At 64.6% G+C, this 57,671-nt stretch carries 43 protein-coding genes and 1 pseudogene (2 of these 44 running past the window's edge); 23 read left to right on the top strand and 21 right to left on the bottom strand.

Going from position 1 to position 57,671, the window contains the following annotated elements; translation table 11 throughout:
* The 8 genes from coxB (ACR652_RS22260) to ACR652_RS22295 all read left to right on the top strand — a co-directional run.
* Window positions 1-432: the 3' end of a cytochrome c oxidase subunit II gene (gene coxB / locus ACR652_RS22260; RefSeq protein ID WP_434508661.1), read on the top strand. 525 nt of this gene lie to the left of the window's left edge; the window shows 432 of its 957 coding nt (coding positions 526-957); its start codon lies off the left edge, out of view; its stop codon occupies window positions 430-432.
* Entirely contained in the window at window positions 429-2,036 is a 1,608-nt protein-coding gene (locus ACR652_RS22265; protein ID WP_434508662.1) for a cytochrome c oxidase subunit I, read from the top strand. The genes coxB (ACR652_RS22260) and ACR652_RS22265 overlap by 4 nt, the downstream gene beginning before the upstream one ends.
* Window positions 2,029-2,673, top strand: a complete 645-nt coding sequence (locus ACR652_RS22270) for a cytochrome c oxidase subunit 3 (RefSeq protein ID WP_434508663.1) — start codon at window positions 2,029-2,031, stop codon at window positions 2,671-2,673. The genes ACR652_RS22265 and ACR652_RS22270 overlap by 8 nt, the downstream gene beginning before the upstream one ends.
* On the top strand, window positions 2,670-2,987 hold the full coding sequence (locus tag ACR652_RS22275; RefSeq protein WP_434508664.1) for a hypothetical protein: 318 nt from the start codon (window positions 2,670-2,672) through the stop codon (window positions 2,985-2,987). Before ACR652_RS22270 ends, ACR652_RS22275 begins: the two co-directional genes overlap by 4 nt.
* 92 nt (window positions 2,988-3,079) lie before the next feature.
* A complete protein-coding gene (locus tag ACR652_RS22280; protein WP_434508665.1) occupies window positions 3,080-4,870 on the top strand; it encodes a thiamine pyrophosphate-requiring protein in 1,791 nt (596 codons plus the stop codon).
* Complete coding sequence (locus ACR652_RS22285; protein WP_434508666.1) at window positions 4,867-5,817, top strand: hypothetical protein; 951 nt, start codon at window positions 4,867-4,869, stop codon at window positions 5,815-5,817. Before ACR652_RS22280 ends, ACR652_RS22285 begins: the two co-directional genes overlap by 4 nt.
* A complete protein-coding gene (locus ACR652_RS22290; RefSeq protein ID WP_434508667.1) occupies window positions 5,792-6,415 on the top strand; it encodes a gluconate 2-dehydrogenase subunit 3 family protein in 624 nt (207 codons plus the stop codon). Before ACR652_RS22285 ends, ACR652_RS22290 begins: the two co-directional genes overlap by 26 nt.
* Window positions 6,412-8,058 (top strand): GMC family oxidoreductase, encoded by a 1,647-nt coding sequence (locus ACR652_RS22295; protein ID WP_434508668.1) that lies wholly within the window; start codon window positions 6,412-6,414, stop codon window positions 8,056-8,058. Before ACR652_RS22290 ends, ACR652_RS22295 begins: the two co-directional genes overlap by 4 nt.
* On the opposite strand, the gene ACR652_RS22300 is transcribed toward ACR652_RS22295, so the two are convergent.
* The 13 genes from ACR652_RS22300 to ACR652_RS22360 all read right to left on the bottom strand — a co-directional run bounded on the left by ACR652_RS22300 (window position 8,048) and on the right by ACR652_RS22360 (window position 23,097).
* Window positions 8,048-9,319, bottom strand: a complete 1,272-nt coding sequence (locus tag ACR652_RS22300) for an alpha-hydroxy acid oxidase (protein WP_434508669.1) — start codon at window positions 9,317-9,319, stop codon at window positions 8,048-8,050. The two genes, ACR652_RS22295 and ACR652_RS22300, sit on opposite strands and share 11 nt — an antisense overlap.
* 3 nt (window positions 9,320-9,322) lie before the next feature.
* A complete protein-coding gene (locus tag ACR652_RS22305) occupies window positions 9,323-10,210 on the bottom strand; it encodes an SMP-30/gluconolactonase/LRE family protein (protein ID WP_434508670.1) in 888 nt (295 codons plus the stop codon).
* Window positions 10,211-10,233: 23 nt separating this feature from the next.
* The gene (locus tag ACR652_RS22310) at window positions 10,234-11,274 is read right to left on the bottom strand and encodes an SDR family oxidoreductase (protein WP_434508671.1); all 1,041 of its coding nucleotides are present in this window, start codon (window positions 11,272-11,274) and stop codon (window positions 10,234-10,236) included.
* Window positions 11,275-11,779: 505 nt separating this feature from the next.
* Window positions 11,780-13,333, bottom strand: a complete 1,554-nt coding sequence (locus ACR652_RS22315; RefSeq protein ID WP_434508672.1) for a DHA2 family efflux MFS transporter permease subunit — start codon at window positions 13,331-13,333, stop codon at window positions 11,780-11,782.
* A complete protein-coding gene (locus ACR652_RS22320; RefSeq protein WP_434508673.1) occupies window positions 13,330-14,460 on the bottom strand; it encodes an HlyD family secretion protein in 1,131 nt (376 codons plus the stop codon). Before ACR652_RS22320 ends, ACR652_RS22315 begins: the two co-directional genes overlap by 4 nt.
* A gap of 61 nt (window positions 14,461-14,521) precedes the next feature.
* Complete coding sequence (locus ACR652_RS22325) at window positions 14,522-15,790, bottom strand: cytochrome c oxidase assembly protein (RefSeq protein WP_434508674.1); 1,269 nt, start codon at window positions 15,788-15,790, stop codon at window positions 14,522-14,524.
* On the bottom strand, window positions 15,778-16,215 hold the full coding sequence (locus ACR652_RS22330; protein WP_434508675.1) for a hypothetical protein: 438 nt from the start codon (window positions 16,213-16,215) through the stop codon (window positions 15,778-15,780). Before ACR652_RS22330 ends, ACR652_RS22325 begins: the two co-directional genes overlap by 13 nt.
* Before the next feature lie 19 nt (window positions 16,216-16,234).
* Entirely contained in the window at window positions 16,235-16,831 is a 597-nt protein-coding gene (locus ACR652_RS22335; protein ID WP_434508676.1) for a cytochrome c oxidase subunit 3, read from the bottom strand.
* Window positions 16,824-18,770 carry a cytochrome c oxidase subunit I gene (locus ACR652_RS22340; RefSeq protein WP_434508677.1) on the bottom strand — a complete coding sequence of 649 codons (1,947 nt, stop codon included), beginning with the start codon at window positions 18,768-18,770 and terminating at the stop codon, window positions 16,824-16,826. The genes ACR652_RS22335 and ACR652_RS22340 overlap by 8 nt, the downstream gene beginning before the upstream one ends.
* Before the next feature lie 10 nt (window positions 18,771-18,780).
* Window positions 18,781-19,749 carry a cytochrome c oxidase subunit II gene (gene coxB / locus ACR652_RS22345; RefSeq protein ID WP_434508678.1) on the bottom strand — a complete coding sequence of 323 codons (969 nt, stop codon included), beginning with the start codon at window positions 19,747-19,749 and terminating at the stop codon, window positions 18,781-18,783.
* Entirely contained in the window at window positions 19,749-20,420 is a 672-nt protein-coding gene (locus ACR652_RS22350; RefSeq protein WP_434508679.1) for a c-type cytochrome, read from the bottom strand. The genes coxB (ACR652_RS22345) and ACR652_RS22350 overlap by 1 nt, the downstream gene beginning before the upstream one ends.
* 11 nt (window positions 20,421-20,431) lie before the next feature.
* On the bottom strand, window positions 20,432-21,238 hold the full coding sequence (locus ACR652_RS22355) for a substrate-binding domain-containing protein (RefSeq protein ID WP_434508680.1): 807 nt from the start codon (window positions 21,236-21,238) through the stop codon (window positions 20,432-20,434).
* A gap of 11 nt (window positions 21,239-21,249) precedes the next feature.
* Window positions 21,250-23,097 (bottom strand): PQQ-dependent dehydrogenase, methanol/ethanol family, encoded by a 1,848-nt coding sequence (locus tag ACR652_RS22360; RefSeq protein ID WP_434508681.1) that lies wholly within the window; start codon window positions 23,095-23,097, stop codon window positions 21,250-21,252.
* 177 nt (window positions 23,098-23,274) lie between these two features.
* Here ACR652_RS22360 and ACR652_RS22365 point away from each other — a divergent pair, with 177 nt between their 5' ends.
* Both ACR652_RS22365 and ACR652_RS22370 read left to right on the top strand, forming a co-directional pair.
* Complete coding sequence (locus ACR652_RS22365; RefSeq protein WP_434508682.1) at window positions 23,275-23,655, top strand: hypothetical protein; 381 nt, start codon at window positions 23,275-23,277, stop codon at window positions 23,653-23,655.
* A 348-nt stretch (window positions 23,656-24,003) separates the two neighbouring features.
* On the top strand, window positions 24,004-25,080 hold the full coding sequence (locus ACR652_RS22370) for an outer membrane protein (protein ID WP_434508683.1): 1,077 nt from the start codon (window positions 24,004-24,006) through the stop codon (window positions 25,078-25,080).
* Window positions 25,081-25,191: 111 nt separating this feature from the next.
* Here ACR652_RS22370 and lepA read toward each other — a convergent pair whose 3' ends face one another.
* The 3 genes from lepA to ACR652_RS22385 all read right to left on the bottom strand — a co-directional run bounded on the left by lepA (window position 25,192) and on the right by ACR652_RS22385 (window position 28,280).
* Window positions 25,192-27,000 (bottom strand): translation elongation factor 4, encoded by a 1,809-nt coding sequence (gene lepA, locus ACR652_RS22375; protein ID WP_434508684.1) that lies wholly within the window; start codon window positions 26,998-27,000, stop codon window positions 25,192-25,194.
* Between the two features lie 146 nt (window positions 27,001-27,146).
* A complete protein-coding gene (locus ACR652_RS22380; RefSeq protein WP_434508685.1) occupies window positions 27,147-27,806 on the bottom strand; it encodes a hypothetical protein in 660 nt (219 codons plus the stop codon).
* Window positions 27,807-27,992: 186 nt separating this feature from the next.
* Window positions 27,993-28,280 (bottom strand): hypothetical protein, encoded by a 288-nt coding sequence (locus ACR652_RS22385; protein WP_434508686.1) that lies wholly within the window; start codon window positions 28,278-28,280, stop codon window positions 27,993-27,995.
* A 224-nt stretch (window positions 28,281-28,504) separates the two neighbouring features.
* Between ACR652_RS22385 and ACR652_RS22390 the strand changes: the two genes are divergently transcribed.
* The 3 genes from ACR652_RS22390 to ACR652_RS22400 are packed head-to-tail and all read left to right on the top strand — an operon-like array spanning window position 28,505 to window position 31,547.
* Window positions 28,505-30,367, top strand: coding sequence for an ATP-binding protein (locus ACR652_RS22390; protein WP_434508687.1), 1,863 nt, complete (start codon window positions 28,505-28,507; stop codon window positions 30,365-30,367).
* Window positions 30,360-31,166: a peptidoglycan-binding protein gene (locus ACR652_RS22395; protein ID WP_434508688.1), complete on the top strand. Its 807-nt coding sequence runs from the start codon at window positions 30,360-30,362 to the stop codon at window positions 31,164-31,166. Before ACR652_RS22390 ends, ACR652_RS22395 begins: the two co-directional genes overlap by 8 nt.
* 39 nt (window positions 31,167-31,205) lie before the next feature.
* Entirely contained in the window at window positions 31,206-31,547 is a 342-nt protein-coding gene (locus ACR652_RS22400; protein WP_434508689.1) for a DUF1491 family protein, read from the top strand.
* Between the two features lie 27 nt (window positions 31,548-31,574).
* Here the strand turns inward: ACR652_RS22400 and ACR652_RS22405 are convergent, their stop codons facing one another.
* Together ACR652_RS22405 and ACR652_RS22410 are read right to left on the bottom strand one after the other, a co-directional pair.
* Window positions 31,575-33,824, bottom strand: a complete 2,250-nt coding sequence (locus tag ACR652_RS22405; RefSeq protein ID WP_434508690.1) for a ComEC/Rec2 family competence protein — start codon at window positions 33,822-33,824, stop codon at window positions 31,575-31,577.
* Window positions 33,825-33,905: 81 nt separating this feature from the next.
* Window positions 33,906-34,106, bottom strand: a complete 201-nt coding sequence (locus tag ACR652_RS22410; protein WP_434508691.1) for a hypothetical protein — start codon at window positions 34,104-34,106, stop codon at window positions 33,906-33,908.
* 147 nt (window positions 34,107-34,253) lie between these two features.
* Here ACR652_RS22410 and ACR652_RS22415 point away from each other — a divergent pair, with 147 nt between their 5' ends.
* On the top strand, window positions 34,254-35,270 hold the full coding sequence (locus ACR652_RS22415) for a DUF2336 domain-containing protein (RefSeq protein WP_434508692.1): 1,017 nt from the start codon (window positions 34,254-34,256) through the stop codon (window positions 35,268-35,270).
* Window positions 35,271-35,311: 41 nt separating this feature from the next.
* On the opposite strand, the gene lexA is transcribed toward ACR652_RS22415, so the two are convergent.
* Window positions 35,312-36,022: a transcriptional repressor LexA gene (gene lexA, locus ACR652_RS22420; RefSeq protein WP_434508693.1), complete on the bottom strand. Its 711-nt coding sequence runs from the start codon at window positions 36,020-36,022 to the stop codon at window positions 35,312-35,314.
* A 393-nt stretch (window positions 36,023-36,415) separates the two neighbouring features.
* Here lexA and ACR652_RS22425 point away from each other — a divergent pair, with 393 nt between their 5' ends.
* Entirely contained in the window at window positions 36,416-36,742 is a 327-nt protein-coding gene (locus ACR652_RS22425) for a hypothetical protein (protein WP_434508694.1), read from the top strand.
* A gap of 842 nt (window positions 36,743-37,584) precedes the next feature.
* Here ACR652_RS22425 and ACR652_RS22430 read toward each other — a convergent pair.
* Window positions 37,585-37,746: a hypothetical protein gene (locus tag ACR652_RS22430; RefSeq protein WP_434508695.1), complete on the bottom strand. Its 162-nt coding sequence runs from the start codon at window positions 37,744-37,746 to the stop codon at window positions 37,585-37,587.
* A 217-nt stretch (window positions 37,747-37,963) separates the two neighbouring features.
* Between ACR652_RS22430 and ACR652_RS22435 the strand changes: the two are divergent.
* Together ACR652_RS22435 and ACR652_RS22440 are read left to right on the top strand one after the other, a co-directional pair.
* Window positions 37,964-38,652: pseudogene (locus tag ACR652_RS22435) on the top strand (Mu-like prophage major head subunit gpT family protein).
* A 36-nt stretch (window positions 38,653-38,688) separates the two neighbouring features.
* Window positions 38,689-39,018 (top strand): hypothetical protein, encoded by a 330-nt coding sequence (locus ACR652_RS22440; RefSeq protein ID WP_434508696.1) that lies wholly within the window; start codon window positions 38,689-38,691, stop codon window positions 39,016-39,018.
* A gap of 160 nt (window positions 39,019-39,178) precedes the next feature.
* Here the strand turns inward: ACR652_RS22440 and ACR652_RS22445 are convergent, their stop codons facing one another.
* Window positions 39,179-39,415, bottom strand: a complete 237-nt coding sequence (locus ACR652_RS22445) for a hypothetical protein (RefSeq protein ID WP_434508697.1) — start codon at window positions 39,413-39,415, stop codon at window positions 39,179-39,181.
* Window positions 39,416-40,063: 648 nt separating this feature from the next.
* Between ACR652_RS22445 and ACR652_RS22450 the strand changes: the two genes are divergently transcribed.
* The 6 genes from ACR652_RS22450 to ACR652_RS22475 all read left to right on the top strand — a co-directional run.
* The gene (locus tag ACR652_RS22450) at window positions 40,064-41,677 is read left to right on the top strand and encodes a PfaD family polyunsaturated fatty acid/polyketide biosynthesis protein (RefSeq protein ID WP_434508698.1); all 1,614 of its coding nucleotides are present in this window, start codon (window positions 40,064-40,066) and stop codon (window positions 41,675-41,677) included.
* Window positions 41,678-41,685: 8 nt separating this feature from the next.
* Window positions 41,686-47,310 carry an SDR family oxidoreductase gene (locus ACR652_RS22455; RefSeq protein ID WP_434508699.1) on the top strand — a complete coding sequence of 1,875 codons (5,625 nt, stop codon included), beginning with the start codon at window positions 41,686-41,688 and terminating at the stop codon, window positions 47,308-47,310.
* Window positions 47,307-51,296, top strand: coding sequence for a beta-ketoacyl synthase N-terminal-like domain-containing protein (locus tag ACR652_RS22460; protein ID WP_434508700.1), 3,990 nt, complete (start codon window positions 47,307-47,309; stop codon window positions 51,294-51,296). The genes ACR652_RS22455 and ACR652_RS22460 overlap by 4 nt, the downstream gene beginning before the upstream one ends.
* A gap of 43 nt (window positions 51,297-51,339) precedes the next feature.
* Entirely contained in the window at window positions 51,340-54,936 is a 3,597-nt protein-coding gene (locus ACR652_RS22465; protein WP_434508701.1) for a hypothetical protein, read from the top strand.
* Between the two features lie 22 nt (window positions 54,937-54,958).
* Entirely contained in the window at window positions 54,959-56,416 is a 1,458-nt protein-coding gene (locus ACR652_RS22470) for an FAD-dependent oxidoreductase (RefSeq protein ID WP_434508702.1), read from the top strand.
* A 171-nt stretch (window positions 56,417-56,587) separates the two neighbouring features.
* A protein-coding gene (locus ACR652_RS22475; protein WP_434508703.1) for an FAD-dependent oxidoreductase crosses the window boundary here: on the top strand, window positions 56,588-57,671 show its 5' portion. It continues 218 nt past the right edge of the window; only the first 1,084 of its 1,302 coding nucleotides appear in the window; its start codon is at window positions 56,588-56,590; its stop codon lies beyond the right edge, outside the window.

Here is a 57,671-nt window from a genome sequence, read left to right on the forward strand (position 1 = left end):
ACGCAACTCTGCGGCGCCGGCCATGCGACCATGACGGGCGACATCGTCGCCATGACGGCGCCGGATTATCAGGACTGGCTGGCGCATGGGGTCACGCAGACAGGGCCGCAGGAGAGTATGTCCTCCGCCGGGCATACGCTCTTCATGCGCTATGGATGCAGCGGTTGCCACGGCGCCAATGGCGAAGGATCGGGCGGCGCCGTCAAGGCCCCGGCGCTGGCGGGTCTCTATGGCGACCGCGTGAAGCTTTCCAACGGCGCCGTCGTAAAGGCGGACGATCGCTATTTGCGCGATTCCATCCTCACGCCGGACAAGGAGATCGTCGCAGGATACGACCCCATCATGCCGTCTTTCGCTGGTCAGGTCGACGAGGAGCAACTGATGCGTCTCATCGCCTATTTGAAATCCCTCAAGCCGAAGGAAAGCAAATGAATCCTGCGGCGCGCTCTTATCTCACCGACGGCTTCACCCTGCGTAGCTGGCTGCTGACGTCCGACCACAAGCGGATCGCCCTCTTGTACCTGGGCACGATCACCCTCTTCTTCTTTATCGGCGGCGTCGCAGCGGCGCTGCTGCGCTACAATCTTCTCTCCTCCCGCGGCCTGCTGGGATCGCCGGAGATCTACAACAAGCTGTTTTCGATGCATGGCGTCGTGATGGTGTGGTTCTTCCTCATCCCGGCAGTTCCCGCCACTCTGGGGAATTTTCTCGTTCCGCTGATGCTGGGCGCTCGCGACCTGGCCTTTCCTCGCCTCAATCTCCTGAGCTGGTACCTGTTTGTCATTGCAGGAGTGATCGTGCTCTACGCCCTCATCGTCGGCGGAGTCGACACGGGCTGGACGTTCTACACGCCTTTGACCACACTCTATTCGAACGGTTACGTCGTGCTGGTGGCGACCGCCATCTTCGTCGCCGGCTTCTCCTCCATTGCAACCGGACTGAACTTCATCGTCAGCATTCACAAGCTCCGCGCCCCCGGCATGACGTGGTACAGAATGCCCGTCTTTCTCTGGTCGCTTTACGCGACCTCCGTGATCATGGTGCTGGCGACGCCCGTTCTGGCCATGACGCTTGTGCTGCTGGCGTTCGAAAGGGTCTTTCATGTCGGGGTCTTCGATCCCACCGTCGGCGGAGACCCGCTGCTCTTTCAACACCTGTTCTGGTTCTACTCCCACCCGGCTGTCTACGTCATGATCCTGCCGGGATTCGGCGTGATCAGCGAGATCGTCCCGGCCTTTTCGAGCAAGGAGCTCTTCGGCTACAGATTCGTCGTGTGGGCCAGCATCGCCATCGCCGTGATTGGCTTTCTCGTTTGGGGCCACCACATGTTCGTGGCCGGCGCCTCTCTCTATTCCGCGCTGGTCTTCTCGCTGCTCAGCTACATGGTCGCCGTTCCGTCGGCCATCAAGGTGTTCAACTGGGTGGGCACCATGCACAAGGGCTACATCCGTTTCGATGCGCCAATGCTCTACGCCATCGGGTTCATCGGCCTGTTTACGATGGGCGGACTCACAGGCCTCTTCGTCGCGGCGCTCGCGGCGGACGTGCATCTCACCCAGACTTATTTCGTCGTGGCGCATTTCCACTATGTCATGGTCGGCGGCATGGTCTCCGCCTTTTTCGCCGGACTTCATTTCTGGTGGCCAAAGATCACCGGACGCATCTATCCGGAAATGTGGGGCCGCGCCGCCGCCATCATCATCTTCGCAGGCTTCAACCTCACCTTCTTTCCGCAATTCATACTTGGTTATCTTGGCATGCCGAGGCGCTACGCGTCCTATCCGGCCGAATTCGAACCGCTCAACCTTCTGTCATCCGCCGGCGCGGCCGTCCTCGCCGTTGGGTATCTCCTTCCGCTCGGCTATCTGATCTGGTCGCTCTTCCATGGTGAGAAGGCCCCGGCGAATCCCTGGGGCGCGACCGGCCTCGAATGGACGACGCCATCTCCGCCGCCCACGGAAAACTTCGAGGAGACGCCCGTGGTCACGCAGCCGCCCTATCAATATCCGCTTCGAGAGGCGATCAGCCATGAGTGACGCTGCCTCGCCGCATGGCTTTCAGTTCGCGAGCGCCGCCCATCAGAGGGAGACCGCGATCTCCGGCATGTGGGTCTTCCTCGCGACCGAGGCGCTATTCTTCGGTCCTCTGTTCCTCGCCTTCGCCTTCTCGCGTCAGTTGGACATGTCCGGCTTCGACGCCGGGGGCTCGCGCACGAATCTCTTGATCGGCGCCGTCAACACCTTCCTGCTCGTCACGAGCAGCCTCTTCGTCAGCCTGGGCGCGGCCTGTTTGGAGACGGACCGCAGGCGCGTAGCGCTTTGGAGCTTTTGCTTCGCCTGGGTTCTCGGCCTGTCGTTCATGGCGCTGAAGTTCGGCGTGGAGTGGCGTGACGATTTCCGCCACGGACTTTTTCCCGGGGCGGGTTTTTCGGCGCAGGGGGACCTGCGCGGCGGCATGGAGCTGTTTTTTACCTTCTATTTCATCAGCACGGGCGTTCATGGGCTGCATCTCCTCATCGGATTGCTGCTCCTCGCCTGGATCATCCGGCGCCTCGCGCGCCATTCGCCGATGACGCTCACGCCAGTCCTTGTCGTCGCGCTCTACTGGAGTTTTGTCGATCTCGTCTGGATCATCCTCTTTCCGCTGATCTATCTGGTGGGGCGCGGCGGATGAGACGCGTCCTTCCCGGCCTTGTGGGCGCCTATGCCCTGCTGCTCATTCTGCTTGCGGCGGAGATTTACGGAGCGTTCCTGCCGCTTGCGCGGCCCGCGCGGCTCCTGCTGCTCATCCCGGCGCTTCTCATGGCGGGCGTTGTTGCGACAGCCTTCATGGGGCTGCGGCGAGAAGGCGCGCCGACGATCATGTTCGCGGTCTCCGGCGCCCTTTGGCTTGCAATCCTCCTTGGCCTCGGCATGCTCGATCCTGTCACGCGCGCGATGTATCCCGCTCCGCAAAGCGCCGTCTCCGCAACACTGAAATCCCATTGACGCCGTGAGTTGGAACGAGCGGCCGTCCGGCCTGTTATCTCGGCACTCCCGCGCGCTGCGTCGCGCCTTCCCCAAAGTCGCGAGCCGTCATCATGAGCAACACCGTCGGCGATTTCCTTGTCCATCGTCTCTATGAGTGGGGCGTGCGCCGCATCTTCGGCTATCCGGGCGACGGCATCAACGGCGTTCTCGGCGCCTTGCAGCGGGCGAAGGAGAAGATCGACTTCGTCCAGGTGCGGCACGAGGAAATGGCCGCCTTCATGGCTTCGGCGCATGCGAAGTTCACTGGCGAGATGGGCGTCTGCCTGTCGACCGGCGGCCCGGGCGCCTCTCACCTCATCACCGGACTCTATGACGCCAAATGCGACCACATGCCCGTCCTCGCGATCGCCGGCCAGGCGCCCCGCACGGCGCGCGGCGCGCATTACCAGCAGGAACTCAATCTCGATCGCATGTTCTCGGATGTCGCGGCCTTCGTGCAGGAGGCGGAGACGCCCGCGCAGGTGCGCATGCTGACGGACCGCGCGATACGGATCGCGAAGGCGCAGAACGCGGTCTCGGTGATCATTCTGCCGGGGGACTTGCAGGATCTCGACTATGAGGAGCCGCCGCGCAAGCATGGGGCCGTGCAGACCGGCGTTGGCTATTCGCGCCCGCTCGTGGTCCCTTGCTACGACGACATCCGCCGCGCCGCCGATGTGTTGAACGCCGGACGGAAGGTCGCGGTTCTGATCGGCGCGGGCGCGCTCGGCGCGCGGGAAGAGGTGATCGCCGTCGCGGAGAAGCTGAAGGCGGGCGTCGCCAAGGCGCTGCTCGGCAAGGGCGCGGCGCCCGACACTCTGCCATGGGTGACGGGGTCCATCGGTCTGCTCGGCACCAAGCCGAGCTATGACATGATGATGGCGTGCGACACGCTTCTCATGGTGGGCTCCGGCTTCCCCTATTCGGAATTCCTGCCGCAGGAGGGTCAAGCGCGCGGCGTGCAGATCGACGTGGACGCCTCCATGCTCAGCATGCGTTACCCCATGGAGGTCAACCTCCACGGCGACGCCGCCGCGACCTTGCGGGAATTGCTGCTCCACATCGAGGAAAAGACGGACCTTCGCTGGCGCGACTGGATCGAGCGGAAAGTCGCCGACTGGTGGGAGCTGCTCGAAGACCGCGCTCTTGCGCCGGCAAATCCGATCAATCCGCAGCGGGTTACATGGGAGCTCTCGCCCCGCCTGCCCGAGAACGCCATCATCACCTGCGACTCCGGCTCCTGCGCCAACTGGTACGCGCGCGACGTGAAAATCCGAGGCCAAATGATGTGCTCGCTGTCGGGCGGCCTCGCGTCCATGGGCGCCGCCGTGCCTTACGCGATCGCGGCGAAATTCGCGCATCCGGATCGCCCCGTGATTGCGCTCGTTGGCGACGGCGCCATGCAGATGAACAATATGGCCGAGCTGATCACGGTGGCGAAATACTGGAAAGACTGGGAAAATCCGAAATGGATCTGCTGTGTCTTCAACAATGAGGACCTCAATCAGGTGACGTGGGAACAGCGCGTCATGCAGGGCAATCCGAAATTCGAAGCGACGCAGAATATCCCGGACGTTCCCTACCACCGCTTCGCCGAGTTGATCGGGCTGAAGGGCATCTTTGTCGACGACCCGTCCCGCCTCGCCAGCGCCTGGGACGAGGCGCTCCAGTCGGATACGCCCGTTGTGCTGGAGGTGAAGACGGACCCCGAGGTTCCGCCGCTGCCCGCGCATATCTCCTTCGAGCAGGCGCGCAACTTCGCGGCGACGCTGTTCAAGGGCGATCCCGACGAGGGCGCATTGATCATCGGAGCCGCGCGACAAATCCTTGCCCCTATTCTGCCCGCCGGCGACAAGAAGTGACGACGCGGCCGGCTCCCGCGTTCCTCGGCGCCCTTGTGCTCGGCGCCGTCGCGGGCGCGGCATGGCGCGCGGCGAGCGCGGTGAAGCAGACCGGCCCCTCCACGTCGGCGCCGGGAGCTGATTCACAGGCGCGGACGCTTCATGGGTCGGCGGCGCTGCTCGCGGCGTCCGTTCTGGCCGACAGCGCGCTCGAACATTATCGCGGCTCCTTCGAGAACCCCGGAATGTTCGCGCCATTGTTGAGCTCCGCGCTGGCGCTGGGCTCGGCCGTGGAAGGCGCGGCCGCCGCGTCCCCCGCTGCTTACGCTTTCCGGAAGACATCCTATCGCCTGTCGATCGGCGTCGGCGCCATCGGCTTGTCCTTTCACATTTACAATATCTTCAAGCGGCCGGGCGGGCTGAGCTGGCTCAATCTGTTTTATGGCGCGCCGCTCGGCGCGCCGGCCGCCTTGTCGGTTTGTGGCCTGATTGGTCTCGCCGCCGAGCGGCTCGCAATGCAACGCTCGGAAACACCGCGCCTCCTTGGCCTGCCGGCCGGCCGCGCGCTCGCCGCGCTGACAGGCATCGCGCTCGCGGGCACGGTCGGCGAGGTCGCCCTCTTCCATTTCAGAGGCGCCTTTCAGAATCCGGCGATGTATGCGCCTGTCGTTCTGCCTCCTGTCGGCGCAACGCTTCTGGTCAAGGCTTCCGTCGAGCCCCCGGCGACGTCACATCCGCTCACGCGCGCATGGCTCTGGATGAGCGCGACGCTGGGCGTGATCGGCATGGGCTTCCACGCCTACGGCGTCGCGCGCGCCATGGGAGGCTGGCGCAACTGGAGCCAGAATCTCATTGACGGCCCGCCGCTGCCGGCGCCGCCGAGCTTTTCGGCGCTTTCTCTGGCGGGCCTCGCGTCACTCTCGCTCATTGAAAGGGACGCGCATGCGCGAGATCGCCAGGCGCCGTGACGCCCTGCCAGACTACGCGGGCTATGACGTGCTCGCAAAGTGGGACTCGCCGTCCTTCGACGCCGTCACACGCAGGGTTCTGGCCGACCGCCTGCATGACCTTCCCGCGCGCAAATTCTTTTCGGAGCCGGAACTGTCGCTTCTCGAGGCCATCGTCGAGCGGCTCGCGCCGCCCCTGCCCGGACTGGCGCCGGCAATGCTGGCGCGATGGATCGACGATCGCGTCGGACGCAATCTCGGTGAGGGCTTTCGCGGCGCGAGCGCGCCTCCCTTTCAGCAGAACTGGCGAGCCGGACTCATCGCCATCGACGCGGAGGCGAGACGTCTCTGCGGCGCCCCCTTTGTCGCGCTGGCGATTGCGGACCGGGACAAGACGCTGCGCGCGGTGCAGGCGGGAGAGACCGACGCAACCTTGTGGTCCGGTGTCGATCCCGCGACGTTCTTCTCGGATACGTTGCTCAAGACGGTTGCGGGTCTCGCTTATGCTCACCCGCTCGCATGGAGCGATATCGGCTTCGGCGGTCCGGCGAGTCCTCGCGGCTATGTGCGTCTCGGCTTCGACTCGCGCGACCCGTGGGAAGCAAAGGAGCGGCGATGAGCCTTGAGGAGCCGCGCGCGAGAAATGGCCGGGCGCCCGATGTCTTCACGCCCGGCGGCTGGACGCCGATGCGTGAATATGCGGACGCCGAGGCCGTCGATTTTCTCATCGTCGGCGCCGGCGCCGGCGGCGCGACACTCGGCTGCCGCCTCGCTGAAACGGGATTTTCCGTCGTCGTTCTGGAAGCCGGCCCCTTCTGGCGACCGCTCGATGATTTTGCGTCCGATGAACTCGCGCAGCAAGTGCTCTACTGGACGGACGACCGGATCATCGACGGCGAGGACCCAATTGCGCTCGGCGGCAATAATTGCGGGCGCGGGGTCGGCGGCTCGACTGTTCATTACAGCATGATCGCGTTGCGCTTCCGGCCCGAATGGTTCAAATGCCGCAGTGGTCTCGGCTATGGCTTCGACTGGCCGCTGAGCTACGAAGAGCTTGCGCCCTATTACGAAGAGGCGGAAGAGGCGCTGAAAGTGTCCGGCCCCGTGGCGTATCCCTGGGGACCGCCGCGACGGCGGTATCCGTATCGGCCGCATGAGGTGAACGCCGCCGGGCTCGTGCTGGCGCGCGGCTCAGAAAAGCTCGGCGTGCAATGGGCCGCGACGCCGCTGACCACCGTCTCCGCGCCAAGAGGCAAGTCGCCGCCCTGCGTTTACCGGGGCTTTTGCAATTACGGCTGCTCGACCAACGCCAAGCAAAGCGCATTGACGGTCTGGGCGCCGCGCGCCCTCGCGGCGGGCGCGGAAATCCGCGACCTCGCCATGGCCGGCCGCATCGGAACCGATCCGCACGGCCGCGTGACAGGGGTCGAATATGTCCGCGAGGGCGCGTGGCGCTTCCAGCGCGCCAGCCATGTCGTGGTCGCCGGCTATGCGATCGAAACGCCGCGCTTGCTGCTCAATTCCGCCTGCCCATTGTTCCCGAAAGGTCTGGCCAACGGCTCCGGACTCGTCGGGACGCATCTGACGACCCACGCCGGCCCCGGCGCGTGGGCGACCTTTGACGAGGAGATACGATGGTACAAGGGGCCGCCCAACATGGCGGTGACGGAACACTGGAACTATGTGGACGACGGCAAGGATTTTGTGGGCGGTTACGCCTTCATGAGTCAGGGTCCCCTGCCCATGGCCTGGGCGCAGACGCTTGCGACCACGCGCGGCCTGTGGGGCGCCGCGCTCCGGGAGGAGATGCGGAAATATAATCACGTCGCCGGCTTCGTCCCCGTCGCCGAGACGGAGCCGCGTTTGCAAAACCGCGTCACGCTCGCCGATGAGACCGACCAGTTTGGCCTTCGCATTCCGATTGTCACCTTCTCCTATTCCGAGAACGACCGGCGGCTGCAACGCCACGCCCTCCGCTTCATGAGCGAGATGCTCGCCGCCGCTGGCGGCTATGACATCTGGACGAATGACAAGGATACGAGTCACCTTCTCGGCACATGTCGCATGGGCGCCGATCCGGAGACGAGCGTCGTCGACGCGGACGGACGGAGCTGGGAGATTCCCAATCTGTGGATTTGCGACGGCTCACTGTTCCCGACATGCGGGGGCGTCAATCCCTCGCTGACCATTCAGGCCCTCGCCTGCCGTGCGGCCGACAGAATCGCCCGCCTCGCCGCGAGTGGCGCGCTTTCTAGCGCGTGAGAAAATCCGGGCTCATGGCCTTGACCGACGGGGCGCCGAGGAGGCCGAGGTCGCGATCGATCTCCTCGCGCAGGATATCGATCGCGCGTTCGGCGCCCTCCTGCCCGGCCGCAGCAAGGCCATAGAGCGTCGCGCGGCCCAGAAGAACGGCGTCGGCGCCGAGCGCCAGCGCTTTCAGCACATCCGTTCCCCGGCGGAAGCCGCCGTCGACCAGCACCGTCAGCCGATCCCCCACACGCCGGCGCGCTTCCGGCAGCATGTCGAGGCCCGAAACCGTCCAATCGAGCTGGCGCCCGCCATGATTGGACAAAATGACTCCGTCCGCGCCGATGTCCGCCGCGCGCTCCATGTCGCGCGGATCGAGGACACCCTTGATGAGGAACTTTCTCGGCCACAGCCCCCGCAAGCGCGCGACTTCCGCCCAGTCGAGCGCATGATCCATATTGGCGCGAATCCAGAAGGCGCTTTCGAAGAACCCGCGGTGGTCCTTTGGAACCCAGTCGATAGCATTCGCAAAGCTCGGCATGCCGCCTGACAAGGTGGTCAAGGCCCAACGGGGATGCAGCGCCGCATCAAGAACGGACCCGATCGTGAGCCTGCCCGGATGCGCGAAGCGTCTTTGCTCCCATTCCCGATCGCCATAGAATTGCGCGTCCACCGTGAGGACCAGCGCCTCACATTGCGCACGCTCCGCCCGCGCGATGAGCGAGTCCCGGATCTCTTTCGGACCGAACACATAGAGTTGCCACCAGTGTCTGAGATTGGGGACGGCCGCCACATCCTCCATGCGATCATTCGACATGGTGCTTTGGATGAAGGGGACCCCCGCCCGCGCCGCCGCGCGGGCCAGCAGCACATCCGCGTCCTTCCAGAAGACTCCGTTCAGTCCAGTTGGCGCGATCGCGAAAGGCAACGGCGTCGAGCGGCCAAACAAGGAAATGCTTTGATCGCGATGCGAAGCATCGACGAGCGCCCTCGGCAGCAGCCGATAGCCGGCCAGCGCCGCGAGGTTGCGTTGAAGCGTCGCCTCTTCCTCGGCCCCACCCTCCAGATATTCGACGGCGAAGGCCGGCAGGCGGCGATGCGCCATCCTGCGCAGATCCTCGATCGTGCGAGCGCGTTCGAGAGTCCGCCCCGCATAATAGGACCGCCGAGGCGATCCGTTCTCCGTCGCGGGCGTCGGGTCGAGCGAGGCGCCCACGGCCGCCGCCTCGACCGGCGCGCTGTCCCGAAAGGCTGGCTGGTCTGACATTCGGCGCATGGATCACCCGTCGGCAAAGAGTGCGGGCGGCAGTCCCCTGACGCCCGGACGACACCGGAAGACGGCGCCCGCATCGGTTTCGTCGACGCCATGCGCCGCCGAGGTGATGTAAAGCGTCGCATGATCTGCATCGCCAAAAGCGCACATGGTTGGCTGACTCACGGGCAGCCTGACCTCCCGATCAATGCGTCCATCCGGCGCCAGGCGAAACACGCGCCCTCCGCCATAGAGCGCGCACCAGTAAAAACCCTCTTCATCGACCGAGGCGCCATCGGGCGCGCCATCCGCCTCGTCGAACCGCGCAAAAAGCCGCTGCCCGGAAAGAGCGGCGCTGTGCACGTCGTAATCGAAGGCCCAGATGCTGCGGGCGTGACTGTCGCTGAAATACATGGTCCGCGTGTCCGGGCTCCACGCCAGGCCATTCGGAATCACCGCGTCTGCGCCCTGCTTCTGAAAGGCCGCCTCCTGGCGGTAGAAGCCCAATGGACGCGCCTCCGTCGTCGCTGTGCTCTGCCCGCGCAAAGGCTCGTACATCGTACCGACCCAGAACCGTCCCAGAGCGTCGCACTTGCCATCGTTGAACCGGTGTCTCAACGGATTGAATGGCGGCGCGCACAGCGGCTCGAAGACGCCCGCGTCCGGCTGGAGTTTTGCAAGGCCCGTCCGCAGCGCCACGATAACCGCCCCGCTTTCGCAGAGCGCGAACGCTCCAATCTCCGAGGGCGTCTCCCAGCTTTCATCGACGCCTGTTGACGGCCGAAACCGATGCAGCGCGGGTTCTTCGATATCGATCCAGTACAGCGCCTCCTCCCGCGCGCACCAGGTGGGGCTTTCGCCAGTCGCGGCGTGCGCGGGGATGGCGACCTCCACATCCGAGGACCCCTCTCTCATCACGTGCCTGCCGCGCCTGTCATTCACATCAGTGTCTTTCGGCTCGCGGCGCGCGAGGCGCGTCCCCAGAGATAGGCGCCGGCGAGCAAGCCGATCCCGGCGACCACCGCGCCTCCCCGCAGATAGGCCGGATCGACAGCGATCAAGCTGTCTTTCGCAGCGGCCGAAAAGCGCCCACGCGCACCATGATCATGATGATCGGGACCGAGCAATTCATCCGGGTCGCCGGGCCGTACGGGATCGTTCGAGATTTGCTGCTCATAGGCGTTGCGCGCCAGATAGCGGTCGAGAAAGACCGGCGCGAACATCTGTCCGATGATCGACTGCACCGTCGGCGCGCCGAGCCACAGCTCCCGAGGCGCCCGCCAGGCTTGCACGGCCTCGACCACGGCGCGCGCGACGGCCTCTGGCTCGTAGACTTCGCCGATCGGCTGATGGCGCCGGTCAAAATGCATGTGCGACCAGTCGAACTGAGGCGTGTTCACGCCGGGCAGCTGCACCATCGTCAACCTGATGCGGCTGTTGTCATGAAGCAGCTCGGCGCGCAGCGAGTCGGTGAAACCGCGGATCGCGAACTTCGCCGCGCAATAGGCGGACTGAAGCGGAATGGCGCGATAGGCGAGCGCGGAGCCAATCTGAATGATATGTCCTTCGTCGCGCGGCCGCATGTGGCGCAGCGCGGCCAGCGTGCCATGGACAACCCCGAGATACGTGACCTCCGTGACGCGGCGATACTCCTCGGGCGTGATCATGTCCACGGGACCGACCACCGTCTCCATCGCATCATTCACCCAGACGTGAATGCGTCCCCAGCGGGCGACGACGGCCTCCGCCGCGGCGAAGACGTCATCCGGCTTCGAGACGTCCGCGATGAGTTCGAACGCCTCCCCACCCAATTGCGAGACCTCCGCGAATGCGCCCTCGAGCCCCTCGGGGCTGCGCGCCAGAAGCGCCACCCGATAGCCACGTTGCGCGAAGGCGACGGCGATCGCCCTTCCGACACCGGCCGAAGCGCCGGTGACGACGGCGACGGGGGCGTCGCCATTTTCAAACGCTGCGGACATGGCGAACCCCTCCTGATCCTGATGCAATGGAAACTTTAGAAGCCTTCCCGGTTTGGCAACCGGAACAGCGGTCTTCCGTCGATTTTTGTCATGGCGGGACGCACGGTCTCGTTGTAGAAGAGCCGATGCTGCGCCAAATGACCCCGCGCCACAGGTTGAATGCAGGATGACCTCGCTCATGTTCATCTGGAACCCGGACAGACGGTACAATGCGCGATCGATCAGAGTCGCTTGCATCGCCTTGCTCGTGTCCGCGCTCCTTTCCCCCACCGCGACGCTCGCCCGCGCGCATCAGATGCAGAGAGTCCAGGAAAACGGTTTCAACTGCGCCCTGGCCTCTCAGAGAGCGGTCGCCCGGCGCCGCCATCTTTCCACGCAGCCGAATGATCCCGCATCCCTGGGGATTTACGCCAACCCAAAATCGGCTCTTGAAGCAGACAACGCCTTTGACGCCTGTGTCAGAAAGCACGCGGGCGGTCGTTGACCAGACAAACCGCCTTTGCCCTCAATGCGCCGTCGCCGGAACGGCGCCGAGTTTCACGCGCCGCAGAATCAGCGCCAGTGGAATCACAAGCGCCGCCAGCAGCATGAGCGTGTGAAAGACGTCGATATAGGCAAGGAGCGACGCCTGCGACTGGATCTGCCGCGCGATCCATTCCGTCGCCTGACGCCGCGCAACCGTCGTCGAGTTTCCCAGCGAAAGGAAATAGGCGATCATGCGATTCAGCGTAACCTGATACTCTATATTAGACGTCGTGGCCGCCTGCGCGAGATGGCTCATGTGAAACTGCTGCCGGTGCGCCAGCACATTCTGGGCCAGCGAGACGCCGATTGATCCGCCCACGTTGCGCGCCACATTGATGAGCGCCGACGCCTGATCCACCTTGTCTGGCGGAATCCCGTCATAGGACGCGGTTGTGATCGGGATGAAGATCAGCGGCAGGCCGACCCCGATGTAAATGCGAGAGCGCGCGAAGAACCAGAAGTCGAGATCGCTGTAGAGGGAGGTCAGATTATACATCGCAAGCGCGACAACCGCCGCGCCAGTCATGATCAGATATTTCGGCTGCACGCGCCCTGACAGCCGCCCGACAATCAGCATCATCACCATGGTCACGAGGCCGCCCGGCGAAAGAACGAGCCCCGCCAGCATCGCCGTATAACCAAAATTCAACTGCAAGAGTTGCGGCAGCATCTGCGTCGTGGAAATCAGAATCGCGCCGATGGCCATCATCACGAAAAAGCAGGAGCCGAACTGCCGCGTGGCGATCATGCGGACATCGACCACGGGCCTCCTGTGCGCGGCCTCCCAGGGAATCATCAGGATGAAGGCGAGCCCACCCAGGGCGGTAAAGAAAAGAATGAAGTTCGACGAAAACCAGTCTTCGATTTGGCCGCGATCGAGCACGACCTCAAGTGACCCCAGGAAGGTCGAGACCAGCAGAAAGCCAACCGAGTCGAAGGCGATGTCGCCGTCCATCGCCGGCGTTTCCGGCACGACCATCATGATCAGCGCGACCGAAAGGAGCCCGACAGGCACGTTGATCAGGAAACACCAGTGCCAGGACCAACTATCCGACAGCCATCCGCCAAGCGTTGGCCCGATCACCGGCGCGACGACCACGGCGATGCCGAACAGCGCGAAGCCCTGCCCGCGCTTCTCCGGCGGAAAGGCGTCTGCCAGGATTGACTGGGAAACCGGCACCATGCCGCCGCCGCCCAAACCTTGCAAGACGCGAAAGAAGAGCAGAGAGCGAATGCTCCAGGCCATGCCGCACAGAAGCGAGCTGGCCGAGAACAGCGCAAGGCAGATGATGAAGAACCGCCTGCGACCCATGGCTTTGGCGAGATGGCTGCTGGCCGTCAGAACAATGGCGTTGGCGACGAGATAGGTCGTCACGACCCATGTGGCTTCATCCGGGGAGACCGCCATGCCGCCCGCAATATAGGGCAACGCCACATTGGCGATGGTGGTGTCGAGCACCTCCATGAAGGTCGCGACGGCGACCACAACCGCGATGAGCCAGGGATTTGCGGCCGCCTGTCCTGCTGATGTCACAGGCGTTCCATCAATTGCTCGTAAAGCGAGGGCGAAGGATTGACGCGGATTGTCGGGACGACGGACATTCCGGGGCCGAGCGTGAGAGGCGGAACCTCGCGCAGGGCGATCTTCACTGGCACGCGCTGCACGATCTTGACATAGTTGCCCGTTGCATTTTCCGCCGGAAGCAATGAGAACGCCGTGCCGGAGCCCGGCTGAATGCTGACCAGGGTTCCCTTGACCGGAACGTCCGGATACGCATCGATACGAATGTCGGCAGGCTGACCGGGACGCATGCTGGTCAATTGCGTCTCCTTGTAGTTCGCCGTCACCCAGATCCGATCCGGCACGAACATGGCGAGGCTCGATCCCGTCTGCGCCAATTGCCCGACCGCCGCGGTCAGGCGAACGACGCGGCCGGGCTCCGCCGCGGTCACCGATGTGTAGGAGAGATCGAGCCGCGCACGATCGAGTTGCGCGCGTGCGCGAGCGACATCCGCCTCCGCGCTCGCGCGCTGCGCTTCCAGCGCGCCCACCTTTGCGCGCGCGGCCTCCACGGTCTCGGTGGCGCCTTTCCGCCGCGCCTGCTCCTGCTGAAGCGCGGAAGACGCCTGCTGTTCACGCTGGACCGTGCCTGTTCCTCTTTGCGCCAGCGCCTGAGAGCGCGCGGCCTCCTGCTGCGCGAAACGCAGGGCCGCCGATGACTGCCGAACATTCGCCTGTGACGCCGAGATCTGCGCCTCCTGCGCGGCGACCTGGGCTTCGAGATTCTGCACGCTGGCCTGAGCCGAGGCGAGCTCGGCCTGCGCCTTGTCCACCGCGATGCGATAATCCTTGGGATCGATGCGCGCGATTTCCGCGCCGGCCTCGACATGCTGGTTATCTGTCACCGGAACGGCGACAATATAGCCGGTGACCTTGGGCGTGAGGGACGATTGGCGCGCGTCGATGAAGGCGTCGTCCGTGCTCTCGAAATGCGACGCATGATCCCAGTAGAGATATCCGGCCGCGCCAAGTGTGATCACGGCGATGACGCCGATTCCGACCGTTGCGGCATGCCGCAGCGTCGACTTGGCTGGCGACCGGTCTCCGACGCGATCGACGACCCCGGAAGGGCGGTTTTCAAGAGCTTCGGTTTCCGACATGGGTTTCGCGCCTTGCCTTCACGCACCTAACGCGCGGTCACGCGAAACCGATCGCCGCACGTCACTTCAACGTATAAAGATAAGCGGCGATATCACGGCTCTGCTCATCGGTGAGGCCCATATCCGGCATCACATTGCCGGGCACGATCTTCTGCGGGTTCTTGAGCCACATTCGCAGATTGTCGGGCGTGTTTCTCAGCAGGCCCGCGATATAGACGCGCCGCCCCATCTGACTGAGTGGGGGGCCGACGAGGCCAATGGCGCCAGTGACGCCGGGAATGGTGTGACAGACGCCACAGCCGATCGCGGCGATATCTTCGGCGCCCTTGCGCGGATCGCCGCCACTCTCATAAGCCTGCGCCGCCGCCGCGCCGAGACGCGCCGACGTCGGCGCGTCACAGCCGGAGAGCATCGGCGACAGCAGCACGGCGCCGATGACAGTGAGCCCGGCGCCACGTGACCTCCGCAACGCTCTGCGCTCGGCCTCTCGCATCCACGCCAGCAAAAGGAGCAGAATGGCCACGATATAGGCGAGGCCGCCGGGTATCCACATGACGAGCCCGGCGAGTTGCTGATCTTCAAGCGGCGTGAGGCCCAGCCGCGCCAGGGCGTCTGCGTCCTTTACATAGAGAGGCCGCGACGACAGGGCGATGAGGGCGCCGGGCAATCCGCTGAGCAGCGCCGCGCTGAGGACAAACAGAAGCCGCCCGCCATAACCCAGCGCATGACGTCCCGACGGCGCCATCACAACGGACCAGAAGGCGTAAGCGCCGAAGAAAAAGCTGAGATGCTCCAGCGCATGGGCGAACGCGCCGCTCAGCGCCCAGGCGTAAAGCGCCGGGACGTGCCACAGGAGAAAGAGGCCTGTGAACCAGAACCAAACAGCGACTGGCGTCGCAACAAATCCGCCGGCCTTCAGCAAGGCGCGAAACGGCGCTGTCTGCAACAGCGGCGCATAAGCTCTCTGTATGACGACCGTCGCATGCGCCGCCACGAGCAGGGGCGCGCAGATGAGTATGAGCAGAAGGTGCTGCGTCATATGTGTTGCGAAGAGACGCTCGCTTGCCTGCGCGAAAGGTGACGCCGTCGACGCCGTGAGAAGAAGAACCGCCAGGAGGAAGGCGAGAAAGCGCCGCGTCCCGATCAGGCGCCGAACGGTCCCGCGCTTGAAAAGCGACAGAGCGCCGGCGGCATAGGAGAGCGTGAGCAACAGCACGGCGCCGAGCGCGAAGGCTTGACGATGCGCTTGCGCGAACGCTGCGTCCGCGTGGGCGGCGGCCGGCGTCACAAAGCCGGCGGCTGCGCAGGCAAGCACGATCAGCTTCCGCATCCGATGCCTCCGACGGCTGCGATTGTGCCGAAGAGAATCTGGATGATGAACCACACGCCCGACCAAACTCCCCAGACCGCAAAAAAGCGCGTGCGCCCCTCGCCCGCCTCGATGAGATGCTCATGGCCGCCATGCGCCTCATCGCTTGTCCGGCGCCAGATGAACAGTGAGATGACCGTCGCGGCGATTGCGATCGCGAGAGCGACGAGATTGATTCCGAGCAGCGCGGAATGGAGCCATTCCCAGCCTGGTCCCGGCGCCGCCTTTGGCCTCGTCTGCGGAAAGCAGGCGTGACTTGCGAGCCCGTAATTCAGAAGCAACTGCGCCGACCACGCCAGCGGCGCGGCGAGCAGCGCGGCAAAGAGCAGCGCGTTCGCGATGCGCCCGCGATGCGGGGCGGGATGGCCGACGCCGTAGGAAGTCATGATCTCTCTCGGCATCGCGTCATCCTATGTAGGGCGTGAGATAGAAGGTAAAGAAGATCGCCAGCCAGACCACATCGACGAAATGCCAATAGATGGCGGCGATCGAAAGGGCCGCATGTCGGTTTGCGTCGAAATAGTTCATGAGCGACCAGATCAGGACAGCCGCAAGCATCAGGGCGCCGAAAAGCACATGCGCCATGTGGAAACCCGTGGTGATGAAATAGGACGAGCCGTAGGAGGTCGACGCAACAGTAAAGGATTTCTCGCGCCATTCGTAGGTCTGGATAATGAGAAAGACGACGCCGAGCGCCAGGCCGATGGCGAGTCCGGCCGCCTGTCGGCCTCTCTGGTTGCGCGCGGCGCTGTGCTCCCCCCACCACACGAAAAGGCTGCTCAGCAGCAGGATCGCCGTATTGGGCGCCGCCAGCTTCAGGCTCGGGGTTTCGGGAATCCAGACGCGCCCGTGTTGAACGACGAAGTAATAGTAGCTGAACAGCAGATAGGCGAACAGCGATCCTTCCGTCATGATCACCGTCATCATTCCCCACCAGCCGAAGGCTTTGTGGCCGACGCTCCCGACCGGAAGGCCGCGTCTCTCCAGCGCCTGATCAGACATGAGGCTTCTCCGCGACCTGACCGAGTTCACGACGCGGCCACAGCCAGAAAAGAAGAGCGGCCAGGAGAATGAGAAAGACGAGCCCGGCGGCGTACCACGCATGCGCCAGGGCAGCGGCGCCGAGCGCCGTCGCCGCTAGCGCGGTCAGGAGCGGCGCCAGTGAATCCTCGGGCATCTTCTGGATGGCGTCCGGCTCGGCGTCGAGCGCGGTGGTGGCGAGCATCTCCTTGCCGTTGTCGAGAACCAGGCCGCGCGTGAGCGACGAGCGGTCCTCGCCCTCCTGAAGCGCCTCCTCCCAAAGCGGATGCCGGCTCGCCACCACCGGAATGACGGCGAAGTCATAGGCAGGCGGCGGCGAAGCCATCGTCCATTCGAGCGTCGGGCCGCCCCAGGGATCAGGCCCGGCGATTGTCCCCCGGCGCCGGCTGATCAGGACATTCACGAGAAGAAGCAGGACCCCCGCCGCGAGAATGAAGGCCCCGATCGTGGTCACGAGATTGACCGTGCTCCAGCCCAATCCTTGGGGATAAGTGTAAATCCGTCGCGGCATGCCTGCGAGCCCCGTCCAGTGCATGGGCAGGAAGGCCAGGTTGAAGCCGATGAAGACCGTCCAGAAATTCCACCGTCCGAGCCGCTCATCCAGCAGACGGCCCGTCATCTTCGGGAACCAGACATAGAGCCCGCCCATCACTGCGAGGACATTGATGCCGATCAGCACATAGTGAATATGCGCGACGACAAAGTAAGTGTCCGTCAATTGCTGATCTGATGGCGCCGCGGCGGTCATGACGCCCGAGACGCCGCCGATCACGAACATGACAATGAATCCCGCGAAGAACAGGAAGGCCGTCGAGAGAACGGGACGGCCAGTCCAGATCGTCGCGATCCAGGCGAAGACCGCCACGGCGCTGGGCACCGTGATGACAAAGGAGGCCGCGCTGAAGAAGGACAGCGCCAGGAAGGGAATGCCGGTCGCGAACATGTGATGCAACCACACGCCGAAGCCCATGACCATCGTTGCGACCGTCGCCAGCACGACCACCGTATAGCCGACAAGCGGGCGGCGGCAGAAGATCGGCAGCGCGTCCGAAACAATGCCCATGGCGGGAAGCACGACGACATAAACCCAGGGATGCGCGAAGATCCAGAAGAGATGCTGCCACAAGAGCGGCTGGCCACGTCCCGCCGTGTCGAAGAAATGCGTGCCGAATTGCCTGTCCGTCCAGAGCATGAAAAAGGCGAGGCTGGCGGCGGGAACGGAAAAGAGAATGCCGAAAGACGTCGTCACCGTGCCCCAGGCAAGGATCGGCACGCGGTTGATCGACATGCCCGGCGCCCGCGCGCGCAGGAAGGTCACGACGAAGTTCGTCGCGCCGGCTGTCGAGGACACGCCGAACAGGATCATCCCCAATGCATAGAAATCCATGTTGGGGCCAGGATTATAGGGCTTCAGCGCATAGGGCGGATAGTTGAACCAGCCGTCGTTCGGGCCGTAGCCGACCAGAAAGCCTGCATAGATGAAGAGCCCGGAAAATAAATAAATCCAGTAGGAGAAGGCGTTGAGTCTCGGAAAGACCATGTCCCGCGTGCCGAGAATCAGCGGAAACAGGAACACGCTGAAGCCGGAGAGAACCGGCTGGGCGTAGAGAAAGATCATGGTCAGCCCGTGCATGGAAAAGAGCTGATCGTATTGCTCGGGCGTCAGCAGCGTCTTGTTCGGGCCAGCGAGTTGCAGGCGCATGACCAGCGCTTCGAGCCCGCCGAGAATGAGGAACAGGAACGCGGTCGCGATATAGCGCTTCCCATATTCCTTGTGATCCACTGTCGAGAACCATCCGCGCAGCCCGCGCTCTCCGGCCCAGAGGGCTGCGAGCTTCAGCGTGGTCGTTTCGTCCGCGCGCTGCACCTGTTGGGAGCGGTCGGTTTCGACGACGGCCATGAGCGGCTCCCTATTTGAGCGTTTGCAGATAGCGGCGGATATTGGTCAGTTCCGGCGCCTGCAAATCCAGAGTTGGCATTCTGGCGCCGGGCTTGACGCGCTGGGGATCGGCGATCCAGCCGGTCAGGGTCGCCGTGGTGTTTTGCAGCGTGTTGGCGGCGAGAGCTCCCCGGCTCATCAGATGCGTCAGGTCCGGACCGAGCTTCCCTCCCGCCAGAGTGCCACGCACGCTATGACAGACGCCGCAGCGCGCGAGAAACGACGCCTCTCCGGTCGCCAGTTCGCCCTGCGCCTTTTGCGCCGGCTGCACTTGCGCCTTGCGCCAGGCCTCGAACGCCTCCGGCGGCTCCGCGATGACCGTGACCGCCATATGGGCGTGCTGGCGGCCGCAATATTCCGCGCATTGTCCGCGATAGGCGCCGGGCCTGTCCGCCTCGAACCAGCTCACATTGGTCTGGCCGGGGATGAGGTCGAGCTTGTCGCCAAGCGCGGGAATCCAGAAGGAATGAATGACGTCTTCGGTGTGAACCTCGAGCCGCACCGGAACGCCCGTCGGAATATGCGCTTCGTTCGCGGTGTCGAACACCTGCGCCGGCTCATCACTCTTGTAGCGGAATTGCCACCACCATTGATGGCCGATCACCTCGAGGGTGAGCGCCGGCTCGCGCGGCGGCTTGTTGATGGCCGCCATTGTATAGGCGTTCCACGCCATGGAGCCGAAGAGCGCCAGCGTGGAGAGCGCAACGCCAACCGTGATCCAGGACAGGCCGCCGCTTCGCCTCACGACCGGCTCGCGCCCTGTCTCTTCGGCGGAGAACGCGGCGCGCCGCATCGCGACGCCAGCGGCGGTCAGCAGCGCGATGATGGCGACGACGGCGATGGAGAGGGCAAGCAGCGCCCATGTCAGAAGCGCGATCGTCTCCGCCTTGCCGCCAAACGCCTGCAGGTAATTCATGGGCGGATAGGCGGGCGTTGGCATCAGCGCTTCCCGTTGGGCTTTTGGCCGAAGCTGAATCGCTCCGTCTCGCTCCAGGGGGTCGCGGTCTTCGCAAATTCCGCCGGAACCTGCTCGATCGAGAACGCCTCGTGCGAAAAGGTCTGACCCCATGCGCGCGTCGGCTCGCTGCTGATGCTGCGAATATAGGCGACAAGATCCCAGATGATCTCTTCGGGCAGCATGGCGCCCCATGAAGGCATGCCGTTGGGGCGCCCCTGGTAGATGCTCAGATACACATTCTGCGGCGCGCCGCCGTAGATGAAGAAGCGATTGCTGAGCGACGGTCCCATGCCGCCGCCGGCGTTCGGCGCGTGACAGCCGCTGCAATTGAACATGTTGAAATAATTCATGCCGCGCTGAATTGCTTCGGGATTGTTTTCGACGGGATTGACGACTTGCGGCCTCGGGCCGGTGTTTCCGGGCAGCAGCGCGGAAACAGGGGCCTCCAGCAATTGGCTCGGCGCTCCATAGGCCACGATGGGCGCGGTCTGTCTCGGCGGCGGATTGGAAGGCGGCGGCGTCCCGTTCTGCGCGGCGGGCTGCGGCGCTTGCTGGGGCGCCGGCGCGTGTCGCGCGGGGCGCGCGTCAGCGGCCTGCGGTGCGAGCGTCAGCGCAAGTAGAACGGCCACACTCTCGAGGCTCCGCCTTTTCATTGGCCTTTCCTTTACCGCTGGGCCTCGGAGGCGATCGGAACCCCATAGCGTGCGAGCAGCGCGGCGACGTCGCCACGCCGGCGCTGGAGGATGTCGTCGAGTTTCCTGAGCAGCGCGACGTCTCCCTTGCGCACGCCCATGGAAATGTCGAAGGCGAATTCCAGTGGCGCGAAGTCCTTCGTATCCGCGATGGGAACGATGCGCAGCGGGACAGGCGAATGCAGCGCGGCGTAGCCTGCGAGCGGCCCCCACGCGGCGGCGAGCTCCACCTCGCCGCTTTCCACCGCCTTGATCAACCGCGCGGGCGGCGTCTCGTCACGGTAATCGCCATAGATCGTGTAGCCGATGACATTGCCGACAATGCCCTGTTCGCCCAGCGCATGCGCGGGCGGCGCGTTCATGCCGTCGTCGCCGAAGAGATGCACGCCGATCTTGAGCTGATGCAGGCGCGGGTCCTTCAGCGACGCAACGTCAATGTTGCGGTCCTGACGCGAGACGAAGACATAGCTGGAGCGATAATAAGGCCGCGTCGTCGCGACAGGGCCATAATGGGCCGGCACGCCCATGACCACGTCGCATTGCCCGGCCTTGAGCGTGTTCCGGATGAAGCCGCGACGCTGCGCCCACCACGCATAGGAGACGGTCTTGCCCATGTCTCGCGCGACGAGCTCGGCGAGCTTGTTCTCGAAGCCGTTCCCCTTGTCGTCCGAGAACGGCAGGTTGTTGGGGTCGGCGCAGACCCGCAACGTATCGGCCTGCACGACGGCGGCCGGCGCTACGAGGATCACGACGAGGGCGGCAAGGCTGGCAAGACGCATCGTGACGCTCCTTATTGCGCTGGCGTCGCATGCTGGACGCTCGCGTCGCCCAGAGAAAAAACAAGCAGCGTGCTGCCGCCGACGGTATAGAGCGGGAGATCCTGGGTCGCGCCGACAAAGCCGAGCGCAGAATTGCGCACGCGCGGATCGATCTCGGCGCTGGCGATGACGCCCGGCCATCCGCCCACGCCGGAGAGAATGGCGATATACTCCACGCCGTCACCCCCGACATAGGCGACCGGCTGTCCGACAAAGCCGGACGGCGCCCGAATCTGCCAGAGCACTTGCCCCGTCCGCGCGTCCAGCGCCTTGAACATGCGATCCATCGTTCCGTAGAACACGACGTCTCCGGCCGTCACGAGAGCGCCGCTCCAGACGGGGAGCTTTTCGGTCACCGACCAGGCCTTCGCGCGCTTGACCGGATCCCACGCCAGAAACTCGCCGCGATGGCCGCCGGGGCCGGCGTACATATCGACGGTCGCTCCCACGAAAGGCGTGCCCGCGATATAGCTGACTTCGCTGGCGTTGAAATTCGCGCAGAGATGCTGATGCGGCACGTAGAGAAGCTGCGTGCGCGGCGACCAGGCCATGGGCTGCCAATCCTTCGCGCCGGGCGGCGCGGGGCAGATGTTTTCAACTGTCTTGTTGAGAACGGGCTTCAGCGCGTCATTTGGCTCGATCCGCCCCGACTTGAGATCGACGCCCTTGTAGACGGTGATGGTGTCGTAGGGATCAGCGGACAGAACCTCGCCGGACGCGCGATCGATCACATACATGTAGCCGTTGCGGCCGGGATGGACGAGCACCTTGCGTTGCGCGTCGTGAATCGGCAGGTCGAGAAGCATGTTCTCGTTGACTTCGTCATGGTCCCACAGATCATGGGGGCTCATCTGATAGGCCCATCTGGCCGCGCCGGTGTCCGCGTCGCGCGCGAACACCGTGCTCGTCCAGAGATTGTCTCCGGGTCTCTGATTGGAGTTCCATGGGCCGGGATTGCCTGTGCCGTAAAAGAGAAGATTGGTTTCCGGATCGTAGGAGAGCCATCCCCAGACCGTGCCGCCGCCGGTGCGCCAGTGATCGGCCGGCCAGGTCGTGACGCCGAGATCCTTGCCTTTCATCCAGTCGTAATGCGGGCTGAACTCCGGGCCGATGAGCGTTTCCGAATCCGGCCCGGTCGAATAGGCGCGCCACGCGATCTTGCCGCTGTTCTGATCCACGGCGGTGAGCCAGCCGCGAACGCCCATTTCGCCGCCGCTGTTGCCCGCGAAGACTTTCCCCTTCACGGCGAGCGGCGCCATGGTCATCGTCTCGCCGAGATTGATGTCGCCGAGTTTCGTGACCCAGAGTTCCTTGCCGCTCTTCGCGTCGAGCGCCACCATGTAATCGTCGAGCGTATTGAGGAAGATCTTGCCATTGTCATAGGCGAGGCCGCGACTCACCACGTCGCAGCAGGCCACGCCTTTGGCGGCAGGCTCGGGTTTCGGGGCATAGGACCATCTGATGTCGCCGGTCGAGGCGTCGAGCGCGAAGACCTGGTTGGGGTGCGGCCCGTCATAGGGACCGACGACATACATGACTCCGTTGATCACAAGCGGCGCCGCCTCCTGCCCGCGATTGGCGCCGACCGAGAAGGACCACGCCAGTTTCAGCTTGTCGACATTGGCGGTGTTGATCTGGTCCAGCGGGCTGAAGCGCGTATTGGCGTAGTCGCGCGAGGCGATCGGCCAGTTGCGCGCATCGGACGCGAGCGCGGCGAGCGTCTGCTGCGCGCAGGCCCATCCGGGGTGCAGCACGGACGCGCACAGCGCTATTCCTGCGTAGAGGCAATGGCTCCTCGGGAGAGACGCAAACGCCGGCATGAGCCGCCCTCGTTGATGGCTGGTAAGAACGGACCAGGGAAACGAAACAAGGAAGCCAGTTAGCGCGCGCCCAAGGCGGGGCCAGCGCGGCAATTCGAAACCGCGCGGCGCGGGGCTGTCCCGACAGGAGGGCGGCGCCAGATAAACGCGAAGTCGCAAACCGCGGAAGGAAAGACCATGACGCAGATCAAAAGCGCGCGCGCCGCCCCGTCGCTCGAGACGATCGTCTCGGGCCTCGGCTGGTTCTCGATCGGATTGGGTCTTCTCGAGTTTTTCGCGCCGAGACAGGTGGCGGCGCCGCTCGGAATGGAACGCCGCGCCGGGCTCGTGCAATCCTACGGGCTGAGAGAGATGATCGCCGGTCTCGGCATTCTGCTGTCTCGGCGGCCGGCGGCCTGGCTCTGGGCGCGGGCGGCAGGCGATGTGCTCGACATGGCGGCCGTCGCGCCGCAAATGGCCAGCACGAACAAGAGCGTGCAGCAGGCCAACAATCTCGCGGCGCTGACGATCGGTCTCATCGCGGCGCTCGACGTTTACTGCGCGATGAAAACGAGCTGACCGGCGCGTTGCGGCGTCATCGTAACAGAGCGCCGGAGGAAAAGCCGGTGGGAGAGCCGGCTTTTTCTTTGGCCCTCCCGCAACGAACCGCTCTACGGCAAGCGGTAAATTTTCCACGTGAGAATTCAGCGGCTTGCCCAGCTCTGGGCTGGCCCGTGGCCGTTACCTCGACAGGAAGCGCAAGCGTATCATTTGTGTTGCATATCCGAGACACCTTTCCGAAAAGTCACACACAGCGTCACATGTGCTTTGACGATTCGGTTGCAATCGTTTCTTTTAGCAGGCGGTAAGACACAACCATCCGGACGCCCGCTTTGGCGGGCGCTCCCCGAAATACTGGATTGCTAAATGAAGAAACTTCTCATCTCCGTTGCGACGCTGGCGCTGGCCGCTGGCACCGCGCTCGCCGCCGACCTGCCGACGCGCAAGGCTCCGCCGATGCTTCCCCCGCCGCCGCCGCCGCCGCCGATGTGGACCGGCTTCTACGCCGGTCTGAACGCCGGCTACGGCTTCGGCACCAACAACAATCCGCAGAGCGCCGTTTGGGCCCAGGATGCGGTCATCTTCCAGGGCTTCCAGAGGGGCGCTGCCCAGCCTAACATGGATGTGGCTCAGCGGTATTATCCGGTTTTCGGCACCCTCGCGACCGGCGCCGGCCTTGCCCAGTCCGGCTCGTTCAACAACGCCAATCAGAACGGCTTCATCGGCGGCGGCCAGATTGGTTATAACTACCAGTGGGGTCCGAACTTCCTGATCGGCATCGAGGCTGACATCCAGGGCACGGGCATCCGCGGCACCTCGCATGGCGGCGCGTCGGGGATCTCGAGCGTGTCGAACGCCGGGTATAACTGTTTCTTCAACTCCTGCTCCCCCGGCACCTGGACCAATACGGCCACCTCGATCGGCGGCACGAGCATCAATGCCGGCGTCGACTGGATGGGCACAGTGCGCGGCCGTCTTGGCTACCTCTGGACCCCCACGATGCTCATTTACGCGACGGGCGGTCTGACCTATGGCGGCGTCTACGCCAATGTGCGTCATACGGGCGTGACGCAGCTTGACAACTCCTTCACGACCACGCCGAACTACTTCAACCGCGACGTGATCAACCCCTCGCTCACCTACACGTCGATTGGCGGCGGCAACAAGTCTCAGACGCTTGTCGGCTGGAACGTCGGCGGCGGCCTCGAGTGGATGTTCATGCCGAACTGGTCGATCAAGGCCGAAGGCATCTACTGGAACATGGGCAATATGAACGTTCCGACGGCGACCCTCGCCGCTGCGCCGGTCAGCAACGCGCTGAACAGCGCCGGCCTGGGCGGTATTGGCGCCGTGCGCGTCAACTATCAGGGCGTGATCGCCCGCGCTGGCGTGAACTATCACTTCAACTGGGGCGTTCCGGCTCCGGTGGTCGCCCGTTACTGAGACAGGGCTCCAAAGCCCGTCAATGGAAAGGCCCGGCGAAAGCCGGGCCTTTTCTTTTGGGAGCGACGCACGCCGTGAGAGAGCGGGAGAAAGAGAGGCTCCAGAGAGCCCCTACTCTTCCATCTTCAGCGCGGCGATGAAGGCTTCCTGCGGGATTTCGACGCGGCCGAACTGGCGCATCTTCTTCTTGCCTTCCTTCTGCTTCTCCAGCAGCTTGCGCTTGCGCGTCACGTCGCCGCCGTAGCATTTGGCGGTCACGTCCTTGCGGAAGGCGCGCACGGTCTCGCGGGCGATGATCTTGCCGCCCAACGCCGCCTGAATCGGCACCTGGAACATATGCGGCGGGATCAGCTCCTTGAGCTTCTCGCACATCTGACGGCCGCGCCCCTCGGCGCGCGTGCGATGCACCAGCATGGACAGCGCGTCCACCGGCTCGGCGTTGACGAGAATGCTCATCTTGACGAGATCGCCGGCGCGATAGTCGGTGAGCTGATAATCGAAGCTCGCATAGCCCTTGGAGATCGACTTCAGGCGGTCATAGAAATCGAATACCACTTCGTTGAGCGGCAGGTCGTAAACGGCCATGGCGCGCTTGCCGACATAATTGAGATCGGCCTGCACGCCGCGCCGGTCCTGACAGAGTTTCAGAACCGAGCCGAGATATTCGTCGGGCGTGAGGATCGTGGCGCGAATCCACGGCTCCTTGATTTCCTCGATCTTCACCACATCCGGCATGTCCGCCGGATTGTGCAGCTCGATTTCATCGCCGTTGGTGAGCAGGATCTTGTAGACCACCGAGGGCGCCGTCGCGATCAGGTCGAGATTGAACTCGCGATGCAGGCGCTCCTGAATGATCTCCAGATGCAGCAGGCCCAGAAAGCCGCAGCGGAAGCCGAAGCCCAGCGCCGCCGAGGTTTCCATCTCATAGGAGAAGCTCGCGTCATTGAGGCGCAGCTTGCCGATCGCGGCGCGAAGATCCTCGAAGTCGGCGGCGTCGACCGGGAACAGGCCGCAGAACACCACCGGCTGCGCCGGCTTGAAGCCCGGCAGCGCTTCGGCGCAGGGCTTGCGCTCGTCGGTGAGGGTGTCGCCGACGCGCGTGTCGGCCACCTGCTTGATCTGCGCGGTGATGAATCCCACCTCGCCCGGCCCGAGCGCGGCCACGTCCTGCATCTTGGGCCGGAACACGCCGATCTTGTCGACCTCGTAATGGGCGCCCGTGCCCATCATCTGAATCTTCTGGCCCTTCTTCAGCGTGCCGTCGAAAATGCGCACGAGCACGACGACGCCGAGATAGGCGTCGTACCAGCTATCGACCAGCAGCGCCTTGAGCGGCGCCTTTTCGTCGCCCTGGGGCGGCGGCAGGCGGGTGACGATGGCCTCCAGCACGTCGGGAATGCCGATGCCGGTCTTGGCCGAGATGAGCACGGCCTCCGAGGCGTCGAGGCCGATGACTTCCTCGATCTGCTCCTTGATGCGCTCGGGCTCGGCCGCCGGCAGATCGATCTTGTTGAGCACCGGCACGATTTCGTGGCCCGCGTCGATCGCCTGATAGACATTGGCCAGCGTCTGCGCCTCGACGCCCTGCGAGGCGTCGACCACGAGGAGCGAACCCTCGCAGGCCTTCAGCGAGCGGGAGACCTCATAGGCGAAGTCGACATGGCCGGGCGTGTCCATCAGATTGAGGATGTAGTCCTTCCCATCCTTGGCGCGGTAATGCAGCCGCACGGTCTGGGCCTTGATGGTGATGCCACGCTCACGCTCGATGTCCATGGAGTCGAGCACCTGCTCGACCATCTCGCGGGCGGCGAGCGTCCCGGTCTCCTGAATGAGCCGGTCGGCGAGCGTCGACTTTCCGTGGTCGATATGCGCCACGATCGAGAAGTTGCGGATGTTGTCGAATTTGTGGGGGCTGCTCATGCGCGCCGGGATAGCAGCGCCCGGCCCCAAAAGAAAGGGCTGGTGAACCCGACGGCCCCGCCCGCCCTCATCCGGCGCCTCGGCCCGCCAGCTCCCTCAAGGGGAGAAGCGGACCCGGAACGCGCGGTCGGATGAGGGGCGGCCGACTACTTCTTCGCCAGCAGCTCCTCGACCTTGGCGACGCCCTGCTTCGAGAGGGCGATGACGCGCGGGGTCGCCCAGGCGATGAACTCACGCGTGAGCTTGACGGCCGCGCAACCGATGACGGTCACGGTTTCGATGGTCTTGTCGTACCAGGGCAGGATCGGGCTGTCGGCCGGAATCTTGCTGCGCACCCAGGCCACCGCCGCCCTGGTTTTCTCGCTGGCCATCGCCCAGAGCAGTTCGAACGGATCGGCCGAGGGCGTGTTGTCGATGATCCCGCGCAGACGGGCGATTTCCTCGTCGGCCTCGTCGGCGCGGCGCTTCGCGTCGTCGGCCAGACGGGTCATGCTCTGGATGAGGGCCGTCGCGGAGGCCTTCTCCTGCGCCAGACGGTCGCGCTCCGAGACGAGATCGGCGATCTTCTTCTCATGGTCGGCGACGACGTCGCCAATCATCTGGTCGCGCTGGGAGAGAACCGAGGCGAGCTCCTGTTTCAGGTCGTCGCGTTCCTTGGCGTAGGCATTGGCCTTGGCGACGATTTCCGCCTTTTCGAAGTTCTGGCGGTCGCGCTCCGCACGGATGGAGCGCAACTGCTCCTGAATATTCTCGAGCTCCGACCGGAATACGTTGTCGTCGGGTTGCGCGGGTGATTCGTCGGACATGGCCGTCTCCTTGGAACTGGCGGAAGGCGCAACAGGACGTTGCGGCGAATTTGCGGCGGTAGCGGTTCGGCCGTGGAAGCGCTCGTTAACCAGATTACCCAATATGGTTAATTTTTTGATTACGAGCAAAAATGTCCGTTTATGAAACGGCTTAGCTCTCTCAAACGCTTTTTGGACGCCAAAAGGTTAACGGCCGCTCCGCGCGGACGGCAGGTTTTGCAGAAGCGCGGCGCAGTCGCGCGGCGAGGCGAGACATTTGTCGCGGGCGGCGGAGAACAGCGCATCCACGCCCGCCTGAGCCAGGTTTTGCGGGCGGTCCGCCGCCGCTGCGTGGCGCGCGGCGCCGGCCGCATCCCGTGACGCGGCGCCGTGAAGAGACCTTTCCGGCACGGCGTCCGGCGCGCCGAAGCCGCGCCAGCCCAGGGCGAACAGAACCAGGGCGATGCAGGCGAAGCTCTTGAGCAGGAAGACCATGACGCGGCTCCTCGGGCCCGCGCGGCGGCGCGGCGCCAATCGGCGACTGTCAGCAAGCTTCTCGCGCGCAGGAGTTGAGCGGAGGTAAACGCGCGGCGGCGCGGCCGGATGCGGCGCGACAACCAAAAGAAAACCATCGCGCGCGGAGCCGGCATCGGCGCCATGGCTCATTTAGCAGTCACTTAAGAGAGCTTTGCGAGGCTGCGCTCAATCAGGAGCGTCCTTTGCGTAAATTCGTGCGTATCTTCGCAACTCTCGACAGGCCGGGCGGCTGGCTCGATCTTCTGGCCCGGCAGAACGCGGCGTCCGGTCCGCTCGAGGCCGCGCGCCGCCGCTCCTTCCTGCTGCCGCGCCTTGCCTTTGCCGGCGCCACGCTGCTCGCCGCGCCGGCGTGGGTTCTCGTCCATGGCGCCCCGACGCAGCACGAGGCGTCTATTTTCCTTCTCGCGCAGACGCCGCTGGTTTGCGTCGCCCTGCTGGCGCGCACGGGCCAGTTGCGACTGGCGCAAAGCCTCTCGATCCTCGGCTGGCTCGCCATGGCGGCGGCAGTCGGCGCGCTCGCCGGCGGCTTTGGGGCGGCGCCGGCCGCCCTTCTGGCGGTCGCCCTCCTCGAGGCGGCGCTCGCTCCCGGCCTGCTGCTGCCTGCTCTCGCCGGGGCGGGAGCCGTCCTGCTCGTCGCTACGGCGGCGGGCGCCGGCCTTTCCGGCGCCGAGAGCGCCGCGCTTTCGGCGGGTTCGATCCTGATGACGGCTCCGCCCCTGCTATACGGCGCGGCCATGGCCATGTGCGCGGTCCGCGCCGAGCGCATCCGCAGCCAATCGCAATCCAGCGACGCGCGCGACCTTCGCCTGCTGACCAACGCCATCGGCGACATCGTTCTGCATCTCGATCGCAGCGGCGCGGTCGCCAGCATCATCGGCGACACGCACAGAACCTATGGTCTCGACCGGCGCGATCTCATCGGACGCGGCTTCTTCCAGCGCGTGCATGTCGCCGACCGGCCGGCCTTTCTCAAGCTCGTCTCGGACGCCGCCGAGGACAGCGCGCCGCTGACCGGCGCGCTGCGGGTGCAGGTGGGCCTGTCGGCCTCGGCCTCCGGCGATTACGCGGAACCGGTCTTCAACGATTTCGACGCGCGCATGTGCCGCGCGCAGCCGGCCTTCAACGAAGCGAACGGAGGGGCGATCGAAACCTTCCTGCCGGTGGTTTGCATCCTGCGCGACGTCACCGCGCAGAAGCGCGCGGACGAAGCGATCGCGGCGGCGCGGGCCGAGAGCGAGCGCGCGACGGCCATGAAGACGCGCTTCCTCGCCAACGTCAGTCACGAACTGCGCACGCCGCTCAACGCCATCATCGGCTTTTCGGAGATGCTCGCCAATCCCGCCCTGGCGCCGACCGATCCGGAGCGGCAGCGCGAATACGCCGGCATCATCGCCAATTCGGGCAATCACCTCCTCCAGGTGGTCAACACCATTCTGGACATGTCCAAGATCGAAGCCGGCTCGATGCAGCTCTATCCCGAGCCCTTCGCCCTGCCGGCTCTGATCGACGAATGCTGCGACATGGTGCAACTGAAGGCCGATCAGGGCGGCGTCAGGCTGCTGCGCGAATACCGTCGCGACATCGCGGAGCTTGTCGCCGACAGGCGCGCCTGCAAGCAGATCCTGCTCAACCTTCTGTCGAACGCCGTCAAATTCACGCCGGCGGGCGGCAGGGTGTGGGTGCGCGTCGCGCCCGAGGGCAATCTTCTGGCCGTCACCGTCGCCGACACCGGCATCGGCATCGCGCCGACTGATCTGGCGCGGCTCGGCGATCCCTTCTTCCAGGCGAGCGCCACCCATGATCGCGCCTATGAGGGCACGGGGCTGGGTCTTTCCGTCGTGCGCGGGCTGGTGGGTCTGCATGGCGGCGCCATCTCCGTGGAAAGCGCGATCCGCAAGGGCGTCGCCGTCACCATTCGCCTGCCGCTCGACTGCCGGGGCTTCGCCCCCGGCGCGCCGGCGAAAATTGAAGCCATCCCCCGCCATGACGCGGTCATCGGCGCGGACATCCGCAACGACGAAGACGTGGTGAAGAAAATTGCGTGACGTTTCGCTCAGCGCCCAGAAGTTCGACGACTTCCCCGAAGAACGCGCCGCGCCGAAGCGCCGCGCCCCCGGCCCCTCGCCCGCGCGCGCGCCGAAATACGGCGCGCCGCGCAACGCGCCCGTCAAGAAGCGCCGGCTCGGCGCCATGGCGCTGTTCAGCATTGCGGGCCTCGCCCTTGTCGGCGTGCCGTTGAACGCCCTTTACTTCCAGGATGGCCGCCACCCCGCGCCACTGTTTTCATCGCATGTCCTTGTGCCGGAAAAGCCCGACCCGGCGACGACGCCGATCCCGCCCGCGCGCCCAAGGATCGAAGCCGCGCGGAGCGATGTGGACGGCGCGAAAGCCGAAGCGTCCGCCCACGTCGCCCCCAGGGCGAAGGACACGGTGAAGGCGGACCCGCTGGCGGATATTCTGAAATCGGAACAGGCGCCGCCCGTCCGGACCGAAAAGGTCGAGCGTGTGGAAAAGCCGCCCGTGAAGGTCGAAAAGAAGCGCGAGGTCGCAAGCCGCGACCAGATCGGCTCCCTGCTCGGCGCGGGCGCCGCGAAACCGGCGGCCCCGCCCGCTCCGGCGACCACAGCCACGGCTCCGGCGGCCGGCCCGGATCGCAACGTGCTCCTGGCCCAGCGGGCGCTCCAGCGACTGGGCTATGTCGTGAAGCCCGACGGCATGGCGAGCCCGGCCATGAAGAAGACCATCGAGCGTTTCGAGAAGGACAATGGATTGCCGGTCACCGGCGAGCTGAGCCCCAAAGTGGCAAAAGCGCTTTCGGCCCGGGCCGCGGCGCAGCCTCAGTAGCGTTTGGACCCTGGACGAAATCCGCTCTAAATTAGCCGGATGCGTCTGAGATCCGATATTTTTGCAAGCGCCCTCATTCGCCGGGCTGAAGCGCAGGGGGCGGTCGCCATGCTGCGCCGGCGCGGCGCCGCGGAGGCTGGCGCCGTGTTCATCAAGCTCGACCGTCTGGACGGCCGCGCCGCCGTCTACGGCCCGGCGCCCCAGAGCGAACAGCCGCCCGAAGGGGTCGACCGTCTGTTTTCGAAGGTTCACGCCGACGACTGGGTCGATCCCGCCGAGGCGGAAACCCGTCTCAAACGTGAAATCATGTTCGATCCGGACATGTGGCTGATCGAGATCGAGGACCGCGAGGGCCGCGTCTTCGTAGATCTCGCCGCCTGACCGCCGGCCGCCCGCGTCGCGGGCCTCTTACTCGATGGGCTCGGAGAGTTCGGCGTCTTCGCCGTCTTCCTCCGGGACGGCGCCGCGGCGCGCCGTCTGGGCGGGGCGCGGCGACCAGGGACGGTCCTCGTCGACCCCGCGCGCCGTCGTCCATTCCACCGCTCCCTCGGGTCGCAGGCGCAGCGAGATGGCGCCGGTCTCCGCCAGTTTCAGGCGGTCGATGACAATCGGCGCCGCACATCCGCCGGGGGCGCGCAGCGGGGTCACGATGATGGCCGCGCGCGCGCAGTCCTCCAGAAAGGCGCCGCGCGAAAGCACGAGCGACACCGCGCGTCCGTCGGCCAGCCGGCCCACGCATCCGTCCGCGTCGCAGGCGGCCCCGGTCCGGGCGTCCGCCGCGGCGCGCGCGTCGGCGTCCGCGCGCAGCCATTGCTCGGCGGCGAAGGCCCCGGGCTTCTTGCCGAGCAGCGTCAATTGCCCCGTTGGCAGGCGAATGGCGGCGGCGTCGCCCGTCGCGGGGATCGCCAGATCGAAGCCGGGGCCGCTTCCAGCGCCGATCAGACCGACCAGCGCCAGCGGGATCGCCGTCGCGCGCAGCGTCCAGGTGCGCCACAGAACGGCCGAGAGAACCGCCAGCGCCAGGAACAGAATCGCCCAGGGCGGGAACGCCTTCACATGCAGGCTCGCGCCGGGCGCGCTGGCGATCAGCCCGGCGAGCCAGATGACGAGATCAATACCCATCTCGAGCCAGCGCCAGACGAAGCCGTCGAGGCCGAAGGGATACAGCGCCGCGCCCAGCAGCGCGCAGGGGACGGCGAAGAATTCGATCACCGCCAGAGTGAGCGGATTGCCGATCAGCACATAGGGGCTCAGCTCATGGAAATCATAGGCCATGAAGGAGGCCGTGGCCGATGTCGCGCAAAGGGTGGCGACCAGCGGCGCGCCGGGCCCGTGCAGCAGGCGGTCCAGCAGCGCCTCGCGCCATTCCTGAAACCGGCTCCGCACGGACGGCGGCCCGCGCGGCGCTTGCGCGACATGGGCGCCGCGCCATTCATAAACGGCGATGAGCGCGCCGACCGCGGCGAAGGAGAGTTGGAAGCTCGCGCCCAGAATCGCCTCCGGCTCGACCGCCACGACGAAGAAAACCGCCAGGGCGAGATTGCGCATCGACAGCGACGGGCGATCGAACAGAACGGCGGCGAGCATGATCAGCGTCATCACCAGCGCGCGTTCCGTGCCGACCCGCGAGCCCGTGCCGATGTCGTAGAGAACGGCGCCCGCCATGGCGAGCGCCGCCGCCCATTTGCGGATCGGATAATTGAGCGCGAGGGTCTGCGAGGTTGCGAGGAGACGGCGCAGGCCGACGAAGAAAATCCCCGCGACGAGCGTCATCTGCATCCCGGAGATGGTGACGATGTGGAAGATGCCCGCCCGCCGGATGAGGTCTTTCGCGCTCTCGGAGAGAAAGTCGCGCTTGCCGGCCACCATGGCGGCGGCGATGGCGCCGGCGTCGTCGCCGATGATCTTGTAGACGCGCAGCGCCAGCGCATTGCGCAGGCGATCGACGCCGGCGAAGAAACGCAGCGACGCCGGCGCGGGATCGGGCAGCGGCATGGTCTCGATGCGGCCGAGCGCGCTGCCGACGCCGCCCAGCCGCGCGAAATAGGCGTCGCGGGCGAAATCATATCCGCCCGGCAGGGCGGCCCGCGCCGGCGGCATCAGCCGCGCCTTGAGCGCGATGAAATCGCCCGCCGCGAAACTGGGCTCGCCACGCGTGGTGAGGCGGACGCGCGCCGGAACGACGTCGCCCGGCAGACCCTCCGCGCTTGCGACGCGCAGCACGAAGCGCGCCCCGGCGCGGCGCAGGTCGATCTCCTCGACGAAGCCCGTCAATTCGCCGACGCCGACCCGCGTCACCACCGGCGCCGCCACCCGCGACGTTCGCCACGCCCCCGCCGCGAAGCCGGCGGCGACGAAGGCGGCGGCGACGAGGAGAGCATGGGCGCGGGCGTGGCCGCGGACGAGAACGGCCAGCGCGACGACAACCGCCAGGGCGCCGACGCAAAGGGCCAGAGGCGGTTCATGATTGGCGGCGAAATAGAGAAGAACGCCGGCTCCAGCCGCGACGGCGCGCCACAGAAACGGCCGCCGTAGCTCCGTCTCTTCGGCATAGGCCGCTCCCAGCGCGGCCCTCAGCCGCTGAAGGCGCGGCGCGAGCGACAGAGCGCGGGGGCCGTCGATCAGCTCCTCATGTTCCGCCGCGCGCGCGTCGCTCATCCAGGGCCCCGGCCTTCCGCAGTCCGGGCGAGATTAATCCGGACGCGCGGCTGGCGCCAAAGCTACGTTGCAGCTTTTGGATCAGGCTCGGGCGCGGCCCTTGCGCTTTCCGCCGCCGCGCGGCCGCCCGCCGGGCGCGCGGGAGTCGCAGGTCTGGAGCGGATCGTCCATGCGGATGTAGCGCACGCCCAGAAAAAACAGGATCTGCGCGCCCCCTGTCGGTGGCTCGCGCATCTCGCGCGAGGACGTCCCGCGCATCCGGAAGGCAATGACCTCCCCCATGTCGATCCTCTTGGCGTCAGCGTGGCTGATCCAAATTGGATCAGCCATCCAGGCGATTAGGCGGCGTCGACGGTTAATGTTCCGTCAATGACCGCTTGCTAGTGTCAGAGCCCGAGTTGCGTATGCGTTTGAGCGAGCATCCTGCCCATGCAAGCAGATAAGTCCGATCGGCGGACAGAACAGGGCGCTGTATTGCGCAAGGTCGTCGATCAGTTCCTCGAGCGGCAACTGCACCCGATTGCCGATTACAAGCAGTTTGAACAACTTACCATCGGCATGATCGATCTTCTGGACGACGCGTCCCTCGCCCGAATCCTCCGCCCGATCTGTCTCCATCCGGAGACGTCCCAGGCGATTTTCGACCGTCTTCTGGCCAAGGGCGGAGCTTGCGCGGCGCTGGCCATGGAGTTCTCACCGCGCCTCCCGCGCGCCGGACTGATGGCGGCGGCGCGGGGGGGCGACCCTTCCGCGGCCTGCGCCGTCGCACGGCGCAAGGACCTCGACGGGGAGATTGTCGCCCAACTGCTGCGACGCGGCGAGAGCGAGGTCATGAAGGCGCTGGCCGAAAACCCGAACGCACAGCGGGATGACGCCTCGCGTCGCGCCATCATCGAAGCAGCGAGGGACGACCTCGCCTTTGCGCGGATGCTGCTCGACCGAGACGATTTCGGCGCTGCTGACGAAGCTCTGTTTCTCGCCGGCCGGCGCCAGGAGCGCGGGAACATGATCCTCAACGCCTGCCGCCGCGCCCTCGCGGCCGGCGGCGGCCAATCTGTTCCAGCCGACCCTGAACTCGCCGCACAGCTCGAGGCCGCCGCCATCCGCCGCGACCGGGACGCCATGGCGGCGACTCTCGCGCGGGCGTTCAATTGCCGGAAGTCTCGCGCCCGGGCGATCGTCGATGACCAATCCGGCGAGGCGATGGCGATGGCGCTCTCGGCGCTGGGCGTTCATCCCGACGCCGCGACCCGGATCTTTCTCTGCGCGGACGCGTCCATCTCACATGACACGGCGACCGTGCGCGGTCTTGTCGATCTCACGCGGATCACGCCGCAGGGCGCGGCGACCGAGATCATCAGCGCCGTCACCGGGGGCAGGATAGGTGTGCGGGAAAGCCCGCAGCGCCCCGCGCCCCCGCCCCGGCCGGCAACAAAGACAGGCTGATCCGCCGTCGCCTGGCAGGCCGGCGCCGGCCCGGCTCCCCCTCAATATTTCCGCAACAGGCTGACGAGCTTACCCTGAATCCTGACCTTGTCGGGACCGAAGATGCGGGTTTCATAGGCGGGGTTGGCCGCTTCCAGCGCGATCGAGGCGCCCCGCTTGCGCAGCCGCTTGAGCGTCGCTTCCTCGTCCTCGATCAGCGCGACGACAATCTCGCCGGAATCGGCGTGGTCCTGCTTCCTGATGATAACCGTGTCGCCATCGAGAATGCCGGCTTCGATCATCGAATCCCCCCGGACCTCCAGCGCGAAATGCTCCCCGCTCGACAGCATGTCCGGCGGCAGATTGATGGTGTGGCTGCGTGTCTGAATGGCGGAAATCGGCGTGCCGGCCGCAATGCGGCCCATGACCGGAACCGCCACCTGCTGATTGCTCTCCTCCTCGCGCTCGCTGAGGGGACGAACGCGGCCGAGATTGCCCTGGATCACCGAAGGCGCGAATTTGCCGCCCCGCGCCCCGCCACCGCCGCGCGGCGTCGCGGATTCCGGCAGACGCAACACTTCCAGGGCGCGAGCGCGATTGGGCAAGCGGCGGATGAACCCCCTCTCCTCGAGCGCGAGGATGAGACGATGAATGCCCGATTTGGAGCGCAGATCGAGCGCGTCCTTCATCTCGTCGAACGACGGGGGAACGCCCGATTCCTTGAGTCTTTCATGTATGAAGCGCAGCAGATCGCTCTGCTTTTTCGTCAACATCGTCCGCCCCATCCGCACGACCGCGCGCCAGGCTGGCGCCGCAAACAAATCAAGAACAACCTTTAACCGTTCGCGGTGCGTTCTGCAAGCGGGCTTTTCTCAAGACGCGCGCGGTGGAGCGGCCTTCTTTGGCAAGCTCAGGTGTATTTTTCATGGATTATGCACCGTATTGAACGCACATTCCGCCTTGAGGTCGTGCCATCGCCCGACCTTTACCTGACCGTCCGCGCTGGTTTCGTTGCCAGAGGGAACCTTAAGCGCGTGGTGTATCGCCAATGGCGTGAATCGCCAAACGGCCGAACGCGCTCTTAAGGGAGCGCGAAACGGCAAGGTTTCGCGAGATATCAGGGAGCGGGTTGTCGCGGCCGCGTTTTCGGAAGAGCCCCGCGCGACATGACGGAGACGGTGCTATGGATGGTGGCCGCCGCCGCAGGCGTAAGCCGCCGTGCGCTTGAAATAGCGGCGTCGAAGATCGCGGCAGGGAAGGCAAATTCTTGGCGCGGGGCGCCGCTCGTCATCGAGACTCTCAAGGGGCGCGGCGGGAAGTCAGGCGTTCAATATCAGGTCCGCGTCGATTCACTTCCAGCCGACCTTCAAAGCCACTTCAATGCGCCGTCGAAACCCCTCCCGGCGCCCATCAAACTGCCCGTAAAGGCCGCAAAAGTCGCAGCGATCCAAGCCACGTTTGGCGAAGGCGACGGTTCTCCTGCAAAAACTTAGTTACTTATCTAAAAGGAGACTATGTCTTCGTTGGGGTTCCAAAATATGAGCATTCGGTTCGACTTCCGATTGAAGACGCGGATGGAAATTCTCTTGGCTTCGCGGAAGAGGATGAGGGCTTCGAATATTTTAACGCGGCGGGTGCGAAAGAGAGCAGCCATCGGAAAGCGCTTCAGCGGCGTGCCATCCGGGACCTCGACAAGTCTGCGCCGGATATCGACGTAACAGCTGAAATTCTAAGCTTTCCGGCAAGAGCGCCCAAAGCGCTCCTTGCGCCGACTGCCGCGCGCGTCACCGCCTCTGACAAGGAAAGAGCCATTGCGCGCGGCTTAACAGAGACTCCCGAGGCGGCGCGCAAGCGCGAAGCGAATATGCGTCGACACAACGAACAAAATCAAACCAAGCGATAAAGGAATTCATCGAAAAATTCGACGAAAGAGAGGCTCAGGAAAAATGATGCACGTCAGCCGAACGTCGATCTTTGAGGCAGTCGAAAACACGGTCCATATAGTCGATCGCATGAAGTCGATTGCGGGGGCGATCATAGGCCCTGCTGCGATCGGCAAGACAACTGCGGTTGAGCATCTAGCAAACACGAAGAAAGGTATCAACTATATCAGAGTATCGGGAGCACAGGGAAGTTTCAAAGCCGGTTGTGCGCTACTTGCGTCGCATTTGGGCGTTCACTCGAATTTCGACAGCGCTGAGAAAATATGGACGAACTTGGAGGATCACTTCGAGTACTGGGCCCACGGGTAGCTCCCGCGCTTTCGGGCGCACCGCGGGCCTGTCTGAAAAAAGCGCGGCGGCTCCCTGTCGAGGGGAAGCCGCCGGGGGGCGCATCATATGCCGAAAGAAAATGTGCGGAAGGGGGGCTTCGTCATCTTTTCGTCGTGCGCTTTTGTCGCCGCGTGGTTGAATTCTTTACCTTCTTCCCCAATGTTGACAGAGGGTCGCTTCGTCATGGGTTTCTGTCCTTTGGTGGTCGCGATCTGAATTTCCAAGCGGCCTATCCAGCGCGCTTGATGGTGCTTTAACGGAGCTGTTTTTGCCCACCCGCGCCCCACTGAGGACATCCGGGGAGCAAACCGCCGGTTTCACCCCCGTTTTCGGGTCGCGGTGCCACCGCCTCACCCACTTCCCTGACAACTGTCAGGGGCGGCAAAAGCCGCCTTTTCCCGCAATCTCCCACACCTCGTTTCCCGCCAGCGTGTTTGGGCAATGCAGTTACCCGCGATTATCGTGAACCGTAAATTCGAGTCGACGATAAGCGTCTCTCGCGAAAAGATCGAAGACGATCAGTATGGCATCTTCGCCCCGGTTTTTCAGCAAATGGGGCGTATGACTGCCACTCACCCCGACACGCTGATTTTTCCGCTTCTGAAATCCGGCCTTACGGAAAGCTGCTACGATGGGCAGTTTTTCTTCGACACGAACCATCCCTCCAAAGACGAAAAGGACCGCGATGTTGTCGTCTCCAATTGCCAGCCCGGCACGGGAGACCCTTGGTTTTTGATCGATGCGTCGCAGCCCTTCAAGCCGCTCGTCTGGCAAGAGCGCCTCCCCTACGAATCCAGTTCATCGACAGCCCAAACGACCCCAACGTCGTCCTGAAAGATGAATACATCTGCGGGGTGCGCGGGCGCGCCAATGCCGGATTTGGGCTGTGGCAACTCGCCTACGGCTCAAAGGAGGCGCTCGCCATGGACAACCATGCATTGGCGCGAAAAACCATGCAGCAGCTCAGGGGCGACCGTGGGCAGTTGCTGGGGATTTCGCCCTCAACTTTGGTTTGCCGCCCAGCCAATGAAACGGCGGCCCGTTCCGTCCTGAAGGCGCAGACGATTCTGGAAAGCGGAGCGAGCGCGCCCTCCCCGAACGTCTGGTTTGGTACGGCGATTTGCTCGTAACGCCCTACCTCTGAGCGCCTACATAGAGAGAGTCCCATGGGTGACGCTGTTCTGAACGAAACCGCTCCAGCGATTGGCGAAGCTCTTGCGATCGCCCTCAACACCCTTGGCGAATGCCACGTTCCCATGAAAGTGCCGTTTTCGTTCAAAGGGTGTTCTTATCCCTATGCGTCGCTTCGCGTCCCAACCGGGCGAGACTTTCGCGATTGGAACGCTCTGCCAGAACGGGCTCGCACAGCGCACGCATGGCTCAAGCTCGTTCTTGCCGCTCCGGTTGAAATTCTCGACGAAATGCACGCCGCCGACTATGTCGAATGCCTCAACGCGTTGAAAAATCATGCACATCAGCCGAACGTCGATCTTTGAAGCGGTTGATGACACGGTCCACATCGTCGATCACATCAAGTCGATTGCTGCGGCGATCAAGGCCCGGCCGCGATTGGCGAGACAACTGCGGTTGAATATCTGGCAAACAAAATAAGCAAGAGTTTCGGGAGCACAGGGAAGCTTCAAAGCGGGTTGCGCGCTACTTCCATCGTATTTGGGTAGCCAGCTTCTCAACGAAATGGTGGATGCGCCTGACCGCTTTCGCTCCCAGGTCATTCGTCTGCGGCAATGACGACGTGTTGAAGCGCAGATGTGTTTCGAAAGGGGCATTCGAGCAAGTCACCAGCCGTCTGGCTAAGCGAAAGTTTTTAATGGCGGCCAAGACGACTTCAAAACCATAGCGATTGATCGAGATGTCTGCGGGCTTGAAGCTCATAAAGCTAGTGCTAATTACGGTGGGGCCTTGTTGCCGAATGTTGACGAGCGAACAAGACGTCGATGAAAATAGCGTGACGACGAGTTTCTGCGACGTTAGTGTGCAGTCTTGGCCTCTATGTCCTCGATCGCAAACCGAGGCCGCTTGGTAATGCCACGAAGTTGAGTGAGAACTCGCGGGAGGCGCTGCCGGCGCAGAGCATGCGCCCGACCGTTCAAATAGCAGGCGAGCCGCTTCCCAATAGTGACGTCACACCAACTGGCGGCGAGGCTTATTCAATCGAGAGGCGCTTTCTCGCGCTCGATCCGCATTGAGGCGACATCGCGCTCTGGCTGTCAGTTTCGATGACGGGCGCGTCATGGTTGCGGAGCCCTGCGCTCGCGCTGGCCCCGCGCATGCAACTTGCGCGTTCACGAAACCGTCAGGCGCCGCCACTGCGCTATTGAGATTATCACATAGCTATCTCTCGTCATACGATCCTCGCCGGGAAAGTCATCCGCGCGCTCAACTTCCGGGCGCGCTGCCCCATGCCGCTATGATTTGCGGGGAAAGCGAGCGTCAGAGCGTTTGCATTCGTCATTAAATTGCATCACACTTGAGCTAGACAATTTGCCGAGATTTTCTAAGACAGTTTGGGAACGAGACGATATGACCTCCAATGTTGGTGCGCGTGCGCTCGATGTCCGGCAAGCAAGCGCCGTCGAGGGCTATCTGAGCAAGGTGGCGGCCGCGGTGTCGACGACCGATCGCCCAATCGCAGTTCATCGTTCGGAGAACGACCTGCACACGCCTGTCATTGTCGAACGTTCCAACGACGTATCCACTTATTTGAATAGCTCACTATTCGCGCTCCTGCCGCCGATTTATCCCGAATGGCTCGGCGATCGAAGCTTCAATGAGACCCATGGGGCGCGATTTGCTTACGTCGTGGGCGAAATGGCGCGTGGAATCACATCGGCAAAGATGGTGATCGAAGCGGCGAGAGCCGGGTTTGTCGGTTTCTTCGGTAGCGCGGGACTCGAGCCGCCCCAGATCCGCACAGCGCTCGAGGAGATAAAGTGCGCGCTCGGTCCCGAAGCAACAGGCTGGGGCGCGAATCTCATTCACAATCCCGACCGGCCGGACATGGAGCGCGCGACGGTTGAGTTTTTTCTCGAGCACCGCGTAAAGCGCGTTTCGGCGTCAGCTTTCATGCGGCTATCGCATGATGTCGCGCACTATTCGATCGCGGGATTGGCGCGTGATTCAAATGGCCGGATCAGCCGAAGCACGCACGTCTTCGCGAAGGTGTCGCGGCCCGAGGTTGCGAGACAATTCATGTCGCCCGCTCCAAGCGACATGTTGAGGGAGCTTGTCGCGGCCGGACGCATCACGTCGGAACAGTCGGAATTGGCACAATCAGCGCCTGTCGCAGAGGACGTCACGGTCGAAGGCGATTCCGGGGGACATACCGACAATCGTCCGATTGCTTCGCTCTTTCCCGTCATCGCCAATCTGCGCGACGATCTCGCCGCGCGGCATGGCTACGTCCGCCCAATTCGTCTCGGCTTGGCTGGCGGGCTCGGCGCGCCATCTGCGATCGCCGCCGCGTTTCAGCAAGGCGCGGCCTATGTCATGACGGGCTCCATCAACCAGAGCGCGATAGAGGCCGGCGTTTCGAGCGCCGCGCGCGCGCTGTTGGCTCAAGCCGAAATCGCGGATGTCACAATGGCGCCCGCCGCCGATATGTTCGAACTGGGCGTCAAGGTGCAGGTGCTGAAGCGCGGCACGATGTTCGCGACAAGAGGCCAGAAGCTCTACGAGCTGTACCGTCGTTACGACTCGCTCGAGGCGCTTCCCGACAAGGAACGGCGCTGGCTGGAAACCCAGGTGCTTCGAGAGTCGGTCTCGGATGCCTGGGCAAACTGCCGCGACTATCTCAGGCGCGCCCATCCGACGCAGATGGCGCGGGCGGAGCATGACGCGAAATTGCGTATGGCGCTGGTCTTCCGGCGCTACCTCTTCCTCGGCGCCGAATGGGCGCGCGACGGCGCCGACGACCGCCGCATCGACTATCAAATCTGGTGCGGCCCGGCGATGGGCGCTTTTAACGACTGGGTGCGGGGGAGCGCGCTCGAGCCTATCGGGAGTCGAACCGTCGCGGCGATTGGGCGCAATCTTCTCGAAGGCGCCGCGGCGATCACGCGCGCGCATCAATTGCGAATGGCCGGGGTGCATGTTCCGGCCGAGTTCTTCTCGATGCCGCCGAAACACATGGGTTAGGACGAGCGATGCGTGATTATCTGGAGCGACCGCCAATCGCAATCGTCGGGGTCGGCGCGATGTTTCCCGGTCGCGGCGGCACCGTGGGTTTCTGGCGCGATCTGGTCGAGGGGAGAGACGCCATCACCGAAGTTCCTCCGACGCATTGGGCGGTGGAGGATTATTACGACCCCGATCCGAAGGCGCCCGACAAGACCTATTGTAAGCGCGGCGCCTTCATTCCGGCCTTTCCGTTCGACCCCGTCGAGTTCGGCGTTCCGCCGAATGTCATCGAGGCGACGGACACATTTCAGTTGCTCGCGCTCCACGTCGCCAAGGAAGTGATCGCCGAGGCTGGCAAGGCGCGCTTTGGCCATATCGACCGCGAGCGCACCAGCGTGGTCCTCGGCGTGGCCGTCGGCTCCGAACTCATGACGGATATGTCGGCGCGCCTCTTTCGCCCTGTTTGGCTGAAGGCGTTGCGCGAGGCGGGCGTCGGCGAAACCAAGGCGCTCGCGATTTGCGATCGGATCAGCTCCCATTTCGGCGAATGGCGGGAAAGCACATTTCCTGGCCTGCTCGGCAATGTCGTCGCCGGCCGGATCACCAATCGGCTCGATATTGGAGGGACAAATTTCACCGCCGACGCCGCCTGCGCCAGTTCGCTCGCCGCCTTGCGTCACGCGGTTCAGGAGCTTTGGCTCGGCGAGTCGGATCTCGTCCTCACCGGCGGGTCCGACGCGCTGAACAATATTTTCATGTATATGTGCTTTTCAAAGACGCCCGCGATGTCGCCGACGGGTGACTGCCGTCCCTTCTCGGAAAGCGCCGACGGCACCATTCTCGGCGAGGGCGCGGGCATCTTCGCCCTGCGTCGTCTCGCGGACGCGGAACGCGACGGCGACACCATCTACGCCGTGATCCGCGGCGTCGGCGCGTCCTCCGACGGGCGCGCCAACAGCGTCTACGCGCCGCGCGCCGAGGGCCAGGCGCTCGCCTTGAAGCGCGCTTATCAACAAGCAGGATATTCGCCCCGCTCGGTCGAGCTTGTCGAGGCTCACGGAACGGGAACCCGCGCGGGCGACGCGGCTGAGTTCGCGGGCCTTTCCGAAGTCTTCAAGGCGGCGGACCCTTCGGGCCGCCAGTGGTGCGCCCTCGGCTCGATCAAATCGCAGATCGGCCACACGAAGTCTGCGGCGGGCGCGGCGGGGCTGATGAAGGCGGTTCTCGCGCTGCATCACAAGGTTTTGCCGCCGACATTGAAAGCCGAGCGCCCAAGCGCCAAGCTCGGCGTCGAGACCTCGCCCTTCTACCTGATCACACAGGCCCGGCCATGGATTCATGCGCCGCTCGAGCCGCGCCGGGCTTCCGTCAGCTCCTTCGGTTTCGGGGGGAGCAACTTTCACGTGACGCTCGAGGAGTATCACGGACCCGCGCCAAAGCCGGCGAGATTTCGCGCATTCGCCGCCGAACTCGTTCTGCTCTCGGGCGACAGCGCCGCGGCTCTCGTTGAAAGAGCGAGATCCCTGGCGCAAAGCACGCAGCGCGACGACAGCCTGGCGCCTGCGGCCGCGAAAAGCTGCGGCGAATTCGACGCGACTGAGCCGCACCGCCTGGCTGTGGTCGCGTCGTCAGCGGCGGAGCTGCAATCGAGGATCGGCGAGGCTGTCCGCCAGATCGAAAAAGGAGCGGCCTTCGCGACTCCCGACGTCGCCTATGGGAGCGGCGCGCGCGCGACTGGCGCGATCGCCTTTCTTTTCTCCGGACAAGGCAGCCAATACCCGAATATGGGCGGCAGTCTCGCAATGGCCTTCGACGATGCTCGCAAGCCGTTTGACGACCTGGCCGGCGCTGCGCTCTTCGACGGCGAGTCGCTTCACGACATCGTCTTTCCAAAGTCAGCCGGTCGCGACGGGGACAGCGCTCGCCACGCTGCCGCGTTGACCGCAACGGAGAATGCGCAGCCCGCCATCGCCGCCGTCCAACTTGCGCATCTCGCGCTCTTGCGACGTCTTGGCGTCGCGCCGGACGCCGTCGCCGGGCATAGCTTCGGCGAAGTGATGGCGCTCCACGCGGCAGGCTGTTTCGACGCGCCGGCCGCCGTGCGACTGGCGCGTCAACGGGGCCTCGCGATGCGAGACGCCGCGCGCGGCGCCGAGGGCGCCATGCTGGCGGTGCAGCTCAATGTGGAGTCGGTTCGCGCCATGCTGGCGAAATCGAACTCGAAAGCGGTCATCGGAAACGATAACAGCCCCCGACAAGTGATCCTGTCGGGAAGCGTTGTCGACATCGAGATCGCCGCACGGGAGTTCGCCGCCGCGGGCGTCGACGTCAAGCAGCTTCCTGTCGCGACCGCCTTCCATTCGCCGATCGTCGCCGGCGCGGTCGACTCCATGCGACGCGCAATTGGAGCAATCGCCTTCGCCCCTCCATCCCTGCCTGTTTACGCCAACGCGACGGCGGCGCGTTATCCAGATCGAAGCGACGCGGCGGCGGAACAGCTCGCCCGCCAAATCGGCGAAGCCGTGCGGTTTCGGGAACTCGTCGAGACGATGTACCGCGACGGCGTCCGTACGTTCATCGAAATCGGGCCGGGTTCGATCCTGACGGGACTTGTCGGGCAGATTCTCGCCTCGAAAGAGCACCTCGCGCTTGCCCTCGACAACAAGCGCGCCGATGGCGTCGTGCAATTGCTGCGCTGCCTCGGCAGGCTCGCGGTCGCGGGCGTTCGCATGGACTTCACACTCTTGACGGAAGGCTGGCGCGGCTTGGCGGAGCCGCCTGTCCCCCCAAAGCACGCGGTTTGGCTTTGCGGCTCCAATCACAACAAGCCGCGTCCCACGAAACTTGCGGACGAACTGACTGCGCCGGAGCCGGTCGGCGGCGTCGAGGCCGCCCGCGACCAGGCGCCCGCCCAAGGCGATCAAGCCGACATGGCGGCCGCGCCGAGCCCGCTCGCCGCCGACGCGATCATGCCCTTGGAGCCGCTCGCGCGAGGCGCCGCTTCCGAACAGCGAGCGAACCAATCGACGGCGCCCGCGCGCGCGCCCTTTGACCGAGAGGGGCCTTTGAGCGTGCTCCAACCCCAATCCGAGGAGCCTGAAATGACGAGTGAAGAGATGTTGGCGTTGCGCGCCATGCAGGAGACCGCCGCTTTGGAGCATCGGCGCTTTCTGGAGACGATCTCTCAAGCCCATCTGAGTTTCCTGCAGCTTTGCGACTCCGCGGTGGCGCAGGCGCGGGAGCTGCGCACCGATCGCAGTGTCACGCTGACAAGCCACAACGACGCGGCCGCATTGCGCATTGCAGGCCCGGCGGACGACGCCCCGCGCCGCGCGGCAGGCGCTTCGGCGCCGCCCCTTGCGCTCCAACCACCGGCCGCGTCGGAGCGGCGCGCCGATATGGCGACCCCCGGCGCGCGGGACCTCGAGGAGGTGGCGGCGCTCGCCGACACTCCGGTTCCAATCGTCGAACCGACGCCGCCGCTGGCGGCGCCAACGCCCGCCACGGATATGCGCCTCGCCGAGATCGTTCGCGAGATCGTCGCCGAGAAGACCGGCTATCCCGCCGAGATGCTCGACATCGACATGGAGCTGGAGGCCGAACTCGGCGTCGACTCCATCAAGCAGGTGGAGATTCTCGCGGCCTTGCGCGAGCGTCTGCCCGCTGTGCCGGAAATCACTCCCGCGCGGCTCGCCGAGTTGCGGAGCCTGCGCCAGATCGCCGCCGCGCTGGGGGAATCGAGCCCGCAGGATGGCCCGGCGACGGCGCTCGCCGCCACGCCGGTTCCAATTGCCGAACCGACGCCGCCGCTGGCGGCCCCAACGCCCGCCACGGATATGCGCCTGGCCGAGATCGTTCGCGAGATCGTCGCCGAGAAGACCGGCTATCCCGCCGAGATGCTTGAGTTCGACATGGAGCTGGAGGCCGAACTCGGCGTCGACTCGATCAAGCAGGTCGAGATCCTCGCGGCCTTGCGCGAGCGTCTGCCGGATATGCCGGAAATCGCCCCCGCGCGGCTCGCGGAGTTGCGCAGCCTGCGCCAGATCGCCGCCGCGCTGGCGCCCGCCGGGACGCCGAACGGACGCTCAGCGGCGTCGCTTGGGAGCGAAGCGGATAACCTCGCGCGCAAAAGCGGGGTTTACCGCCAGATCGTTGTGCTCGAGGACCGCGCGGCCAGTGGACGGCCGATGCCCGGCTTCGGCGCCCGCGCGCGCATCGCCGTGACGGAGGATCATGTCCGGCTGGCCGAGGCCCTGGTGAGCGAGCTCAGCCAGCATGGCTTCGAGGCCGGAGTCGGACTTGCCGCACGCGACGACGCCTCCATCGTGATTTCCACGGCCGGTCTCGCGGATCACCTCGATCCGGAGTCCGTCCATCTCGCGGCGCTTCGGGCGGCTCGCGCCCTCGCGCCCCGTGTTGACGCGGGCGGCGCGGTATTCGTGACCCTGCAGGACACGGGCGGCCGCTTTGCGCGGGATCTGGAGTCAATCGAGCCGGCCTGGCGGAGCGGGTTGACGGGGCTGGTCAAAACCGCGCGGTTCGAATGGCCGGAGGCGGCGGTCAAGGCGATCGACGTCGAACGCGCCGGACAGTCCAACAAGGATGTGGCGCGGCGCGTCGTGGACGAACTGTTGCAGGGTGGCCCCGACATCGAGGTCGGTCTGCCGGCCAATGGCCAGCGGCTGGTTCCCGTCGTGAAAACCGCGCCCTTGGGCGAGATCGCCGCGCCGCGCCTGCGCGACGGGCTTGTTGTCGTGGCAAGCGGCGGCGGCCGGGGGGTGACCGCGGAATCGATCATCCGTCTCGCCGGCGCCGCCCGGATGCGCTTCGCATTGCTGGGCCGCACGGAGCTCGCCGAATGGCCAGCCGACATCGCGCCGGACGCGAAGCCCGCTGACATCCGCGCCATCCTCGCCAGACAAGCGGCGGCGAATGGCCAAAAGCCCAGTCCGCGCGAAATTGGCCGAGTGACGGACCGGCTGATCGCCTCGCGCGAGATCAGGGAGACGATGAAGCGCATCGAGGCGGCCGGATCCGAGGCGCTCTACAAGTCGGCCGACGTGGGCGACGAGGCCGCCGTCACACGCGCGCTAAACGAGATTCGCGGCGCCTGGGGGTCGATCAACGGGCTGGCGCACGGGGCCGGACTCCTCGCCGACAAATTGATCAAGGACAAGACCGACGAGCAGGCTTCGCTGGTGTTTCGCGCCAAGGCGGGCGGCCTCGCCGCGCTCATCGGCGCGCTGAGGGACGATCCTCTGGAATTCGTCACCTTGTTCTCCTCGATCGCGGCGCGCTACGGCAATCCGGGCCAGGCGGATTACGCGATGGCCAATGAAATCCTCAACCGTGTCGCATGGGTCCTGGCGAAGACGCGCCGCGCCTGCCGCGTGACCTCCATCAACTGGGGACCGTGGGAGGGCGGCATGGCGCACGACCTCATCCGCGCCCAATTTGCCGCGCGCGGCGTGCCGATCGCGCCGGTGAGCGTCGGCGCGGACGGCTTTGTGCGCGAGGTCGCGGGGGGCGACGGCCACGTCGAAATCGTCTTCGCCGGCCTCCCCGACACCGTCGAACGATCGAACGCGGCCGCACGTCCCGAATCCTATCCGCGCGTCGACGCGATCGCATTGGGGAGCGCGAACCGATGAGCTTCGTTCCAATCGCCATTGTGGGGCGCGGCCTGGTCTTGCCGGGCGCCCTCACGCCGGAAGCGTTCTGGGCGGCGATCCGCGAGGGACGCGATCTCGTGACCGAACGCCCGGAGGGCGACTGGCCCGATGAACCGGAAGCGTTCCGGCTGAGGCCCGGCGACCCCGACGCCGAGGACAAGACCGTGACCTTCCGACTGGGCGCGGTCACCGGCTTCGAATCCATCTTCGACGCGTCGGATTTCGGCTTGCCCGCCGAAACGATCCTCCAATTGGAGCCGGCGTTTCAATGGCTCCTTCATTCCGCGCGCGAGGCCGTTCGCGAAATACGCAGGCCAAATCTGCGCGGCGTGCGGAGCGCCGTGGTGGTCGGCAATCTGTCCTACCCCGTCCGCAAGTCGCTCGACCTCGCGCAAGGTTTCTGGCTCGATCCGATCCTTGAGAGGCTCGGCGTCACGCCCCCGCCGCGACCGACCGTCTCGCCGCTCAACCGATTCAGCTCGGGGCTGCCCGCGCATATGCTGGCGCGGGCGCTCGGGGCCGAGGGACCGGCGTTCTGTCTCGACGCCGCCTGCGCGTCCTCGCTCTATGCGCTCAAATATGCTTGCGATTATCTCGCAGACGGAAGCGTCGACGTGGCGCTGGCGACGGCGGTCAACGCCTGCGACAGCAATTTTCTCCACATTGGCTTCACCGCCTTGCGCGCTCTCAGTCCGACAGGAATGTCGCGACCCTTCAGCCAGCGCGCCGACGGTCTTCTCCCAGCCAAGGGCGCCGCCGCGATATGCCTGAAGCGCCTCGCGGACGCGGAGCGTGACGGCGACCGCATATTCGGCGTCATTCGAGGCGTCGGTCTGTCCAATGACGGCTCGCGAACGATTCTCAGCCCTGACAGCGACGGCCAGATTCGCGCGATGACGCGCGCCTATCGCGCCGCCGGCGTCGACCCGAAGTCGGTGAGCCTCGTGGAATGCCACGCGACCGGCACGCCCGTCGGAGACAAAACCGAGCTGAGGAGCCTCAAGGCCGTCTATGACGGCGTCAAGGACCTGCCGATCGGTTCGTTGAAGTCCAATCTGGGCCACCTCATCACGGTCGCCGGCCTGGCGGGCGTCGTGAAAGTGACGAGCGGCTTCGCCGCGCAAATCCGTCCCAAGAGCCTCAACGCCGAGGATCCCATCGCCGGATTCGAGGGAAGCGGGCTGCGCGTGCTGCAAGACGCGGAGCCATGGCCGGAGACGGAGCAGCCCCGGCGCGCGGGATTGAACAATTTCGGGTTCGGCGGCAACAACGCGCATGTCGTGCTCGAAGAGTATCGACCGGCGCGCGGTTTCGCATCCGCGCCGCGCGCCGCGCAACGCCTTCCCGCCGAGCCCGTTGAAATCGCGATATGCGGCTTGGGCGTGGTCGCGGGCGAAACACGCGGTCTCGAAGCGTTCACGCGCCAGCTGCTCGTGGACGAGATCGACGGCGCATCGACGCGGGCGGATTTCGCGCAGCTTCAATTGAGGGGGCTGCGTTTCCCGCCGAAGGAGCTTCAGGACGCGCTCGGCCAGCATGCCCTGATCTTCGAGGCGGCGCAGAGCGCGCTTCGTGGCGTGGCGTCGGTCGCGGATGAGCGCGCCGGCGTCTTCATCGGTATGGGCTGCGACGTGGACGCCGCGCGTTCGGGAATGAGGTTGCGCGTCAAATCGAGTCTGAAGGCGGCCGGGATCAGCCCGAGCGAACCGCTCGTCGAGAAGATCAAGGAGGCGATCGGCGGCGCCCGAGGCGCGCAAATTCCCCTCTCCTCCATGCCCAATCTGCCGGCCAATCGCATCAATGCGCAAACCGGCTGGAAGGGCGTTGGCTTCACCGTCTCGGGGGAGGAATTGTCGGGCCTCGTCGCCGTCGAACTGGCGGCGCGCGCCCTGGCGCAAGATGAACTCGACCTCGCGCTCGCCGGAGCGGTGGACCTTTCCTTCGAGCCGGTTCATCTCGAAGCCGCCAGACAGGTCCTGCCCCAATCCAGGCGGGCGCCGGGCGACGCCGCGATCGCCCTGGTTCTCAAGCGCCGCGCCGACGCGGAGCGTTGCGGCGACCCGATTTACGCGACGCTTGTCCTGTCGCCTTCCTCGGACACCCACCCCGCCGAGACCATCGACATCGATGATCAACCGACGCGCGCGTCCGAACGCTTCGGACATGCGCACGCCGCGTCGGGCCTTGTCGATCTCGTCGCGGAAATCGCGCGGATCAAGGCCAGGACGTGCGTCTCAGGCACAAAACGCGTTCCCATCCTCGCGCCGGCGGGGCAACCGGCGGCAAGGTTCCGCAGGCGATCCTTTACGGGTCAGAGCCATGAACTGACAATCGTCGAAGCGCCGGCGGCTCCGTTACAGGGTTCGTTGCCTCAGGCGCCCTGCCTGTTTTTCTCGGCCGCCGATTCGTTTTCGGATTTGAGCCGCCGTCTCGCCCGGCGCGAGCCGGCGACCGAGGGCTCGGTTCGGATCGCCATTCTGGCGACCGGCCCGGCGCAACTCGCCGAGCGGATCGAGCTCGCGTCGAGGATGCTGGCGTTTGGAAAACGACCCGCCGGACCCGGCGTCCATTTCGGCGACGCCGTCAAGGCCGGCGACGTCGCCTTTGTCTATTCCGAGCTGGGCGCCGCCTACAGCGGGGCGTATCGACCGCTGCTCGACGCCTTCCCCGAAATCGTCGATCGCAAGATGCGCCACGTGGAAGGCTGCGCGCGCGAGGCTTTCCTCGCCTATGCCGATCCTGATCGTCCTCTCGATAGCGCATTGGCGAGCGCCCATATCGGCGCCTTTCACGCATTCCTCGCCACCGCTGTCGCCCGGGAGATCCTCGGGCTCGCGCCGCAAGCGGCCCTGGGGCTCTCGATGGGCGAATCCAATATGCTCGCCGCCATGGGGGCGTGGGAGGAGCCGAGCGGCGTCATGTCGGCGCTCATTCGATCTGGCTTCTACAGCGACGTGGCGGCGAACTATTCAGCCGTCGCCCAGTCCTGGAAGCTCGCCCCAGGCGACGCGATCGACTGGCAGAACTGGTGGGTGCGGGCGCCGATCGAGGACGCGCGCGCGGCGCTGGACGGTCTCGATCGCGCCTATCTGTTGATCGTGATGTCTCCGGAAAGCTGCGTGATCGGCGGCGACGCGGCCGCCTGCGCGATCTATGCGCAACGGATCGGCCTCCATCGCATGGTGCTCACCGACAGCAAAGCCGCGCTCCATTGCTCGGCCGCGCAACCGCTCGCGGCGGCCTATCGTCAGGCCCATCTCAGCAAGCTTCGCAAAATTCCGGGAGTAAGATTTTATTTCAACGCCGTCCAAGGGGCGGTCGATCTGGAGGAGAACGTCGTTGCTGATCTGCTTGCGCGCCAGGCGGTGGAATGCGTCGATCTGCGGCCGACCGTCCTGCGCGCCTATGCGGACGGGGTCCGCGTGTTTGTCGAAATCGGACCGCGCGCCGCGATCAGCCAATCCATCTCGGACATCCTCGGCGAGCGGCGGCCGCTTTCGCTGTCGCTTGATCAAAAAGGCGCCAAGCCGCTCGTCGCCTTGACGCGCGCCGCCGCGAGCCTGTTCGCGGCGGGCGTGAAGATTGACTTGAGGCTTTTGGCTGAACGTCTCGCGACCTTGCGCGGCGACGCCACGGCCAAACCGGCGCAAGGCGATCAAAAGCTTCGCTTGCCGGTTCACCTGCAAGCGGTGGCGCGTGGTCTGGCCGCAGTGTCGATAGACGACGAGGATGTCCGCCGGACGGAAACCGCCAGCGCGCCGTCATCACGACAATTCGCCCCGGAACCGGCGACGGGCGCGCCGCCGCTCTCCTCTGTTTCACAGTTGCTGAACGAGCCCTCGTTCACAAGCTCGCTGAGAGAGAGCCGCCGCAATCGTCTTGTCCCCTCTTCAAGCCCCGTCCCTCTTCTCCGTCCTCCTTCGGCGATTTTGGGGAGCCGCAAGAGTCAGGCGAAAGCGCCGTAGCCTGGGTCGGCGCGGCCTCGCCCATCCTCTCTGGGAGAAACTCATGACCGTTTCGGTGAAACCCAATCCCAATATCGCCGGGAAGGCCGCCGAGCCCTTCCCCGAACTTTCGCCGACAGGCTTGCAGCTCACGCGAGAGCAATTGGAGTTTGCCGGGCGCGGCCCGCTTTCGGAAGTGTTCGGCCCGCTCTTCCGGCAACAGGACTCCTATGAGCGGGTGTGCCGTATGCCCTGCCCGCCCTTGCTCCTCGCCGATCGCGTGACCGGACTCGCCGGGCAGCCCGGCTCCATGGGCCAGGGGGTCATCTGGACGGAGACCGACGTCAAGGCCGACGCCTGGTATCTCCACAATGGCCGGATGCCGCCGGGCGTGACGATTGAGGCCGGGCAAGCCGACTTGATGCTGATCTCGTGGCTCGGCGTCGATTTCCACAACCGCTCCGAGCGGGTCTACCGCCTCCTCGGCTGCGAATTGACCTTTCACACCTCCTACCTGCCGAAGGTCGGCGACACGATCCGATACCAGATCCACATTGACGGCCACGCGCAGATCGGAGGCACGCGGCTTTTCTTCTTCCGCTACGACTCGCGCGTCGGCGATCAGCTTCTAAGTTCCGTGCGCAACGGCCAGGCGGGCTTTTTCGCCGACGCGGAGCTCGCGGCCTCGGCCGGCGTCCTGTGGACTGCCGAAGACGACCGGCCCAAGGCGGACGCGCAACTCGACGCGCCGCCGCGCCTCACCAAAAAGCGTCGCTTCTCCACCGCCGAGATCGAAGCCTTCGCCCAGGGCGACGCCTATGCATGCTTCGGCGAAGGTTTCGAGATGGCCGCGCCGCACACGCGCACGCCCACGATCGGCAAGGGGCGCATGCGCCTTTTCGACAGAGTCGTCGATTTCGATCCGCATGGCGGTCCCTGGGGTCGCGGCTATTTGCGCGCCGAATATGACGCGCCCGTGGATGCGTGGTTTTACGCCGGCCATTTCCATAATGATCCGTGCATGCCCGGCACGCTGATGGCCGAGGCGGCCGCGCAAGCGCTCGAATTCTATATGGCCGCGCTCGGATTCACGATCGACAGGGATGGCTGGATTTTTGCTCCCGTGGCGGCCGAGGCTTACAAATTCATCTGTCGCGGGCAGGTCACGCCCGACCGCGCACATCTGATCACCTACGAAGTTTTCATCGAGGAAATCATAGCCGGCGAGCGGCCGACCATCCACGCCGCCCTGCTGGCGCGCAGCGACGGCCACAAGGTGTTTCTCGCTCGCCGATTTGGCGTCCGTCTCGTCCCGGACTGGCCGTTGAACGAGCAACGACTGTTGGCGCCCAGCGTCGCGCCCAAAAGGATTGTCTCTCCGACGGGCGACGTGCCGGGCGATTTCGAGTCGCTGCTCGCGACCGCCACAGGCAAGCCATCCGACGCCTTCGGCGCGCTCTACAGGCCCTTCGACGAGGGACTGCGCGTCGCGCGGCTGCCGAGCCCGCCCTATCACTTCATGTCGGAAGTTGTTTGCGTGGATTGTCCGCCCGGCCTTCCCACTCCTGGCGGCAAAGTCGTCGTTGAATACCGCCCTCCAGCGGACGCCTGGTATTTCCGTGACGGCGGCAATGGGGAGATGCCCTTCGCCGTGCTCATGGAGACCGTGTTGCAGCCTTGCGGCTGGCTTGCGTCTTACATGGGATTCTCCAAGGCGTCGGTTTCGTTTCGCAATCTGGACGGAAGCCGCGCCACGATCCATCAGCCGGTGACGGCGCACACTGGCGCGTTGCGCACGACAGTGACGTTCGAGCGCTACGCCGCCGCCGGGCCGACAACGATCGTGTTTTTTTCACTCGTCTGCGAGTGCAGCTCCGGCCGGGTCATGACGCTCGAGACCTCCTTCGGCTATTTTTCGAGCGACGCGCTCGCCAATCAGAAAGGTCTCCCGGTTTCGCCGGCGCATCGCGCGCGTCTCGAGGCGCCAAGCGAGATTTCCGACCAGCTCGACTCGGCCTCGCAACTCCGTCGCGAAGGGCGCCCGTCACTGCCGGGCGGACGCTTCAACCTCATCGATGGGGTGACGGGATTCTGGCCGCGCGGGGGAGCCGCAGGGCTCGGCGCCATTCGCGGGCGGCAGAAAATTGATCCGCGCGCCTGGTATTTCAAGGCGCATTTCTTCCAGGACCCCGTACAGCCGGGCTCGATTGGCCTCGAAAACTTGATCAGCCTGGCCAAGGCCGCCGCCTTGCTGCTGGAACTCGACACGGGCGTCGCCAACCCGGTCTTCGTGGCGCCCGCGCGTGAGCATGCGTTTCTTTGGAAGTTTCGCGGCCAGGTGCTGCCGACGTCTCGTGAAGTCACGAGCGAAGTCGAGATCCGCAGCGTCACCGTCGATAGCGGCGTCGTGACGCTGGTGGTTGACGGCGATCTGTGGGTCGATGGCGTACGCATCTATGAATTGCGGGATCTCGCGCTTCAAATTCGATCTGGCGCAAGGAATCTTGGCGGCCCGACCGGGCGCCGGGAAAAAAGCGTGGATATCGAGGCGCAGCCCTGGCTCTCCGGCCATTGCCCGACTTATGGCGCCCCCGCCTTTCCGCTTCTCGGCGTCGTTGGCGCGCTGGCGACGACGGCGCGCGCCGGGGGACCACGCAAAAAGCTGACCGCCCTGAGCAATTTGGAACTCTACCGATGGATGCGTCTCGACCAGGGTCCCATCGCGCTGTGCTTTGAAACGCTGCGCATCGACGGCGACAACCTGTGGACCGACATCCGCCTCGACATGGATGAAGGCGGAGGCCCGCAGAAACTCCGCGTCGGTCGCGTGATCGAGACCTACGCGGAGGATTATTTGCCAGCCCCGGCGCTCTGGCCGGGCCCCATTGGCGGCGCGCCATTCGATCCTTACGAGCAGGGGGGCCTGTTTCACACCGAAGCGTTCATGCGCGCCGAAGGTTTCATCCGGGACAGCACGTGCTCGGCCTATGACGTCGACGTCGAAAGCGCGCTTGACGCCGCCCAGGGCGATATCTCCCTTCTCCTCGACAGCACTGCGCATGGCGTGCCTTATGGAACGCTCGCGGTGTGGTTCGCTGTTCCGCAAAGCGGCGTCTGCAGCCTGCCGCGACGCATCGACACCTTGCAATTTTACGCGAGCCTGCCGGCCTCTGGCCGCTTGCGCGTCGTCACCAGGGCTTTGGACATGCAATCCGCGCGCACGCCGCGCTGCGAGATCCAGGTCCAGCACGACGGTCGCGTTCTCTTCCAATATCTGCTCGCCACCGCGCTCTTGCCAGCTTTCGGCGCCAGCATGGCCGCCGAACATTGGCGCGACTTCCTCCTGCGGGGCCGTTGGGCGCCCGGCGGTCATTGCGCGGAAATCGAAGCAAATCGCACCCGATTCTCGATCGAGCGGTTGAAAGCGCTCAACTGGTTCCCCGGAACACTGGAACGTCTCTACGGGGCGTCCGGCGATCCCGGGGCCATCGTCGAGGCGGTCGCGGTCAAGGACCACTTCGCCCACAAGTTCAAAGTCCATCCGAGCCGCGTCGAGATTGGCGGCCAAACGGTTCGCGTGGCGGATCAGGCGCTCTCATTGCACGACCTCGTCGCGCGGCGCTGGATCACCGCGGATATTTTCGAAATCGCGGATCGATAAGCCATCCAGAAGGGCGCAAGCGATGATTGAGAACCAGATCGCAGTCGCGAAGAAGCACCCGGACATCGGGGATCGCATCTGTATCGTCGGCGCCGGCGCCGCAGGCGTTTACATGGCTTATCTGTTGAAGCAGCGAGGATATAAAAACGTCACGGTGCTCGAAAAGGAAAACAGGATCGGCGGACAATGCCATACGAAGGTTTTTCATGGCGTTCCACATGAGCTTGGCGCCAGCATGGGGAACGCGTCGTATGAAGATCTGGTTCGTCTCAATGAAGACCTGAAACTCGACGAATTGGTGCAAAATCCGGACGAACGGAACATCCACGTCTTTCAAGGCGAGGTCCATCTGCTCGAAGATCTCGTTTTGGGGCTTCACAACCAGGCGGGGTTGACGCAAACTCTGCTCAGACCCTGGAAAAGGCTGCAGTTTTTCCAAAGTTGTCTGAAATATATCCGGATACATGAAAAAATTTTCGGGACCTCGAAATATGTCTACGGCAGCCGTCCAACCGTCAATGACGTCAACATGACGTTTCACGCATTTCTGAAAAAACACCATCTGCTCAATTTGACGAATTTCTTCAGATTTCTGTTCTCCACTCAATACGGCCACCTCGAAACAACTCCAGCTTTGTACGGGCTCTGGTGGTGCACCCCGAAAATGGTCAGAGCGGTCATAGAACCGATGGGCAGGAAGCGCCCGACATTCCTGTTCAGGCTAAAAAGCGGCTATCAGCCATTCTTTGAGAAACTGGCGCTCAAGAGCGAGGCTGACATTCTCCTCGGCTATCAGGTCGACTCCATCGAGCGCAAACAAACGATCCGGGTGAACGGGAAACATCAATCCAGGCCCCGAACGCTGGAGTTTGATTTCCTCATCATGGCGTGCTCGGCCAAACAGGCGCTTGCGTGTCTCGATTGCACGGAGGCAGAGAGGGATATCTTCTCGAAGCTGGAATATACCTATCCGGCGATGACTGTTTTCACATCAAAGACCAATACGAGTCTCCTCCAGGGCGCCGGTTGTATCTGGTTCGATATGGCGATCCCCGGAGCCTCTCCCCACAAGGGCGTGGTCAATCTCGTCAAGGAGCTTGCCAACTATTACAATATCGAAGCTGTCAATGACCAGAACGTCCCTGAGAGAGTTTATGTGACGTTCCAACATTCAGAGCGCGGAGAAGGACCGGGGAACGAAGAGGAGCTCAACCGTGCTCTCATAGCGGATCTCGTCCGCAAGGGTTTTGGAGAGCCCGAAATCCTCTATCAATGTCGTTGGCGCTATTTTCCCGCCTTCCGTCAGGACGCGATAGATGAGGGCTATCCCTGGAAGATCACGGAAATGCAGGGCGAGAACAACACCTGGCATATCGGAAGCTCTGCTTGCTTCGAGTCGGTCAAGGACGTGATGAACTATAATCAGATGCTCGTCGCCACGTTGCTTCCCAAAGGCGAATGCGTTGACGGTCAGAGATGACCGCCCCTTAGTTTGACGCGACAGGGCATCCTCGTCCGGGAGGCGAAGCCCTACGCTTCTCTGGCTTTTATCCGCATGGAAGGCCGCACGTCCCGATCTCTTGAGCATGACAGACCGGAGCGAGCGCTGAGCGCGGAAATAGCAGACCACTGGCGTTGAAAAGGCAAACAGATGATGGCCGCGAGGATGCAGGGAGACTCCAGAGAATGTGACGTCGTCGTCATTGGCGGCGGCTTCGCGGGGCTGTCAATATCGTTGCTTCTGAAACAAAGAGGCCTGAAGTCCGTCATCCTCGAAAAGTCGGAGCGCGTCGGCGGCAAGTCGCGGACGCTCAACCTGCATGGCAATGTCATCGAACTTGGAACGTGCTTCACCGCGCGTGATTATCGCGATGTCGTTGCGCTCGCAGAGCAATATGGCGTCCGCACCCAGCCGCTGGGTCGCGCCAGCGCAAGCCCGGAGAGCGTGCTGGGCGCTCTTTACACCAAGCGCATTGCAACGCGTTTTAACAGTTTATCGCGAATGATCGCGATCATGAGCAGCCTTCAACGGTACGCGCGAGAGCGGCGAAAGGCGCTCGCCCGTTTCGACGCGCGCGTCGCTTCGGAATACGCCGCGCTGGCCATGCCGGCCCTGGACTGGCTGAGACGGCATCGCTGTCAAGCGCTCGAGCCGGTCTTCCTCGGCGTGGGCGACGTCTATGGATATGGGCCAATGAAGACGATGCCAGCGCTCTACGCCCTGCGTTGGGTGACGCCCGAAATGGTCATCACCGCCTTCACCTCGACAGCGAAACGCCTCGACGTCGGATTTGGCGAATTGGCGGAGCGTATCGCGGAGGAGACGGAGATCTGGCGATCTCAGACGCTCACCCACGCGTCCCGAACTCCAAATGGCGCATGGTCGCTGTCCACGCCAGGCAATTCGTTCAACGCCCGGCATGTGGTTGTTGCTTGCGCGCCCAAATCCTCCGAGCTCCTCGAGCTGTTCGATCCGACACGGCGTCGAATCATCGAGAACCATGTCGTCTCCACTCCTTATTTCTCAGTGTTGGTGAAGGCGGCCCATTGGTTTACGAACGCTCGTCGCGCCTTTCTCCGAGCCGGCGACCACAGAGACCAGCTCATGATCGCGCGCAATGATGGGCCGGCTGATGACGGCGGAAGTTATTACGTTTGCTTTCTCTGCCCCACGATCGCCGACACGTCACATATCGAAGCAATCCTCGATCGCGCCATCGCCCGGGACGGCGGCG

This window comes from Methylocystis sp. (assembly GCF_051061225.1).
GTDB lineage: Bacteria > Pseudomonadota > Alphaproteobacteria > Rhizobiales > Beijerinckiaceae > Methylocystis.

What these genes read in the sequence shown, in the direction of transcription:
- ACR652_RS22265 (WP_434508662.1), top strand. Translation starts at nt 429, where the DNA reads ATGAATCCTGCGGCGCGCTCTTATCTCACCGACGGCTTCACCCTGCGT.
- ACR652_RS22270 (WP_434508663.1), top strand. Translation starts at nt 2,029, where the DNA reads ATGAGTGACGCTGCCTCGCCGCATGGCTTTCAGTTCGCGAGCGCCGCC.
- ACR652_RS22275 (WP_434508664.1), top strand. Translation starts at nt 2,670, where the DNA reads ATGAGACGCGTCCTTCCCGGCCTTGTGGGCGCCTATGCCCTGCTGCTC.
- ACR652_RS22280 (WP_434508665.1), top strand. Translation starts at nt 3,080, where the DNA reads ATGAGCAACACCGTCGGCGATTTCCTTGTCCATCGTCTCTATGAGTGG.
- ACR652_RS22290 (WP_434508667.1), top strand. Translation starts at nt 5,792, where the DNA reads ATGCGCGAGATCGCCAGGCGCCGTGACGCCCTGCCAGACTACGCGGGC.
- ACR652_RS22295 (WP_434508668.1), top strand. Translation starts at nt 6,412, where the DNA reads ATGAGCCTTGAGGAGCCGCGCGCGAGAAATGGCCGGGCGCCCGATGTC.
- ACR652_RS22300 (WP_434508669.1), bottom strand. Translation starts at nt 9,319, where the DNA reads ATGCGCCGAATGTCAGACCAGCCAGCCTTTCGGGACAGCGCGCCGGTC.
- ACR652_RS22305 (WP_434508670.1), bottom strand. Translation starts at nt 10,210, where the DNA reads ATGAGAGAGGGGTCCTCGGATGTGGAGGTCGCCATCCCCGCGCACGCC.
- ACR652_RS22310 (WP_434508671.1), bottom strand. Translation starts at nt 11,274, where the DNA reads ATGTCCGCAGCGTTTGAAAATGGCGACGCCCCCGTCGCCGTCGTCACC.
- ACR652_RS22320 (WP_434508673.1), bottom strand. Translation starts at nt 14,460, where the DNA reads ATGTCGGAAACCGAAGCTCTTGAAAACCGCCCTTCCGGGGTCGTCGAT.
- ACR652_RS22325 (WP_434508674.1), bottom strand. Translation starts at nt 15,790, where the DNA reads ATGCGGAAGCTGATCGTGCTTGCCTGCGCAGCCGCCGGCTTTGTGACG.
- ACR652_RS22330 (WP_434508675.1), bottom strand. Translation starts at nt 16,215, where the DNA reads ATGACTTCCTACGGCGTCGGCCATCCCGCCCCGCATCGCGGGCGCATC.
- ACR652_RS22335 (WP_434508676.1), bottom strand. Translation starts at nt 16,831, where the DNA reads ATGTCTGATCAGGCGCTGGAGAGACGCGGCCTTCCGGTCGGGAGCGTC.
- ACR652_RS22340 (WP_434508677.1), bottom strand. Translation starts at nt 18,770, where the DNA reads ATGGCCGTCGTCGAAACCGACCGCTCCCAACAGGTGCAGCGCGCGGAC.
- coxB (WP_434508678.1), bottom strand. Translation starts at nt 19,749, where the DNA reads ATGCCAACGCCCGCCTATCCGCCCATGAATTACCTGCAGGCGTTTGGC.
- ACR652_RS22350 (WP_434508679.1), bottom strand. Translation starts at nt 20,420, where the DNA reads ATGAAAAGGCGGAGCCTCGAGAGTGTGGCCGTTCTACTTGCGCTGACG.
- ACR652_RS22355 (WP_434508680.1), bottom strand. Translation starts at nt 21,238, where the DNA reads ATGCGTCTTGCCAGCCTTGCCGCCCTCGTCGTGATCCTCGTAGCGCCG.
- ACR652_RS22360 (WP_434508681.1), bottom strand. Translation starts at nt 23,097, where the DNA reads ATGCCGGCGTTTGCGTCTCTCCCGAGGAGCCATTGCCTCTACGCAGGA.
- ACR652_RS22365 (WP_434508682.1), top strand. Translation starts at nt 23,275, where the DNA reads ATGACGCAGATCAAAAGCGCGCGCGCCGCCCCGTCGCTCGAGACGATC.
- ACR652_RS22370 (WP_434508683.1), top strand. Translation starts at nt 24,004, where the DNA reads ATGAAGAAACTTCTCATCTCCGTTGCGACGCTGGCGCTGGCCGCTGGC.
- lepA (WP_434508684.1), bottom strand. Translation starts at nt 27,000, where the DNA reads ATGAGCAGCCCCCACAAATTCGACAACATCCGCAACTTCTCGATCGTG.
- ACR652_RS22380 (WP_434508685.1), bottom strand. Translation starts at nt 27,806, where the DNA reads ATGTCCGACGAATCACCCGCGCAACCCGACGACAACGTATTCCGGTCG.
- ACR652_RS22385 (WP_434508686.1), bottom strand. Translation starts at nt 28,280, where the DNA reads ATGGTCTTCCTGCTCAAGAGCTTCGCCTGCATCGCCCTGGTTCTGTTC.
- ACR652_RS22400 (WP_434508689.1), top strand. Translation starts at nt 31,206, where the DNA reads ATGCGTCTGAGATCCGATATTTTTGCAAGCGCCCTCATTCGCCGGGCT.
- ACR652_RS22405 (WP_434508690.1), bottom strand. Translation starts at nt 33,824, where the DNA reads ATGAGCGACGCGCGCGCGGCGGAACATGAGGAGCTGATCGACGGCCCC.
- ACR652_RS22410 (WP_434508691.1), bottom strand. Translation starts at nt 34,106, where the DNA reads ATGGGGGAGGTCATTGCCTTCCGGATGCGCGGGACGTCCTCGCGCGAG.
- ACR652_RS22415 (WP_434508692.1), top strand. Translation starts at nt 34,254, where the DNA reads ATGCAAGCAGATAAGTCCGATCGGCGGACAGAACAGGGCGCTGTATTG.
- lexA (WP_434508693.1), bottom strand. Translation starts at nt 36,022, where the DNA reads ATGTTGACGAAAAAGCAGAGCGATCTGCTGCGCTTCATACATGAAAGA.
- ACR652_RS22425 (WP_434508694.1), top strand. Translation starts at nt 36,416, where the DNA reads ATGACGGAGACGGTGCTATGGATGGTGGCCGCCGCCGCAGGCGTAAGC.
- ACR652_RS22440 (WP_434508696.1), top strand. Translation starts at nt 38,689, where the DNA reads ATGGGTGACGCTGTTCTGAACGAAACCGCTCCAGCGATTGGCGAAGCT.
- ACR652_RS22445 (WP_434508697.1), bottom strand. Translation starts at nt 39,415, where the DNA reads ATGAGCTTCAAGCCCGCAGACATCTCGATCAATCGCTATGGTTTTGAA.
- ACR652_RS22450 (WP_434508698.1), top strand. Translation starts at nt 40,064, where the DNA reads ATGACCTCCAATGTTGGTGCGCGTGCGCTCGATGTCCGGCAAGCAAGC.
- ACR652_RS22455 (WP_434508699.1), top strand. Translation starts at nt 41,686, where the DNA reads ATGCGTGATTATCTGGAGCGACCGCCAATCGCAATCGTCGGGGTCGGC.
- ACR652_RS22460 (WP_434508700.1), top strand. Translation starts at nt 47,307, where the DNA reads ATGAGCTTCGTTCCAATCGCCATTGTGGGGCGCGGCCTGGTCTTGCCG.
- ACR652_RS22465 (WP_434508701.1), top strand. Translation starts at nt 51,340, where the DNA reads ATGACCGTTTCGGTGAAACCCAATCCCAATATCGCCGGGAAGGCCGCC.
- ACR652_RS22470 (WP_434508702.1), top strand. Translation starts at nt 54,959, where the DNA reads ATGATTGAGAACCAGATCGCAGTCGCGAAGAAGCACCCGGACATCGGG.